The organism is Xenorhabdus miraniensis, from assembly GCF_002632615.1.
The window spans coordinates 57,672-115,342 of the sequence record NZ_NITZ01000018.1 but is presented as its reverse complement, the minus strand read 5'-3'; the positions used below and the strand labels follow the sequence as shown (position 1 = coordinate 115,342).

Below are 57,671 nucleotides of genomic sequence, written 5' to 3'. Positions count from 1 at the left end.
TCAGCATATCACGGCATGCTTTCGCCATTGCAACGAAGCTGTATGCACTGATGTCATGTGCAATTTTGAAGCCTTCACGGCTGACGGCATTAACATAATCGCCATCAAGCTGGTCAGCCGGAGCATAACCGATAGAGTGAACGAATCCGTCGAATTTAGGCCATACTTTGCCTAATTCGGCAAACAGTGCATCGATACTTTCGTCTTCAGCCACGTCACACGGCAGAACGATATTAGAATTCAGTGATGCAGCGAATTCTTCGACACGAGGTTTCAACTTGTCATTTTGGTAGGTAAAAGCCAGCTCTGCACCTTGTTCGTGCATTGCTTTAGCAATCCCATAAGCGATAGACAGTTTGCTGGCGACGCCAGTAATGAGAATGCGCTTGCCGGTCATGAAACCCATAGCAGTATCCTTATTGTTCTTTGTGATCAAAATAGTTCTTTGTGATCAAACACTAATAGTCATGAGTAACAAAATGATATACCCAACATGACCATAGTGTTTATTGTTAATAAACGGGGACAATTCTATCACGCCGGAGAAAAATGTGGTGAGTTTCCCACGCTGTTCCGATCAGTGAATAAAATGTACCCAATGAAAATATTAGGTGAGATCCTGACGCCATGCTTCAGCAGACAAGGCTTCACCAAAATGGCTGGCTATCAATTTGCGTGTAATATCATGCAGTGGAGAAGCCAGTACCTCCGCTGTATTGCCACGCTCTACAACTTCGCCTTGATGCATTACCAGTACTTGATCACTGATATGCTTCATCATACCGAGATGTTGAGTGACATAGATATAAGAAATACCGTGTTTCTCTTGTAATTCCAGCATCAGGTTGATGATTTGAGAGCGCATCGACATATCAAGAGAAGCTAATGCTTCGTCTGCGACAATAATTTGTGGCTGCAATATCAAAGCCCGGGCCAGAGCCACACGCTGTTTCTGCCCTGATGCCAGCATATGTGGATAATAATTGGCGTGGTCTGGTAATAAACCCACTTGGCGCAATGTCTGATTGATTCGTTTCTCCCGTTCGGAAGGGGATAGCTCAGTATTCAGGATTAATGGCATATCCAAAATCTGGCCGATGCGCTGGCGGGGATTCAATGAAGTGCTGGGGTCCTGAAAAATCATGCGGATGCGCTGGCTACGGTAACTGTAATCACCATAAGCCAGCTTATGGTTGTTAATCAGAATTTCACCCGAAGTCGGTTCAATAACCCCTGATAACATTCTCGCCAAAGTAGATTTGCCAGAGCCATTTGCACCAATAATGGCCAGTGTTTTTTTAGATTGTAAAGTAAAGCTTACGGGCTTTACCGCGTCAAGATGATGACGGCGAAACAGCCCAGTGCGATAACGGAATGTTTTAGTCAGGTTTTTGACTTCCAATAATGTGTCAACCACTTATGATTCTTCCATATTCAAAGGGAAATGGCAGGCGAAAGCATGATTCTTAATCACCCGTAACCGAGGGGTTGCTATACAGGTTTTCTGTGCATAGGGACAACGTGGCCCCAAACGGCATCCTATCGGCAGATGCTCCAGTGACGGGATAGCTCCGGGTAATGTATTCAACCGGCTCTTATGCGGTAGTGGGCTGCCAAAATCAGGAATTGAACGGATCAGCGCTTGTGTATAGGGATGATAAGGTTTTATCAGCAGCTCATCCGGCGTAGCACTTTCTACTGTTTGACCGCAATAAAGTACATTGATGCGTTTCACCAGTTTGCTCATCATTTGCAGATCATGGCTGATCAACAGAATTGTCATGTTGTTATTCTGATTTAAGCTCGACAGCAAACGGAATATCTGAGCCTGTGTGGTTGGTTCCATGGCATTGGTTGGCTCATCTGCAATCAGCAAGCGCGGTTGATTGGCAAGAGCCATGGCAATCATCACTTTTTGGCATTCACCTTCCGTTAATTCGTAAGGATAACTGTGCATGATGTCATAGTGGTCTTTGATACCAACACGATGCAGCAGTTCAATTGCACGGCGTTTTCTCCAATGAAATCTCTGCCACCAACGGCCTTTAAACGTCCATCCGGGAATAGCTTGAATAAGTTGCTTACCCACATTTTCTGATGGATCGAGACATGATTGCGGTTCTTGAAAAATCATTGAGATATTGTGACCAATCACTTTACGGCGCTGCCGTGGTGTCAGGCGCAATAAGTCAATATCATTGAAACGAAAACGATCAGCGGTGACTTTAAGATTATCTTTTGTGACGCCACATATCGCTTTGGCAATCAAACTTTTACCTGATCCTGATTCGCCCGCCAAACCGAGAATTTCACCTTCTGTCAGTGAAATACTCATGCGGTCAACTGCTTTGACGGGGCCCTCTGCTGTCATAAACTCAATGGTGAGGTTTCGAATATCAAGCAATGGCATTATTCGACTCCTGCATTAATGGCCCGGTGGAGTCCGTCACCCAGTAAGTTAACGAATAGAACGCTGAGCATAATCGCGCCTCCCGGCAACATCACAGTCCATGGCGCAGCATAGATCAACTCCAATGAATCTCCCAGCATCGCACCCCACTCAGGTGATGGCAGCCGTGCACCAAGATCGAGGAAGCCCAAGGCTGCAATATCAAGGATAGCGATGGAAAGAGTGCGCGTTAGCTCAGTGACTATTACCGCAGTGATATTGGGAAAAACGGCATAGCGTAAGATATGGTAATTTGATGCGCCATCCAAACGTGCTGCGATAATATATTCCTTATCCAACTCGTCATGTACAGCCGTATAAATAGTGCGCACTATTCTTGGCAGTAACGCCAGCCAGACAGCTATCATGGCATGATGCAGACTGGCTCCAACGAAAGCAACGACAATAATCGCCAGCAATAAAGAAGGAATAGAGAGTAAGGTATCAAGGATATGGTTCAGGACCGCAGATTTAAACCCGTGGGTCATCCCTGCGAGGCTGCCGATGATTAGTCCCACAATGGCTGCGGCGGCGGTTACAACCAGTGCAGACCCGAATGTGGAAGATGTCCCAATCAGCAGGCGGCTGAAAATATCACGACCGAGATCATCGGTTCCGAGAAAAAAGGCGACATTACCGTGATGCGACCATGAAGGTGGCATCAGTTGATCCAGAAATTGCTGATCAAGCCGATAGGGGGAGAGATGGTTTCCCAACAAGCTCAATGCAATTAAAACCAATACCCCATAGAAACCCGTCATCGCTAATATGTCAGCATAGAAAAACCGCCAAATAACTTTCAACGGCGACGGCATTTTCTTTTCTTGGTAAAAATTATCTAAGGGCATACCATTCCTTATTCTTCAGAGGATTAGCCATCGCTCCGATGATATCTGTCAACACATTAACTGAAATAACTAACGTGCCTATCACCATAACGCCTGCTGAAATGACTGAATAATCCTGTTGGCGAATAGCACTGATAAGCCAGCGTCCTAAACCAGGCCAGTTAAATACCTGTTCTGTCACCATCGCTAATGTGAGCATGGTTGAGAATTGCAATCCCAGTTTGGGAATAATAGGCGGTAAAGCGTTATGCAGCAGATGGCGGCGAATAATTGTCAACCGTGATAAGCCACGTGTTGCTGCTGATTTAATATAGTTTGCGGTTGATATTTCCTCAGTGCTATTACGCATCAAACGAATGACTTCCGTTGTGGGAGCAACAGCCAGCGTGATGACGGGCAGAATCATGTGCAGAATAACACTCATGATCATCTCATTACGATGTGGGGATTCCGACAACCAGGCATCAATCAATGCAGAACCAGTCACGGGCTCCATCCGATAGAGCAAATCAAATCGCCCTGAAACGGGTAGCCATCCTAAGTAAAGTGAAAAAAGCAGCGTCAGCAAAAGCGCTAACCAGAAAACCGGGATGGAAAAACCACAGAGAGCAAATGTGCTGATAATGACATCGACTTTTTTATTGCGCCAGACACCGGCGATAATCCCCAGAGGAATACCGACTAACAGAGCCATGGAAAACGCAAGAATACAAAGTTCCATTGTTGCGGGGAGAACATCATATAATTGTTCAATAATTCGTTCCCCGTTAATGCTGGAAATACCAAAATTCCATTGGAGCAATCCACTGAAATAATGAATGAAAGCATCTGCCAGTGATGCACCACTCAAGGGGCCATGCGGTGTGAAATACATCAGGCTGAAACTGATTAATGAAAGAAAAAACAACGTCACAACCAGAAGCAGCAAACGACGTAAAATATAAATAATCAATTGCTTTCCTCTTTATTTTCATCAGGCGTGGTAGTTATTTGTTCGCGGTACATTTGTTCACGGTACACACTGCCAAAGGGGCTATTGCCAAACGGGCTTAGCACCAATCCTTTGATGTTATAACGAAATATTTGCAGGCGCATCGCATAAGCCAGTGGCAGTACAGGTAATTGCTGTGCCAGAATTTCTTGTGCAACTTGATAATTTTTGATGCGTGAAGCAAGCTGTTGATTTAATAAGGCCTGATGAAGTGCATTATCGAAATCAGCATTACACCAACGGCTTAGGTTAGTTTGGGAGGCGATAGCCGCACAACTCAGTAAAGGACGGAAAAAACTATCGGGATCGTTGCTATCCGTAGACCATCCAGCCAATGTCATATCATGGGTTTTATCCATCAGTTGATTTTCTTGGTAACGGCCTTCGACGGGGCGGATGGACATTTTAATCCCGACCTGAGCCAAATCCGCCTGAATAAGTTCCGCCATTTTCAGGGGGCTTGGATTATAGGATTGTGACGCAGTTGGCACCCATAATGTTAACTCCAATCCATGTAATCCCAATTCATTTAACATTTTGCGGGATTTTTCAGGGTAGTATTCGGTAATTTCGGCACGATTATCATACGCCCAAGATGCACGTGGCAAGATCGACGCCGCGGTTTCAGCAGTACCGTAATAGATAGATTTCATCAGGCGTTGGTTATTGATGGCATAAGCAATCGCTTGACGAACCTCCAATTTATCCAACGGTGGTTTGCTGGTATTAAATGCAAGATAGGCGATATTCATACCTGAACGTAATGTCTGGCGCAGGTTTGGGTTATCATGCAAAATATTCCACTGGTTGGCATCGGGATAGGCCAGTACATCGCACTCACCCGTGAGCAGTTTCGATATTCTGCCTGTACCACCGGCTCCGGTATCTATAACTACCTGTTCCATGCGTGGTTTACCTCTCCAATATTTATCATGACGAACAAGGCGGATAAATTGTTCCATCTGATAATCCTCCAGCATGAATGGCCCTGTTCCTACAGGTTTCCAGTCAATCTCTCTCTGCTGATTTATTTGCTGCAATTTTTGAGCATATTCCTGAGACAGGATAGGAGCATAGTATGTTGCCAGATGCCAAATGAAAGAAGCATCGGGCGCTTTAAGGCGAAATTCGACGGTATACTTGTCGATTTTCCGAATATCCTGCACTGAATCACCGAATTGCAGGCTGTCAAAATAGGGATAGTGACCACCATTAACATTATGATAATAATGTGTTTCATCGAAGACGCGGCGGAAGCTGAACACCACATCATCAGCGTTCATCGAGCGGGTTGGTGTAAACCAATCTGTTGTTTGGAAAGCAACATTATGGCGCAGGTGAAAGCGATAAGTTGCACCATTGTCTCTCACTTCCCAGTCGGAAGCTAGCTCAGGAATTAAACGATAGGTAAGGGGATCAACGCCCAGCAGGCGATTGTAAATTTGTGCTGCAAGAGTATCTACAGTCAAGCCGCTGATGCTCAACTGTGGATTAAATGTATTCAGGTTGCCATTAACACAATAGATAAAACCACTCTGTCTTAATTTGCTTGAAATGTAAGACAAATTTTCTGAAGTATTGTTGGGCATGGAGTCAGGGAATGATTTAATCGATTTTGGAATAGACTCCGAAATCGATTCTGAAATGGTTTGCACCGGTGTAGTTTGCACAGGTATGGTTTTCACGGATTCTGGAATAGCGTTCTCGGCTGCAAGGGCAGGGACAGCAAGCAATAATATAATCCAATAAATCAAATAGCGCATATAAAACGTCATTCATAAAAAAGAGTTTGGCCATTGTAACTTAATTAACGCTTTTTGCTCAAAAACAACGATCAGATCACGTCAATGAGAAAAATTCTCAATAAATTGCTTTACAAATAGAATTGAGACGTATTATCATTCGTGTCGTGCTTTCGGGAAAACACCTTTGCAATACTCAGGATGTAATTTTCAGGAAAAGCACGACATTGCTCACATTGCTTCCAGTATTTTATTAGCCGGCTCGGGTGCCGGCTATTTTTTTATCCGGTTATCTATTCCCACTGATTTTCGTTTATTCACTGGCGTGAATATTGATATCGTGTTTTTTGATTAATCCACGTAGCTGGTGATAAGTCAGATTGAGCTTATCAGCCGCTTTTTTTTGATTGAATTGACTTTTTACCAATGCCTGCATGATCAAAATCCTTTCACTATCATTTTGCCATTGCCTTAAGTCAAGGGGTAATTGGGGAAGGGGGGAATCGGTCGGCTGACTATCAATAGATCGCGAATTAACAGGTTGTTCAACAATCTCTTGCGATGATGAAAATGGATTGATAATGATAGTGTTTAATTCATTCTGATTATCGCCGTGTCGATAAATGGAGCGTTCTATTACGTTCTTTAATTCTCGGACGTTGCCGGGCCAATGATAAGAAAGTAGCTGCTGTTTGGCTTCGTCAGTAAATCCGGGGAAAAAGGTCAGATTTAATTCGCGACACATCTGAATCGCAAAATTCTGTGCCAGTAACATAATATCCTGTTGTCGTTGACGTAGTGGTGGAATTTGAACCACATCGAATGCAAGCCTGTCAAGCAAATCAGCCCTGAACTTCCCGCGGGCAGCCATGGCAGGCAAATCTTCGTTGGTTGCACAGATCAAACGTACATCGACTTGTAAGGACGTATTGCCACCCACGCGTTCCAAATGACCATATTCAATGACGCGCAGCAATTTTTCCTGTACCTGCATGGGGGCGGTAGCCAGTTCGTCAAGAAACAACGTCCCACCATCTGCCCGTTCAAAGCGCCCCTGATGTTTTGCATGAGCGCCTGTGAATGCGCCGGCTTCATGACCGAAGAGCTCAGAATCAAGCAGGTTTTCATTGAGCGCAGCACAGTTCAAAGAAATGAAGGGGCCTTGCCAACGCGGAGAAAGGTAATGCAAACGACGGGCGATTAATTCCTTGCCTGTTCCCCGTTCGCCGAGAACCAAAACAGGCTTATTCAACTTTGCCAGTGCAGAGACTTGTTCCAAAATTTCAATAAAACAGTTTGCTTCACCTAATAGGTTATCAATAAACTGAGACATGGTATTTTTCGCCACTAGTTAGTTAATTTAACCACATTAAATTATGGCAATAAAAAGTCAAAGAAAAATTATTTTATTTATTTCAATAAGATAATAAAGATATAAAAGTTGGCATGTATCTTGTATCCGCTTTAACAGTACACAGGCATCACATACATTCTAATGAAAGAGGTTTATGACTATGGGTATTTTTTCTCGCTTTGCTGATATCGTTAATGCCAACATTTCTTCTCTGCTGGATAAAGCAGAAGATCCACAAAAAATGATCCGCTTGATGATTCAGGAAATGGAAGACACGCTGGTGGAAATTCGTTCAACCTTAGCGCGTACACTGGCAGAGAAAAAACAGCTTTTGCGCCGTATTAGCAATGGCGAAAGCCAAATTGAGGGTTGGCAGGAAAAAGCTGAACTGGCGTTGAGTAAAGGTAAAGAAGATCTGGCTCGTGCGGCGTTGATTGAAAAACAGAAAGTTAACAGCCTGGTTGAAGTATTAACAAACGAATTGTCGATTTTGGATGAAACTCTTGAACGCATTAAAGGTGAAGTGACGGAGCTGGAAAATAAATTGACAGAAGCGCGTGCAAGACAACAATCATTAACTTTGCGTCATCAGGCTGCGGCATCTTCCCGTGAAGTACGTCGTCAGCTCGATAGTGGTAAAATAGATGAGGCAATGGCGCGATTCGAGCAGTTTGAGCGCCGGATAGATCACATGGAAGCCGAAGCGGAATCTGTTGGATTGGGTAAACAAAAATCACTCGAACAGCAATTTGCAGAATTGAAAGCAGATGATGAAATCAGTGCGCAACTTGCGGCCCTGAAGGCTAAAATGAATCTCAAAGATCCACAATGATGACATATGTCATGCACAACTTATGTTATGCACAACTAAGGAAAGATAATGGGCTATATATTTCTGGGGATCCCACTGATCATCTTCGTGCTTTTTGTTTTACCCATTTGGTTGTGGCTGCATTATAGCAACCAGAATCGAGGTCAGTTAGGGAGCAGCGAGGTTCAGCGTTTAGAGCAATTGACAGAGAACGCCCGACGTATGCAGGAACGGATCAAAACGCTGGAAGATATCCTTGATGCCGAGCATCCAAACTGGAGACAGTCATAATGTCAAATAATTACCGCAGGAAACTCTATCGCTTGCCAGATCAGGGGATGGTAAAAGGGGTTTGTGCCGGGTTGGCAGATTATTTTAACGTGCCTGTTCCGCTTATCCGTATCATCACAGTACTGTCGCTGTTCTTTGGGTTATTTGGCATAACTGTATTGGCTTATATCATCTTAACCTTTGTGATGGATCCCGCGCCTGCGGGATATTCGGCGGAGGAAAAAGATAGGGGGCCATCAGCACAGAAAATGTTGGATGAAGTAGATTACCAGCTGAGGGCAAGTGAAGCTCGTTTGCGTCAGATGGAACGTTATATTACTTCAGACACTTACAGTGTACGCAGTCGTTTTCGCCAACTTTAGGGTATCCCCCATTAGGAGAGACATGAAACGGTTGCAACACGAACTTTCAGCGCTTGTTAATCGTGGAATGGACCGCCATTTGCGGCTGGCGGTAACAGGATTAAGTCGCAGCGGAAAAACTGCCTTTATTACTTCTTTAGTAAACCAGTTACTGCATGTTCATAGCGGAGCCAGATTGCCGCTATTTTCTGCTGTGCGTGATGGGCGTTTGCTGGGAGTAAAACGGGTACCACAGCGAGATTTTGGTATTCCTCGTTTTGCTTATGATGAAAACATTGCCGCATTGCACGATACACCACCGTATTGGCCAATACCAACGCGTGGAGTGAGCGAAATTCGCTTGGCTCTGCGTTATCGCTCTGAAGATTCTCTCTTTCGTTATCTAAAGGAAACCTCCACCCTTTATCTGGAAATTGTTGACTATCCGGGAGAGTGGTTACTTGATTTATCCATGCTGGAACAAAATTATCTGGCGTGGTCACGACATATGAATGGATTGCTCAAAGGGGAAAGAGCGAATTCGGCTAAACCGTGGTTGGAATTAGGCAAACAATGTGATCCATTGGCTCCTGCTGATGAAAATTTGCTTGCCAGAATCGCTCAGGCTTATACCGATTATCTGCATCAATGCAAACAACAGGGGCTGCATTTTATTCAGCCAGGGCGGTTTATATTACCGGGGGATTTAGCGGGAGCGCCCGCGCTGCAATTTTTCCCATGGCCGGATATTGACAGAATTGGAGAACCTCAATTAGCCAAGGCGGATAAACATACTAACATTGGAATGTTGCGGGAGCGCTTTGCTTATTATTGTGATCATATCGTCAAGGGTTTCTATAAAGAGCATTTCCTCCGTTTTGATCGGCAAATTGTTCTGGTGGATTGTTTACAGCCTTTGAACAGTGGCCCACAAGCCTTTAACGATATGCGGCTTGCATTGACACAGCTTATGCAGAGTTTCCATTATGGTAAACGAACATTGTTTCGTCGTTTATTTTCCCCTTGTATCGATAAATTGATGTTTGCAGCCAGCAAAGCTGATCATATTACAGCGGATCAACATGCCAACCTTGTTTCTCTTTTACAGCAATTGGTTCAGGATGCCTGGCAAAACGCGGCGTTTGAAGGGATCAGTATGGATTGTGTGGGGCTTGCATCTGTTCAGGCAACAGAAAGTGGTATTGTCATTCATGATGGTGAAAAAATTCCTGCCATTAAAGGCAACCGCTTGTCAGATGATAAGTCAATGACATTCTTTCCGGGAGAAGTGCCACAGCGTTTGCCGAACAGCGATTTTTGGCAAAAACAGGGGTTCAATTTTGAATCATTCAGGCCAAAACAAGTCAATGTCGATACGCCGTTACCCCATATTCGCATGGACAGCGCAATGGAATTTTTACTGGGAGATAAATTAACATGACCGAACCTTTGAAACCGAGAATGGATTTTGATGATCTTGCACCAACATCGTCAGAGCCGTCGCTGAAATCAAAAAAAGAATTCAATGGGCAGGAAAAGGAATTCTATCCGGTTATGCCTGAACTGGACGCAGAGGAACAAGAGGGGGAATTTGAAGGTGCGGTCAATCAGGCACTGAAACCAAAACGGAGTTTGTGGCGAAAAATTTTTTCCGTCGCAATAGTGTTATTAGGTGTCAGTGTGATTGCACAGTTTATTCAGTGGATATATCAATCATGGCAGCAGAATGATTGGATTGCACTGGGTGTTGCAGCAGCGGGTGGGCTGATTATTTTTGCGGGAATCGGCACAGTGATAAGAGAGTGGCGGCGCCTCTATCACTTACGCCTGCGTACCGAAGAGCGAGATACGGCGAAGGTGCTGTTGCAAAGCCATGGTATTGGCAAAGGGCGTCAATTTTGCGAAAAACTGGCAGAACAAGCTGGAATTGAGCAACAGCACCCGGCATTGCAGCGTTGGCAGGCGGCGGTACATGAGACACACAATGACCGTGAAATAGTCATGTTATACAGCAAATTGGTTCAGTCTGTCTTAGATGTGCAAGCGAAGAAAGAGATCAGTCGTTCGGCGGCGGAATCTGCCTTAATGATTGCTGTCAGTCCGTTGGCTATTGTCGATATGGCCTTTATTGCGTGGCGAAATATTCGTTTGATTAATCGCATAGCGGCGCTGTATGGGATCGAATTAGGTTATTTCAGCCGCATTCGTCTGTTCCGGTTAGTTTTGCTGAATATTGCTTTTGCGGGCGCATCAGAATTAGTGAGAGAAGTGGGCATGGACTGGTTGTCTCAAGACATTGCCGCCCGTCTTTCAGCGCGTGCTGCTCAGGGGATTGGCGCGGGGCTGCTGACTGCCCGTCTGGGTATCAAAGCAATGGAACTGTGCCGTCCTTTGCCATGGATTGATGGCGACAAGCCGAAACTGGGGGATTTTCGCCACCAATTACTGACCCAGCTTAAAAGCACATTACCGACGACAAAAACCAAAAAAACTGAAAACAATACAGCCGCCAAAATACAGTAGCCAAATAGTGGCTACTGTCATTTCAGGTTGACAACTTATTTTATCGTAAACTTTTACTGACAAGGGCTTCATCTATTGCACAGTAACGGGTAACATTTCTGAAGGTTATGCACATCGTGTAAATAAGGTCAGAATAATGCGATTAGAAGTCACTTGTCAGGATCGGATTGGGTTAACTCGTGAGTTACTTGATTTACTGGTTTTAAAAAATATTGACCTGAAAGGAATTGAGATTTCTCCTGCTCGTCGTATTTACCTTAATTTTACTCAGATTGATTTCAACACCTTTCGCTTATTGATGGCGGAAATTCGCCGCATCAGCGGGGTCATTGATGTTCGGACGGTCGCCTTTATGCCGTCAGAAAAAGAGCATAGAGCGATGTGGACATTGTTGGAATCGGTTCCTGAACCTATCTTTTCTATTGATATGAAAGGAAACATTGAGCTAGCTAATCCCGCCTCATTGGTACTGTTCGGCCTCAGTAAAGAAAAGATAAGCCAAAAAAACATTAGTCATCTGATTAACAATTACAATTTCCTCCGTTGGCTCGAAAGTGAGCACCATCAACCTCATTCGGCACATTTATCCATCAAAGGGCAGAACTATGAGATGGATATTGTTCCTATGCAGTTAACAGATGAAAATCAGGTCGTCAGGTGTGTAGGCGCTGTGATTATGCTGCGTGCTGAAACACGTCACTCAGAAAGAAATATTGAATCATCGCTCAAACGATTAACGGTGAATGATGATTGTGCTTTCGAGCAAATTATTGCCGTCAGTCCTAAAATGGTTCATGTCGTTGAGCAGGCACGTAAAATGGCAATGCTTGATGCCCCATTGCTGCTTATTGGAGAAACAGGAACCGGAAAAGATGAATTTGCTAAAGCTTGTCACTTGCGGAGTGCCAGAGGAAAACAGCCTTTTCTTGGCTTAAATTGTGCTTCCATGCCAGATGATGTTGTCGAAAGTGAGCTGTTTGGTTATGCGGCGGGCGCTTACCCAAATGCGATGGAAGGCAAAAAAGGTTTCTTTGAGCAGGCGAATGGCGGGACGGTTTTGTTGGATGAGATCGGTGAAATGTCGCCACAAATGCAGAATAAATTGCTGCGTTTCTTGAACGATGGCATATTCCGCCGTGTTGGTGAAGATAATGAAGTTAAAGTTAATGTTCGGATTATATGCGCGACTCAGAAGAATTTGGTTGAGTTAGTGCAAAAAGGGATGTTTCGTGAAGATCTCTATTACCGGCTGAACGTGTTAACGATTACATTGCCACCCTTACGGGAGCGTCGGGCGGATATTATGCCGCTGACAGATTACTTTGTTACGCGTTTTGCACAAGAGCAGGGTTTAACCAAGCCTAAGTTTTCTTCTGATTTGGAACCATTTTTGTCTGGTTATCACTGGCCGGGGAACGTCAGGCAACTGCGGAATGTTATCTATCATGCGTTGACTCAGCTTGAGACGAATAAACTATGCCCGCAGGATATTCAGTTACCTGAATTAGAATCAGAGATGGCATTTAATGAAGATGTGCTGGTGGGCTCTTTGGATGAAATCAGTAAGCGTTTCGAACGTTCCGTATTGACGCGCCTTTATCGCCATTATCCCAGCACGCGTAAATTGGCAAAACGGCTTGGCGTTTCTCATACTGCAATAGCGAATAAGCTACGTGAGTATGGGCTGAGTGGAAAGAAACATACCTCTGAACATGAAGATGAATAATTATTTATATCTGAATATTGAAACCTATTGGGTACAGATTGTCAGTATTCCGATAGGGTCCCAGTATCAGATAATGTCAGGGGTAAGGATGGTTCTACAGCAGATGATTTTATCAGCGTGATTAATTTTGAAATGTTCATTGGCCGTTCAGAAGGTTGAATGGCTAAAGCGCGATCGATAGCATGTAGAAATGAGAGTGAATAACCCGCAGGTTTCCGTTCGGCCAGAGGTTGATAATTATCTTCAAGATTACGCACGATACTGACTGGCGGGGGAGTTCCTACAATTAAAGTATGGAGTGCTGCCCCTATCGCATAGATATCTGTCCAGGGGCCTTGTTGCCCTTCTTCATTGGCAGTGTATTGTTCGATAGGCGTAAAACCTGATCTTATGGTAACTTCAAGTTCATCAGACAGTCGTTCGTTCAGTTTTCTGATTGAGCCTAAATCGAGTAGTACCGGTGCTCCATTTTCTTGAATCAAGATATTATCCAAAGAAATATCACAGTGCAGATAACCCGCTTGGTGAAGTGTATTAAGTGCATCAAGCAAAAGATACAAAATATTGCTGAGCCAGCGTTGATTGATAATTTCTGGTTGTGTCATTTGCAATGCCTTTAACGTCTTTCCACTGTAAAAAGGTGTTGCAATGTAGGCAGTGCAGTTTTTTTGCCAGAAATGAAGAAAAAATGGTAAGCATGGGTGATTGAAACAACTCATCAAATGCGCTTCACGCATAAAATGAGTCAGCCCCATTTGAAATCTTTTTCTGAAATCTCCTCTGCGTAGTTTTAACGTTAAATTTTGCTCACGTATTACCAAAGAAGAAGGCATATATTCTTTGATCGCAATGCTTCGTTTCAGTCGGTGATCCCAGGCACGATACACAATCCCGAACCCGCCACTGCCAATAACTTTTTCGATCTCAAATTCATTCAAGCAATATCCAACAGGTAGTGCGTGTAAGGGGGGATGATTGCTATTGGAGTAGTTATTATAAAAATAGTTATTATAAAAACAGTTATTATAAAAGTTCGGCATAATAAATAGTCTCCTGCTCACAAGCCTAATTCGTGAATTGACATTGAAACTCACCTTGTTTGAGAGATACTTGTAGCTGATGATATTGTTGATCATTAACCGTGGCAGAAAGAATATGCTGACTGATTTGTGGTAGCAAGGTGTTGGTCAGAATGGCATCCACCATGCGGCCCCCTGATTCGATTTCTGTACATCGTTCGACGATATGTTTAACCAGAGCATTATCGAATGTGGCTATAATGCCGTGGGTCTCCAGTAAGCGTTTTTTAATACGATTCAATTGCAAATGAACGATATTTGACATCACTTCATCACTCAATGGGTAGTAAGGTATGACCATTAAGCGCCCCAGCAAAGCGGCAGGAAATACTTGTAGTAGCGATTTTCGCAATGCTGTGCTGAGTTTTTCTGGGTCTGGAATGGTGGCTGATTGTAAACACAGCGAGCTAACTAAATCAGCGCCAACATTGGATGTCAGGATAATGATGGTATTGCGAAAATCAATGTGGCGACCTTCGCCATCTTCCATCCAACCTTTATCAAAGACCTGAAAGAAAATTTCGTGAACATCGGGGTGGGCTTTTTCAATCTCATCTAACAATACCACGCTGTAGGGGCGGCGGCGAACTGCTTCGGTTAACACGCCACCTTCACCGTAACCTACGTAACCGGGAGGAGCACCTTTCAATGTGGATACGGTGTGTGCTTCCTGAAATTCACTCATATTGATGGTGATTAGATTCTGCTCGCCACCATATAACGTTTCTGCCAGTGCCAACGCGGTTTCAGTTTTGCCGACACCGGATGGGCCGCATAACATGAATACACCAACCGGTTTATTGGGATCATCTAATCTGGCTCGTGAAGTACGCACCCGTTTTGCGATTAATTCTAAGGCGTGATACTGACCGATGACACGTTGGTTGAGTGTATCAGCTAAATGTAATACAGCCTCGATTTCGTCTTTTACCATACGGCTGAGCGGGATGCCCGTCCAATCCGATACAACGGCAGAAACAACATTACTGTTTACTGTAGGGAAGATAAGCGGGATATCTCCTTGCAAAATTTTCAATTGCTGCTGTAGTTCTGCCAGCTCAGTATGGAGGGTATCGATATCATCATGGTGTTGCTGTTCATGAAGCTGAGTTTGTAGGTGAATAATTTCATCAATCAGGGCGAGTTCTTGTTGCCAGCGATTTTCCAGTTGGCTCCGTTTTTCTTCCAGTACAGAGAGTTTCTCGCGGATAGTTTCTGACCGTTGCTGATCCCCAACGCCGACTTTTGATTCCCGTTCAGCGATTTCCAGTTCAATTTTCAAGGCATCAATTTGATGGCGGCAGTTTTCTAACTGAGGGGGTTCAGCATGCTGGCTGATTGCAACTCTGGCACAAGCGGTATCCAACAAAGCTATCGCTTTATCAGGTAATTGGCGAGCAGGAATATAGCGGTGAGAGAGACGTACCGCTGCCTCAACAGCTTCATCCAATAAAAGGACATGATGATGTTTCTCCAGTGTATTTACCAGGCTGCGTAGCATCAGCAATGCTTTGGCTTCATCCGGCTCATGAACCTGGACAACTTGAAAACGGCGCGTAAGGGCCGGATCTTTTTCGATATATTTTTTATATTCTGACCATGTCGTTGCGCCAAGAGTCCGTAATTGACCCCGTGCCAATGCGGGTTTTAACAAATTGGCGGCATCACCGGTTCCTTGTTGTCCACCGGCACCGATCAGAGTATGAATTTCATCAATAAACAGAATAATGGGAATTGGGCTAGATTGTACTTCTTCAATCACTTTGCGTAAGCGGGACTCGAACTCACCTCTGACCCCTGCACCGGCCTGCAACATACCAATATCCAATAGCCAAAGCTGCACGTTTTGTAGAGGAGGGGGGACTTCATTTGTTGTAATCCGCAGTGCCAATCCCTCAATGACAGCAGTCTTACCCACACCGGCTTCTCCTGTCAGTAGGGGATTATTTTGACGTCGCCGCATCAAGATATCGATAATTTGACGGATCTCTTCATCGCGCCCCGATACAGGGTCAATATCACCATTACGGGCGCGGGCAGTCAGTTCCTGCCCGTATTTTTGCAACGCACTGTCAGCCGATGGTTGTACCGTTGTTTGCGTATTATTGGGGGATAATTCGGTACTCTCTTGTGCTTCATTACTGCTACCGCAGATAGCGTTGAAATTATCCACCAAAGTATCTGTATTAATACGATCGAACTGCGGGGAAATGGCTTTCAACGTATTGCGCAGATTGAACGTTTTTAATATACCAATTAGCCAATGCGCACTGCGGATCTTGTCAACACCAAATTTCAGTGAACCGTATACCCAAGCGCGTTCTACAGCGCTGTCAATGTGTTCGGAGAGATCAGAAATCGTGCTGGCACCGCGTGGTAAGCGATCCAATGCTGCAATAATATCCTTTGTCAGGCTGGGTTCATCCAGTGCAAAGTAACGGATAATGAGTTGCAGGTCACTGTTTTGCAGTTGCATGAGTTGATGCAGCCAATGCACCAGTTCGACATAAGGATTACTGCGTAGCTTGCAAAATGTTGTGGCATTTTCCAGCGAAGTGAATAACAAACGATTAAGTTTACCAAAGAGAACAGAACGACTGATTTCTGACATAAATATAACCCGCAATAATAGTTGTTGCTTATGGGAGAAGTTAACCAAAGGCAAATAGATTAGAATTCATTCCGGGGGGATTCTGGGTTATAGATTAAATCATCATAGTGAGCTGATTGGGTAACTTGTCCAATCCAGCTATTCAGGCCCAATTTTATTGTTTTTGACAGACGCATTTCTGTTATGGCTGATTTATCAAGTACTAGTCTGATATCCCATACATATTCAATACCCAGATATTGATATACCCAATCACGTAATTGCTGCGCTTTAGGTTGTCCGGGCAGAAACATGTCATATTCTGATTTGGTTAATGGTCCCAGCTCAATGCGGAATTTATGTTGAATATCATAGGCTGCGATACCCAGGAAGGCAGATTTGCCTAAACTGGGCATATGACGTCCCGCCTTCAATCGAGCCTGATCCTGAGTTTCTATTTTCAGCCATTGTGGAATATTTTGAATGATTCTGACGGGGACTTTGAAATAAAAGAGCAGAATTTTTTCCAACCCTTCCGCACTATGCCATTGGCGGGAAAGATGACCCGCTAGCGAGTAACGAGCGTGGCTTTTAATGGTGTCATTGATAGTGTTACTACTGAGAGTATCAAGATCCTGTTGGGCGGGTAATCCCATACCTATCAGACAGGCCAGATAACGGCAGAATTTCTGATTGTCCTGCCTGTCCAAAGATGAAACCGGTTGTGCGTTAGCCCAGGCCCGGTAGAACAGGAGTGTGAGTCGATGATGGAATAAATTGGCAAAGGAGCTTAACGTTGAGTCGTGATAAGTATACTCCCGTGAATAGGCATATTCGGTTAAATGCAGGGGGAGTGGCCCATTGGGACCAAATAACCCAAAACTGTAAATGAGAATATCATACAATTTCGAATTTTCCCGCTGTTGAACTTCTGAAATCGTCGAAGGCGCGAATACCATTGAGGCTTTTTGTCCCAGGCGCAAAGGTTCATATCGCGGTAACGGAGCCGTTCCCAGCCGATAATATTCTCCAGATTGGGCATCTATTCGACGCAGAGTCTGGAATAAATCGAATTTCCACGGTGCTTGAGTAAGCTGTTGCCAAAAAGTATTTGGTAAGCGACATATACGATGAATGGTAATGATATCCGTCTTCATGTTTTTTATATGTATCATGCTCATAACAATTTCTTGCTGCCTATACGGGCAGGCCAGAAACCGATCTGCCCGCGTTGCTGGCTATGCAGTGTCATTTCTATAAATGAGTTCATGGTGACCAGACGCGAAAATAATTTTTCCAGCACGCTGCCCAGAAGCCATGGGCTGGTTCCTGCAAACTCTTGCTCATCCACTTCAAGCTTAATGCTGACACCCCGGGCAAAGACAATTGGACCCGGCTCGGTCGTCCGACGATAGATTTCTTTTAGCGAACAATGGCGTATTCCATTGATTTGACGTGTTACTGCGGGTTCAGCAAGGGTGGCATACAGGCTTAATAATTGCTGTAGTACCTGAGTACTTTCCTTTTTATCTTTATCCATAAAATTCAAATAATTAATTTGAAGTTGGCTAATTAAATTCCATGATATAGCGCCTTCTGCCAGAGCGGGATGTGGAATGGTTGGCCTTTTAAGAAACACAATTTGATTAATCGGTATGGACTCCAGCATAGCAAAACTGTCGATATCTTGTTGTCGCAACATCGCCGGTAAATCACGGTTAGTGCACATAACATCGGCACTTAAATATTTTAATGCGTTAGGCCATGGAGAATGGTGTTCATCAACAATCGAGATGAATGTTTCTGTACCGATATAGCTGGTACGGGTTCCGTAGTGATGAGCGTGTTCAGACAAAATGCGGGGGTCGCGGCGCAGGGTGAAATACGCGCCATAATTGCTTTTATCATCACTGTTCGTTGACCAAAAAGGACGAAATATGCGTTCTTCGTTATGGTTTTCATCAACGCCATATAAATGTTGTACAGAAAAAATTTCGTAATCCAGTGGACGGATATTATCCACAACCAGATGATACTCATTGGTACTTTCATCGACAGTGACTCGTTCAGTCACTTTCGGGAAAAGATTAATCACGGGAGTACAGTTCAGTGCCAAATAAGAGGCATCGACCAAGCTTTCTAAGTCACTATCGATTTTGTCCAGAAGCAGAATGAGTTCAAATTCGCTTTCTTTCTCTGTTTGTCCCAGCAAAGATTGCATTCCACGGATACTGAAAAAACGGAAACGTACAGGAAAAGCAAAATATTCCTGAATCTGGCGATACCCACTGAAATTACGAGGATCATTAGGTAACATTGCCTGATTATCTTCAAAACCTTCGTGATGCGGTGAAATATCAGGCAATACCTGATACTGTGGCGTTTCACCCAACGTCTGGCATACCATGCCAACAGAGTGTTCCATAATCAATTCCAGCAATCTCTGGGACTGAATATCGGGTCCTGAAAGAAAAAAAGTCAGCGTGCTTAGATCCAGTTCGTTAAGGAAAAATTTCCCCTGACAGGCAAAGCGGATCCGTAGTGCGCTGACGGCACCATACTGATGAAGGTTTAATCCCATAAGAGGAAAGTTGGCCGGGATCTTGCCAAGCTCCACTTTTTGTAAATTCAGTGGTTGTAAAACGACGTCTTGAGTCGTGGCATATTGAAAAGTAATTCCTTCTTTCTTCAATGTCTGGCAGAGCATGATAGTTCCGCGGGGAACCAGAAATCCGTGGCTGACATCCCCTTTACTCATATCTGGTTTGAGTTCGGTGATCGCCATTGAGGGAGTGGGGGCCAAATAGTTGGGATACAGCATTTCCAATAAATGCTGGGAAAAATGTTGAAATTCCGCATCCATTTTCAACTGGATGCGGGCGGTGAGGAAAGCGAAGCCTTCTAACAAGCGCTCAACATAGGGATCAGCGATATCAATGCCATACATTCCCAAGCGGTTAGCAACTTTGGGGTAGCGTTCAGCAAATTCTTTTCCCATTTCACGCAAATACACCAGTTCTCGGTTGTAATATTCCAGTAACTTGCTATCCATGATTTTTCCTGTTTTTTATCCTGTTTCTTTCATAATGAAATAACCATTTTCCAGATCGATATCACTGCGGAATAAAAATTCAAGTGGCCAGGGAATACACCACAAAAATCCTTTTATTTCGATGGATAATACATTGTATAGCGACAGTGAATTTAAATCGGAAATGCAGTTCACCTGAAGATTATCGGGAATGATGCGCGGTTCAAAAATACGAATGGCATTAATAATCTTATTTTGAATATCGCACCATTCGATATCAGACATATTTCTACCGGCCAGTGGTTCCATGCCGAAGTTATAAACAGAGTGTTGTATTTCTGGGAAAGAGGAAAGATCTTGATTAGGTTCTCGATTGATGCTGTTAAGTAACCACTGCAAATCCCGTAGTACATTTTGCCGCAGGGCTTTGTGTGATAATAGGTAATTGTTGACAGTTTCTTTTTTCTTGGCAGTGTCGTTATCTGTGAGCCTGTCAAGTAAAGAAGGCAACATTTTATCTCTGGCTGTTATGCGCGGAGGTTTTCTCGCATGATAACCGCCATATAACAAAGTAATATTGTCATTCATTAGTCACCTATTAGGTATTATGGTTATGGGTGATATTGGTTGAGGTGACGAAAAAAATCATAGGAGAGAAATATTAATTCTTATTTATTTGATTTATTTTGAGAACATTTATATCGATGTATTTCTGCCTCATAGGCTTGCAGGAAATTTTTCCCGAATAAAGCGTTATCCTGATCAAGTTTATGTACTGTTTTCTGATAATGTTTAGTGAGATAGTCCCATAAAGCGGCTTTATAAGTTGATGTTAATGATAAACGAGGAAATCCACCCTCTTTATAGGCTTTTTGTTCAATAACGTTAGGATCGAATAACTGCAAGATATCTGCTGTAATGGCACGTAACCCTGCGACCATACCTAATTGATGGGCTTGGAGTTCAATTAAAATATCCCGTGTAGCTTGTTCTGGTGACATAAAGCCAGGCATATGGTTACCGAACATCTGAACCAACACAGCCTGGCCTGAAGGTAAGAGTTTAAACGGATTATTGGCATCGGCCAAAACTTGGGTCATGTCTGCATCTGTCTTGTGTTTTAACAAGGTTCTTGAAGCATTAAGAGCTATAATGCCTTGGGATAGCTGACTGACCAATTTCCCCAATTGATACATTTTATGTTCATCAAACTGGGGTTGTTGAATATAATTGAGTCCCATACCGTTTAATAAAGCTTCCAGAGACTTACCTTCTAATTTAACTTCATCTGTTTGGTGTGGATGTGGAGAATGGGGTTTATAGGCAACGGGATCAATATCAAGACGTTCGTCGACACTTTCGTCATTCTTACTGTTATTATCATGACGAAAAGAATGATCTTGATAATTAACAGATTCTTGATAATAGTTTTGGTTCTGGAGTTCAGTGTCTGATGGATTTTTTACTGAGTTCTTGGTTATATCTTCTGTTGCGTTATCCAAAGGTGCCAGTGGTTCAGCATTATCTAGCATTAGGTTCAAGGGATCGTCATTTTTAATATTCCCCTGAGTATGCTTATTGGCAAATAGTATCAGAGGATCAATTTCCTGTTTATTGTTCTGATTACCATATTGATTATTTTGCTGTAATAACGCGCTGGGTGTGGTGTCATTCAGAATATTTTCTTGTTGGAAATCGGTATCAGGATTAAACATTGTAACAGGATCAGTGGCACGGAATTGCAGGCTATCAAGGTCGATTGTTGTCTCCATTTGTTCCAGTGGATCAATAGGATTACGTTCCTGATGTTGTTGGGGATTTATCAGCGGATTATTATCATTCAATGGTGTTGCTTGCGTTAGCGTAGTCTCTGTTGGAGTAAAAATATTTTCCAATCCGTCCCAGACCTCATTAGGAATATCGCCCGGTTTATTGTTGGAAGGTTCAGCCGTATTGAGAGTTCGCGTTGTAGCTGAGGGTGGCGCACTTTGTTTGATATTAACAACCTGAATTTGGTAATCACCAATATTCAGCATATCACCATCACAAACTTCAACCTGGCGGTCGGGTGCCATTGGGATTGTGTTCAGTGAAATCTCAGAAGCAGTACCACGATTAATCATGCGGCATTCGCCATCGGAAGAAATAGAGACAATCGCCTGCAAACGGGCTATGGCCTGTTCTTCATCGGGTAAAACCCAGTTATTGTCCGTGCTACGGCCAATAGTACCGCCAGGTGGTGTGAAATCATAACTGAGTTGTGGCGGTTGGTTTGTTCCGGTATTTTTAACAATGGTGAATCGCATAATTATGGATGCCTATTGTTGGTGGAAGTAATCCCCTTTTTTGGGAAAAGGGGATTATTATCATGTAAATCCATTTTGTAAGTATTAATATAAATTTTAGCTAGCAGAAGGCGCACTACCTTTATGCGCACCCAGATCACCTAATGTTGATATAGTGACTTCCTTCCCTGAGGTAAGATCATAACTAAATGCAACGGCAGCCTGTTGTACTCCCTGATCATTTTGCGGGAAATAAGCAAAACCGAATTTTTTGGCGGTAATAGCTAATGATATGCCGCTGGAATCTGGACTAATATTTACGTCACTAGTGTCAAAAACAACATCAATAAAAATAAATCTTTCTATAGGAAGAGACTTATCTCCTGAGCCTGATACGCAACGTTCTATTACTGCCCAAGCATGGGTTGTCTTCCTGAACATACTGGCTAAAATCGATACGGTAGCTTTATTAAATTCAGTATAAAAAATCAGAGGACTAATATAACCACGTCCTGCATGACCTCCGGTGACAACTGATGATACTGCATTTGACAAACATATACTGGAACTGAAGATATTTATCCAATCTTTATGATCAGAATCTAGAGATTCACCTGCTATTTTGTCGACTTTTAGGAAAAAATTATTAAAAGGAACACTCATAATATGTTACTCCTATAAGTACTTCATTTTTTGAAATGGATTAGAATCAGTACATGATTAATAGAAATGGCATAAAAATAGCTAAGATTTTGCTGAGGGTAATTTTGATACAAGTCGTAAAGATACTGTTAAACCTTCTAATTGATAATGAGGGCGAAGGAAGAATTTCGCATTATAATACCCAGGGTTACTTTCTACTTCTTCGACCTGAACTTCAGCTGCTGCCAAAGGCTTCATGGACTTGGCTATTTGAGATGAATTAATGGGATCACCATCAATATAATTTGTGATCCATTGATTTAACCAGCCTTGTATATCCTCCCGATCCTGAAAAGATCCAATTTTATCGCGCACAATACACTTTAAATAATGCGCAAAACGGCAGCAAGCAAATAAATAAGGCAAACGAGCCGAAAGATTCGCATTAGCAGTAGCATCCGGATCATCATATTCTGCTGGTTTTTGGAGTGATTGTGCACCAATAAATGCCGCCATATCCGTATTTTTGCGATGTAACAACGGAATAAAACCATTCTTTGCCAATTCTGCCTCACGACGATCGCTAATTGCAATTTCAGTAGGGCACTTCATATCAATTCCCCCATCATCGGTTGGGAAAGTATAACAAGGCAGATTTTCCACGAGTCCGCCGGACTCTATACCACGGATAGAAGTACACCAGCCATACAGTTTAAATGAACGATTAATATTAATGGCCATCGCATAAGCAGAATTGGCCCAAGTGTAGTTGCTGTGTGTGGGGCCTTCCGTATCCTCTTCAAAATTAAAAGCGTCTACGGGGTTGGTTTTGTTGCCATAAGGCAGACGAGAGAGAAAACGGGGTAGCGCCAACCCCAGATAACGAATATCTTCAGAATCACGCAAACTGCGCCAAGGGGCATATTCCGTATTCTGAAAAACTTTGGTCAGATCCCGTGGGTTAGAAAGTTCTTGCCAGGATTCCATTTGCAACACACTTGGTGCGGCACCCGTAATAAACGGGCAATGGGCTGCTGCACTAATTTGTGCTATTTCACGCAAAAGCTCAACATCGGGCGCGGTATGGTCAAAATAGTAATCACCAACCAGACACCCGTATGGTTCACCACCAAACTGACCATATTCTGCTTCATAGATCTTTTTAAAGATAGGGCTTTGATCCCAACTGACGCCTTTAAAACGTTTTAGTGTGCTACCCAACTCTTTTTTGGAAATGCACATCACACGGATTTTCAGCATTTCGTCAGTTTCAGTATTATTGACCAGATGATGCAGGCCGCGCCAGGCGCCTTCCAGAGCCTGGAATTCGTCATGGTGCAGAATATGATTAATTTGTTGCGATAATTTGTTATCGATTTCGGCAATGAGGGTCTGAATGGTACGGTAGGTATCACCAGAGACTGTGACAGTATTTTCCAGCGCCTGCTGAGCTAACGTTTTCACCGCATTTTCAACGGCATTGCGAGTCTGATCACTTTGGGGTCGAAATTCTTTATTCAGGAGTACACTCAGTTCATCAGGCGTATACTCTTTCGGTACCTGTTCTTGCTCTTGCTGAAGTTCGGTTTCTTGTTCAGTTGTGCTCATTTATGACTCCTTATTTTCAGTCTCTTCTTCAGGGGTATTTTCTGTTTCAGTAGCACTTTCTGAAGGTTTTGGCGCTTCGGCCAGAGATTTCATCAAGGCCGGGTTTTGCAGAATTTCGGAGATCAATTGTTCTGCGCCGTTTTTACCGTCCATATAGGATAATAAGTTTGCCAGTTGGGTTCGTGCCTCCAGCAGTTTAGCCAACGGCTCCACTTTTTTAGCAATAGCATCAGGTTGAAAGTCTTCCATTTTTTCAAAGTCTATTACGACACTCAGCTTTCCATCCTCTGTTAACGTATTGTCCACTTGAAAAGCAACACGGGGTTTTATTGATTTCATGCGCTCATCAAAGTTATCAATATCAATTTCCAAAAAGCTGCGTTCATTAACCCCAGGCAAGGGTTTTATCGGCTTTCCGGCCAAATCAGCTATTACCCCCATAACAAATGGTAATTGAATTGTCTGTTCTGAACCGTAAAGTTCAACATCATATTCAATCTGTACACGTGGGGGACGATTTCGCCCGATAAATTTTTGTCCACTGGATTTCATAGCAAATTCTCCATTACTGGCTAATTAGTTTGACAGCTTAATAAGTTAATAAGAAATGAGCCGCTAATAAGGCATGTTGAATTAAGAGTAGAAACGGCTAACTTTAATCTGTGTCTCAGTTATCCGGACGACCAAAAATGATTTCGAGTTGATTTAGTCCATCTGGGGCAAGATCATAAACAATATCAACAAAATCACGATCAATTAACCGCTGAATGCGGGCAATCATCATCGGAGCAGGATGACTGGGTTCATACTTAAGAAAATAGTCTTTGGCTTTCTCTAATAACATGCGTGCTTCATCACGGTTGTTGGCTTCTACTTCGCTCCAATACGTTGATATCTTATTTTCCGTATTCTTTGATAATAGGGAATTTGTCCGTTCCGCAAAGGGGGGAATTGGCGTCGGTGCATCCGGCATTTTTCCTTTGTCAGGAATGTTTTTGTCAGAAATATGGGTTGCTGATTGAAATACTGGTGCGTGGCAAAATTCAATCACCTTATTTAAATTCTTTAAAAGATTAGATAATTCAGGTGCATACATTTCTGATAATTTACTGCCAATAATATTCAGTATTGCGATAAGGTGGTCGCGGATATTTATTATGGCTGTGATTTCGGGGTTATCACCGAGTTGTTTTAATTCTTCCACCAATCGAGTACGCCCACCTGTATAGCCACTAATTTCAGTTATTGTTCCATCAAGTAATGAAAAGACTTCCTGTAATGACAATTCTTTTGAAATACTTTTCAGCAGAATGGAATGTTTCACTTGTAAGGTAAGAGGTGAATCATCTTCAATAGCGGCGAGTATATTAAGGCGAAACAACGGATCATATTCTCCCTCAAACTCCAGTGTTGGCCAGACCTCCTCCCAATAGCGCTCCAGTGTTTGCCTGAGCAAATCCATACCATCGGCATAACCACATAATCCCCGCATTTCTAACCATGATTGTGTTAGCGCTATGATGACACGCAAGTCTTTAGTACGATCCAATAACTTTATGGATTGCTTTTCTACTTCCGCCCAATTGGGCTGTTCTGCGGGAATAGTAATATCACCAAATTGCTGTTCTACTTTTCCGAACAAGGATTGTTCTAACTCCATAAATTCGGCATCGTATTCCAAATCTTCTCCACAGGGCGATTCGGCGCTGACTGGCTTAAGTAAGGCATCAATATTCATAGTCATTTTCTGCTCATGTTGATGATTAAATACGCTATCGATTTTTATGAATTTATTAAGTTGGGGCAGGTGAAATTGGGTAGCTGAAATGGGCTAAAAATACTGTTTGGGATAAATTTCAATGAAATATGATGACCATTGATGTTGAATGTTGCTGACAGGCTCATATCACTACTGGCGCTTTGTTGTTGTGGAAAAGGTTTCGCATAATCTAGCAGGCGGTTTAAAGCCCACGGGCCAGAAGTCATTAAACTGGCTGTTGTTCCATCTGCTAAATTCAATTGGATGCGAACCTGATTTGTTTTACCGGGACCGGGCCAATTGAACCGCTGTGAAACGGGAGGGCCGTGACTATATTGTAATTGCTGACCGTCTACATCCAGTATCATGCTCAATATGTTGTAATCCATGTCAACCGTGCGCACGATGATTTGGAATGAAGGCGCGGTGGCTTCACCAGTAAAAAAGGTATTGCGGATAATCTCAGCTTCTTTAAATGGCTTGAGTAATTCTTTATTTTCTGGCGATACTTTACCATCCACTACTGAGATAAAACGCCAGTCTGGTTGGCTGGTATCCACTTTTCCCACAAGATTCTTCTGGAAAAAGCTGTCCATTATGCCTGAGCCGGGCGCAAACATTCGTGCCATATCATCGGGTTTTATATCATTACGGGCGCTATGTGACAGCGGGTAGCGATTGGCAATCGCCTGATTGCAGAAACTGCTGACTTCTGCATTAAGATGCTTACCGATATTCTTTATATCACTGAGCTGCGTATCACTGTTGGCACCCATCGCCAATGAAGAAATCATATTTCTGAACGGAATGGGCAGAAGTTCAGCCGTTGCCTGTAGCTGCATAATGATTTTATTTGATGGTGCAGGCATACCTATATTCGCTGCATCTTGTACCGAATTCAGGTATTCATATAATTCGTTGATTTTTTTCAATATATTATCAAAAGGAATTTTTTTGGTTTTGCCATCAGAGATTTTTGCCAATGCAGTGATTTGTGCAAAATGCTCTTTTAATGTTTGTTCTGGTGTAGGTTGTTCGTCTTCTGGTCGTAGTTGATTGGGGACGAGTTTTGTTAATGATTTAGCGTTATTATTGACGATATTGCCTATTTTATCTGCCTTGCCATTGCTCAGCCCCTCATCCAAGGTGACATTTTTACTGATATTAATCAGCAGATGGCGCATGGGAGAAAGATTTGAAGCTAATAAGCGGGCCATGTTGGCACGTTGTTCCATATTGGTGATATTGTTCAGGCGAATATCAGACAGAAATTGATCCCATTGATAAATATAATCATTGATATAAAACTGGCGTACAAAAAATGCGATCTCTTTAGGCGGTTGTTTTCTTTCATACTTTCCCAGTATCCAGCTATCCTGGCTGTACAGCGTATCGATAAGCGTGTTGAGATCCTTGCCAAAACCTGTTTTATAACCTGCTGGAGTAAACATTCCGGGTATACCCTGAGTTATCGGTGTACCACTGATACGCGAAAAAACAAGTTCAGTTTGAGGGCCTGCAAGAGTTATCAGGCTTACCGGAGGTAAGTTAGCGTTATTCAACAAGTTATACTTCAAATGAGTATAGATGCGTTGTGCTGGTGGAATGCTGCTGAGCTGAGCCTGTTTTTGTTCCACCAGTTGGTTATCACGGATATAGGGTGATGTGACAATTTGATTGTCCAGCAGTTGTTTAAGATGTTCGTCAATTTGAGACAACTGTTCTTGGTCTTGGGGAATACTGGGTTGCAAATGGGTTTGCAAATATTGCATTACCCAATTACGTAAAAACTTACTGTCATAATGCTTGGGCTGATATAACATTTGATACGCTTTCAGCGTATTGTATGCGCTATCCACATTAGCACCTTTGTCTTGGCGCAACTCAGAGGTTATTAATTGTGCGATTTGTGGCAACAATAATGAATTTAATGTTTTTGTGTACAGAGTCCTGCCTGCATCACTAATCTGTTCTCCACAATATAATCCCATCCGGTAGGATAGAGGGGGATCATCAAGTGAAAATCTCTCACTCTTCGCCAAATTAGCCAGATTGTTTAAAACAGGTAGCAGGGAATAAATATCGATATGATTGGTTTCTTTTTTTAACTCCGCATTTTTTAATTCAGCACCTTGGCGAAGAATAGGGGGGATCTTAGCCTGTACTTCCATGAGGTAATTTTTGTTGTTGCTATAGCTGGTAAAAAATAAGGTGATAATGAATACCAAAGTTGTAACCAGAATCGTATAACCCAGTCCATTCAGCAGATAACTGCGGTATACCCACCAGCGGTTGTAACTGGCTAATCCCGCTTCCTGAAAAATACTTCCCAATAAGTTTTTCAGAAAATAAGCCTGATGAATTTGAGGCTGATGCGGAAAATCCTCATTATTCTGCCATGCCTGATGATTGTTCCATGATAGTGAACGACTATTATTATCTGTTGGTAATTGGAGATGATGGTTAAGCCTTTCCATGACCTTATCAAATGGCGCGTCTTTTTGCATTCCACTGGTGAAATAAAGCCCTCGTGGGGAATAAGGAATTTCAAATCCAGATTTAGCGAATACAAGTTCAAGGTATTGCCCAATTAATGGACGTAATGCGGCGAATTCTTGTGGAAATAAATAACTTTCGGCACAGTGTCGAGGCATATTCTGTTGCAGTAAAATATTGGGTAATTCTGCATCTAATCTTTTTTGTAACAGATCATATTGCTGTTCAAAAAAATCGCTGATATTCCAGTCAGTTTTATTCCACGGGAAAGTAAACCCCCAGATTTGATTGTGTTGCGTCTTGTCAAAATGAGCAAAGTAAGCATTAAATCCTTTCAATAAATCTGTTTTCGTGACGATGACATAAATCGGAAACCGGATTTTAAGTTGTTCATGTAATTCTGCTAAGCGCCTGTGTAACAGATAAGCTTGCTGTTCACGGGCTTCCTTGGGTAAATTCAGCAAATCTTCCACACTGACAGTAATAATGACGCCATTGAGAGGCTGGCGTGTACGATATTGTTTCAACAGCTTAATGAAATATTTCCACTCATTGGCGTCTTCTATTGGCTGCGTATCTTGTGTGGTATATCGTCCCGCCGTATCCAGCAGGATTGCGTCATGAGTGAACCACCAGTTACAGTCATTAATTCCTTTCATGCTGTACAGTGCCGATTTTTCGAAATGGTCTGATAATGGGAAATGCAGGCCGGAATTTGCCAGTGCGGTAGATTTCCCTGAATGAGGTGCTCCGATAACGACATACCATGGTAATTGGTATAAGTATTGTCGATTGAAAAAATGCCTCCAATTCGGTTTGTATTTGGTATTCAGTCCATAAAAATAGGCATTTTTCAGGAGCCGTGAAGCATGAGAAAAGCGTTCTGACAGTGTTGTTGTATATTGAACCTGTTCACTTTCGTCATTCTCCTTGTTTTCCTGATTGTCCTTGTTCAATTGATGGGATAACTTTTTTTTATCCAGCCATGCCCGATAAAGGCGAGGCACTAACTGAATTAAAACCCAAATAAGAAATAATGAGGCGATGGTAATTATGCGTACCCAATTTGATTCAAAAGGTATCATGCTGCCAATTGAAATAATGGGTCCAATAAACCAGATAATGGAAGAAATGGCGGTTAGTCCAAGTAAACTCCACATTAACCGGCTGGTAATGATGGAAAGAATGGCGTTCAACATGTTTCAGTTTTCTCACTCCGTCTGATTTACAGGAGAAACTAATTTACAGGAGAAACTAATAGTATGATTTCTACTCGTCTGTTTTTAGCTCGATGACTTGGCGTATCATTTGGCACTAAAGGGTTACTGGCTCCTCTTCCTTCCGTTTTAACGCGCGTGGGTTGATCCAGATATTTCTGAAGTTCTCTTTTTACTGCCTTGGCTCTGGCGAGTGATAGTGCATAGTTGGATGAAAAACTCGCGCTGTACATGGGAACGTCATCGGTATAACCAATCACCAGAATTTCACCTTTGAAACGGTTTATTGTCTCAGCAATGTTCTTGATAATATTCAAGTAATGGCTGTTAATGTGTGTGGAACCTGTTTTGAACAATCCATCGCCTTGCAAAGTGATGATACTTCTGTCAAACGAATCGGCCACATTCAGTAATCTTGTGGCATTTTCATTCCTTAGCGTCTTTTGCAGATTCAACGTCGGTGGTACGGCAGGTACAGCAGGTACGGCAGATGATATCCGATCATTAACTGACACATTAGGCAAATTGGTTTGATAGATTGTGGCTAATACAGGGCTGACGAGATCCCCTAATTGCCAGTTCAACCCAATATACAAAATACAAACGAAAAAACTGATTACCGCGACACCGGCCCATATCGGGAAAGGAGATTGCCAGAGTTTGTTCGGTGCAGTGGTGGTGGTGTTTTTGAGCGCCGGTGATAATTCTGGGGGATGGTTTCCACGGACTGAATAAATTAACTGGAATAAGCGTTGTTTCACAGTTTCCAATTGGGAGCGTCCATTATCCATAATGCGGTAACGCCCTTCAAATCCAAGTTGTAGGCAAAAATTAATGAGTTCTAGCAGAAACAAATTTTCTTTTGGTTTCTGTGATAATGTCGCTAATAGCTGGAAAAACTTTTCACCTCCCCACGTTTCATTGTGAAAGGTAACCAGTAACCCGCTGCCGGACCAGACACTACGAACTCCCCAGGGTGTTAATGCCGCAGCTTCATCCAGCGCAGTACACAGGCAATAACGTGCTCCAATGATCACTTCGTAAGGAAGTTTGGCTTGCTGGCATTTCACTTCAAAGCCCCGGATTTCATCGATCAGTTTTTGTCGTAAACCTATTGGGTCTGGATGCTCTGTGGAGTGGCGGATCTGCGGGATACTATTCAACAGAGGGTTTGCGGCATGAACCAAGGGGTTATCACGAGAGTCACCAGAAAACACAGTATAATCATGTGCATTTTTGCTTTGCATCATATGAAACGTTCCCTCTATTTATTATTCTTATTTTTATCCAGCCTGATTACGTTATTTGGACTGATTACGAATAGCCCAGAATTCCATGTTCAGGCCAGGAAATTCACCAGACAGATGTAACGCAAAACCACCGGATTTTTCCATTTGGTTCCATAATTCACCCTCTTTTTCTAATTCGAAATATAAGTAGCCTGAATGCCAGGGGATCTGTCTGGGGACTGATGGCATTGCACATACTGAAATACCGGGTAATTGCAACTGAACTAATTCACGTATACGACCAACAGGGGCAATTTTCATCTGGGTGGGAAAACGGTTCATCAATGTTTCTTTGGGAACATCAGCATAAACGGCCAACACAAAACTGAATGTGTTCAGCATATTGACGTCTGGTAAAGTGGCCACATTCAACCCATGAGAATATTCGGTCAGAGGTAACAGGATCGCATGTTCTTCTAAAATGATTGATAACCCTTGACGCAATTCGAACATCAGATGATCGAAACACATTGCCAAATTGTCATGATCATAAATTGGGAGTTTTTCTTCCGGCATTCGTGTTTGAGAAAAACTGGCTAATTCAGTAGCAAATTGTAGCCATTCACTGAACAGGCGTTCTGGATGCAGTAATGGCAAATTTCGTATGTGGCTCACTTGACCGCTATAACGGTTTATCAATGACAGCAGAAGAAAGTCCATGACTTCTGAATCGTTGCGTCGCCCCAATTGTAACAAACGCTGGCTTATTTGCTGGCGACGCTGTTCCAGCAAACCCTGCAAATCTGCAATGAAACTGACCACTTGCGGATGTGCATGACAATTGAGCAGGGGAGGGATAAATTGTGGATTGATATGCAGCTTATTATCGCGGCTTCTGTTCATGACATGCACAATACTCAATGAAGTCCATTCTGGTGTTAGATCTGATTTCAGCATTAACCGCAGACGCATTCTCCCAAACTGCACTGTGGCACTTCCGACTGACATCGCATTAAAATCATTGACTTCAGACTCAACGCTGACAAAACGTGCCATGGAGTCGTTTCTCTCACTGAAAATGATCTCTTCTTTTCCTCCCCGGAAAATTGGCAATGCCAAGACGACATTTTCTCCTGTTTGATTTTCTGCAATTTGCAAGGGCGTCGGTGCCTGGGCTTCAGTAAAACGAAATGGCGTTCCATCAGGAAAAATGCCGCTGGCTGATGAAACCATCACCTTGCCTTGCTCAAGAAATGACTGATCCAATTCCAGAGTCAAAAAGCCCCAATAATATGACGTTTGCGCTATTCCCCAATCCCGAACATAAGCTTCCAGATAATTTTCAGATTGTTGAAAGTGATGGGGACGTAAAAACATGCCTTCTGTCCAGATAACTTTTTCTGATCTATTCATCCAGTTCCTTCCCTTGCGGCATACATTAATGGTCTTTATTGATAAGATTCAAGCCGTTGTCTGTGACTTGAATGTATATGTCTAATTCGTCTGGCGATGAGGCCCAAAATTGGTAAAAAGCAGGTTCTTCTGGTTCGGGGATGGGGAATGAGATGCGCCATCTTTTCCCATTCAATTGCTTATATTCAGCGAAAATTCCGATGTAGCTGGCTTCTGGCGTGTTTTTTTCAAACCAAAATCGTTTGTTTTGGTCAGGCAGTAAAAAAAACTGATCGGCATTCACCAGTTTATTACCTAATACAGCTTCTGCTTTTTCTTGTAGTGAAAAGAAATCAGCCGACATAAACTCTACGTTTGATTTCAACAAGATAACGTGTATTTTCAGTGGGGCTGAGTTATTCGCATTAATTGGGATATCAAAAATCAATTTATAGGGCGGCAATTTTTTCTGTTCTGGTGATGAAGAACATCCTGTGAATGCCATCAAAACAAAAGAGAATAATATCATCCTTATCCATCTGATATTTAAATTTAATTTGTTTATCAAAACGCTCTTTGTTTTATCAGAAAAAGGTTGTTTTTCATGGGGAATATTCCCTGCATTGTCCATGACTTCCCCCATTTTCCATTTTATTGTAATCAGCGATTGATTTATCCTCATTGAGGAATAAAAAAACAAGGTGAGTCAGATACCTGAAATATCGACTTTTAGCTGGCTGGGGGTGGAACGTGCTCCCATGGTATTGGTTGAGTTCTGCATGGTCAGGCTTGATAAACGGGTTGCTGGTGAACCTTTAATCAGCACACTATTAGCGCCCAGCGTATGACGGGATGATCCCATTACCGTACCTGAAGCAACCCCAAGATTAACACCGGCATTATCTCCATTCGTCATAGCAATGGTTGTTGAAATGTTATGGGCAGGACTACCTACAAAAAGAATATTGGTGGTACTGGGACTGATACCACTCATACCTTGCGCAATATTGGGATAAGGTATTGGTAACGATGGCCATGGTGGCATTGGTGTCAGGCAGACATCTGGAATTGTTGCTGTATCTGTGCCACCTGCTTGGGTATTAGCGTACATCGCTTTTCCTCCTTAAGTTAATGTGGATCAGCCAATGTGGATCTGTTCAGCATCTATTTTGGTAATTGCTTTGGCGGAAATGACCGTATTTTGGGCATGTAATCGCATATAGTTTTCAGCCTGCATATCCAATTGCCCTGCGTGCACTTGCTCTGTTTGTGTTGTATGGCGGAATAGCCGGTGGCTCAACTGTGTGACGACCTGCCAAACGGATTCAAGTTGATTGCCTATGATTCTGGTGACAGAAACCCAGGCGGACAGAGACTCGCCACTGTATTGCATTTCATTGATATGGCAGTTCCCGTTATCTGCTGTAATATTCAGTCCATTGCTGTATAAGCTTAGATTCCCCTGAGAAGTTATGGATAAATCACCCGGGATGTTTATTTCAGCCGGGTTCTGTTGTTCAGCCCGTTCTAATATAGCCAGTATCCATAACTGTTCATGGACCTTTGTGACCAATACGGTGTCGCCCATTCCCGGGGTTAAAAGACAACTGGCAGCCCGTCGGCAATGCCAACCCCGATTTTTGCTTTCGACCATCAAACTGCCGTCCTGAAGAATATTCACAACTTGACCCGCAATCTGTTGTAGTGATTCCGTAGCAAGAGAAGAATATGAAGAGAGGGCATAAGAGGATTCCGTCATTTCGATTCTCCAAATTAAATCTTACGTTGGCGTTGTTGCGTACTCCACTCTTCCGCAGCAAATAGCTCAGGATCATTTTCCAATATGCCCTGACGGTCAGAAAACAATGTCCCAACCTGTTGAGTACGATGAAAAAGAGTTCTCATGAACCGTGCTGCGCGAAAATCACTTTTGCTGATATTGGCATAGGAAAGATCTGCGTAGGTCATATTGCAGCCAGTAAACTGTGTATTCACTGCATGGACTTTACGCATGATAGCCTGTTGCAATTGGCTGTGTCGGAAATCAGCGAGTTTAAGACAAGAACCGATAAAAATAGCTTCATTAAACAAACTGTTACAACAACATGTATTTGTCAAATCAGCATCAATGAATAATGCTTGAGTAGCATCGGCATTTGATAATTGAGCGTTTTGTAATCCGGCCCCTTTGAAATTACAATGAGTCAATTTTGCATGGTTGAAATTAACTGCTTCGAGTTGATTGTCTGTAAACAAGCATCCTTGAAATTGTTGTCCCTGATAATTTTGACCACATTGGTCACAGGCAAAGAAAATGGTTTTGATGAATTCACAACTATAAAAATCTGTTTTTCGTAAGTCTTGACGAAAAAAAGTAACCATAAAAAGATAACAATTATGTAACATTGCGTAATCCAATGCGGAGTCGATAAATGTTACTCGATCAAGCTTACTACCATTAAAATCAGCATATTGCAGATCACAGGATGAAAACTGGCTACTATTTTGTTTGGTTATTTTAAACTGTGCCTTTTTCAAAGCACACTGAGTGAATAAACAATTGTTCAGTGTGCTCTTGTTGAATATAGCACGCACCATATCACACTGTTCAAATAGGCTTTGGTCACATGTAACTGAATTAAAGCGAGTCTCTTCAAGCTGGCATTCAGTAAAGACGGATTCTTTTAGAATGGAATGGGAAAAATCGGCTTCTGAAAAATCGACTGACCTGAATCTGCCACCTGATAAGTTTTGACCAGTTAATGAGATTCCCTGCAAATTGACTTTTTCAATGACATCACCCTGCTTGATTTTAGTAATGAGTTCATCCGCTGTCAGTGTACTCATATTACTTCCTGATCGCGTTTGGGCAAAGTCTTAGTACGTTGTGTATACGCCTGATCAATCAACGTTGAATCGTCAATGATTGATTGCGACATATCAGTGCGGAACAGATTGGTTTCCCGTAAATCAGTTCCATTGAAGCTGCATTTCTGCATAAGGGCACCTATCAGATTGGCATTGTTTAATTGGGCATCCCGAAAATCTGTTCTGATGAATATGCTCTGAGCCGTATTTAAATACTGCATATTGGTTAACTGGCAGTTTGCTTCACTAAGGTCACTATTATTCAGCGTTGCTGAATGGAATGTAGACTGAACCAGAAGGAGCTGGCGCAAATTACACTCTGTGAGTGTGGCACTGCTGAAATCTGCCTGATTAAAATTACTGCCCATCACAAATGAGCAGGTTAGTAATTTGGCAGCACGAAAATGGATTGATTCTGCTTTTGTCTCCGCCCATGAACAACTGTCAAGCGTGGCATGATCAAAAACGGCTTTCTCCAACTGGCACTTGATAAAGGAAACTTTATTAAGGCTGGCATAGTTGAACTTGAGTGAAGGCAGCGTCATTTCCAGAAAGGTACAGTTTTGCCATTGTGAATGTTGAAAACGACATTGAGTGATAAAAGCCCCGTGCAGGAATAAATCGGCGAAGAGGGTATTGCTAAATCGACAATGATCAAACAGTGTTTCCTGCAATTGAGTTTCTTTAAAACTGGCGGCAGAAAAATCACTCTGCTTACATTTTGCTTGTGACAAATTGGTATTATCGAGTTTTACGCCATACAGAGAGGCATTGCATATTTCTGTTCTGACCAGTATTGCTTCACTGAAATCCGCATTATCCAACTGACAGTTATTGAAACAGGTACTTTCTAATAAGGTGCGGGAAAAATTGGCACCGCGCAGATCCATGCCGGAAAAGTCGATGCCTGTGAAGTCCATTCCACGGAAGTTACCGTCTTTCTGCATGATTCGTTGAACACGTTTGCGAATAATCTGTGACAGATCACCCGATAAACGCAGGGCAGGGCCTTGTGACTGTACTGAGGCCAGATACATTTTGTACAACGCCAGTTCAGCCTGCGTTAGCTTTTCACTGTCAAGTCCGAGCTGTTGTTGCTGTTGGTGCAATATATCCCGTACCTGAAAGTAATTTTGTGGCCCCCTGAGTTGATTATCCATAGCGCTCTGATCGACATTAATGCCCCGTTTTATGGCTCTTGCCCGGATTTTTTCTCGTTGTTGTTCAGCTTCCGCGTATTTTTGAGCGGCATCTTGTTCTGTCTGGTTCACAAATTCTGGTAATTCATCAGCTTTGGGATTAGAAACGGGTTCAGAAAGGGGAATTAATGTATTGATATCTCTACCATATCTCTCCATCCGCTCTCGTTGTTGCTCACGCAGGCGCTTTTCCCGGTTTTGCAGATTTTCTCTTAAAGGGCTGTCACCATCCGGTTGTTCTGTGTCCACCCATGGACCAATAATTTCTTCGGGAATCAGGTCCTTTTCCCGAAAGGCGTACAGTGCTCCTTTTTCTTTATCCATTCGTTGGTTAAGGATTTGAAGGTAATGACTTTCGGCACGAGGTTCCCCGCTGAGTTCCATTGTGGCAAGCATTTGTAAGACATCGGTGGCATCATCTTCATTAATGTGCGCGCAACCATGCCAAATCAGGATCATTTGTTCCAGATGAGGAAAAAACCATACTGTTGTATTGCGCATGATAATTTCTTCGAAAACCTCCTCATCAATCCGCAATCGCTTGATAAAACAACGAGCCTGCCAGGGAGGAAGCATCCCTTCCTGTACCGGTTTTTCAGGGTGCATATTCCAAATCCGCCACGCTGCCTTTTCGGGTAACGCTTCATATTGTTCCCACCACTGATCACGGGGAGCTGCATTGAACAGTCGCCAGTCAATATCACTGGCAAAACCAGGAAATTCATTTTCGAGCCACTGTTTGTCATATTTTTTACCTATGCGGGTAAAACGACGGGGCCATATTAAATCCAATGGACAAAAGCTGGCCGGGTTGGGTTTATCCCGTGGCGATAATAATTGTCTGTGCAGGGTTTCAATGTTTGGCAGACGATGGATCTCTACACCATTTTCCTGTATTTCGGGCGTGAAACCGATCCCGTGTGGGTTTTCTTCATCATCTTTTCCGCCGAAAGCCCGGCTCCAGTCCAGCCGCATCTGTTCAAATTCCTGAGGCTTTGATGGGGTATTGTTAACCCAGTGGCGGTTGCCGAAAACAACTAATGTTTTATCTAATTGCTCCACTTGGATACGTACAGAACAAGATGTTTTATCTGCCTGATGATGCGTATAGGCATAACCCGTAGCGAGGAATTCTGAGTAGGATTTGGGCATGGCAAGATCGATGATACCATTGCAGGTTTTCAATTCAGCCTCTGCAAGTTGCCAAAGTTCCGGCTCTGGTCGTAGGCGGGGGGATGCGCTCATATCGGTCAGAGCCATGATGGATACCCCAAGATAATTTTTTTGCTGCCAGCGATAAGGGCGATAAAGCATACTTAGACGCAGAGGTTTAATGATTTTCATTGAAACGCTCCAAATGAGTCTTTTTGTATTGAATATTCATTCCCGCTAATGCTAAGAATGTATGAGGAAAATGTTCAGCAGATTAACCCAATTTGATCAGTGCAGCGTTTATAGTACACAGGGATATACCTTTAATATCGCATAACGTACCTTTAATATCGCATGTAGAACTGGATTGTATTTTCATCCTACTTCCCTTGATTTCGACAGCCCCTGTTACTGAGTCTTTTTTATTGCCTGTAACCTTGAGTTCATAGTTTCCAGTCACCTGTTGTGTAAAATTGCCGCCGACCTTTGATTGATAATTTTCACTAATTTTTTCTGATTTATTGCCAGTGATATCTGCTTTATATCCATCAGAAACAGTATATTTAATCCCGCCACCTGTGACTTCGATTTCTTTGCCTTTGGCAACCGTGGTCTTTTGTTTATCCTTGAAGTTGGCAGTTTCTGCTTTTTCTACTGTTGTTTCGCGAGTACCATCAATTTTTACGGTTTGGTTCTTCTCTATAGTGACTTTCATATCCTTTTCAGCGTGTATTTCGAAGGATTCTTTACCTTGGGCATCATCAATAAATAAATAACTGGCATTATCTTTTCCTCCCTCAAGACTGCGCGACATTATGCCTATTTTTGTCGCTTCTTTAGGTAACGTCCAGGGAGGCATATTATTTTTGTTAAAACTACGTCCCACTATAAGAGGTTCGTCCGGATTGCCATGAATAAAACTGACGATGACTTCTTCTCCAACCCGCGGAATTTGTATCATGCCAAACTTAGCACCTGCCCAATTATTGGAAACACGTACCCAGCAGGAACTTTTATCGTCTTTTGTATCGCTCCGATCCCAGTGAAACTTTAATTTGACGCGACCATGTTCATCTGTCCAAATGGTTTTGCCACTGGCACCCACAACAGTAGCCCGCTCTGTGTTTGCTACTGGCCATGGGGTGGTGCGGGGAGCCCGCCAATTTACTTTGGCTGGAATGGCTGTAAAATCGGTAACTATAATATCTTCGACTTTATCTGAATCCGGGGCAAAATAATCCATTCCCATAAAGCATGGGGCTTCGTGGAATTCATAATTTGAGCTGACAATAAGATACTCACCGTTATCTTTATCCCGTAATGCTTTTGATAACGTGAAGGTATAACCCGGAGCAATACCCGGCTCTTTACTTTTTGTCTTTATATATTGGCTATGTGCGGTATTGGATTGTTGAAGAACACGAACATAGAACTGCCCTTGTGAACTTTCGCCATAATTTCCGGGCCATTCGAACAGTTCTGTTTTTGGTACAGTGGAGTCCGGATTTTGCTGTGTTTCTTTTAGCTGAGCATTTGGTTTAAGGAAATTATAATCACTCATCGTATAAAGCTTGGGAGTAATTGAATAACTTACTGTCCAATCATATAAATAATGCTTGTCTTTTATCCTGGGAGGATAATGGTTAGGATAATATTCAATGGAGGAACATTCAGGCAGAGCAGAGTGAGATTGAGGCGAATCAGCTAATATAAGCGTGTGTTCATTCTTACCGTGTTGAAAATAATAATAAATTCCTTCGCGCTCCATTATCCGGCTCAGAAAGTCGAAATCAGTTTCTTTGTATTGAGTGCAATATTCTAATGGTTGATATTTTGCATTGAGGTTATTCTTGAATTTTATTTTATGTTTATCAAAAATATCTTTAATAATCTCAGGAACTGTTTTCTTTTGCCAGATTTTGAAATCTTTGTTCAGGGTTAATGTAAACAGAGCTGGTTGGATGATGAGTTTATACAAATAAAAATAGTCATTATAATAATCACAAATAATAGCTTCACGAACCAGTCCACTCAAATAGCGTGATTTTGCTGAAGTGTTTGCCGGATCCTTTATCTCAACAGAGAGCGGTTTGTTTCGTAATGCTTTGATATCAATGTCTTTATCATCACTAAAGAGTTCCACTTCAAAACTATAAATAGTTGACAATTTTTCTTCTCCTTTTAATGACTTAAAAAGAAAAGTGCCATCACCTAGAGAGGAGTGAGCAATAATAAATCTTCCCATCGAACTCTCCTTTTAGAACCAAAGCTACCGCATGAACCTTTATATAGAGGGCCTGAATATAAATAAAGATATGTAATATCCGTTGGTTACTGATACTAAGGAAACTATTTCTATTATCATTGATTCAGTATCTAATATTTCACACGATAAACTGTATTGCAACAAAATTATAACCATGGTTTCTTTTTTGTGACGAAATGTTACATTTTGAATAATGCTATATGTCGAATGGTGTTGTATTTGTGGGAAAAAATAAGCGGGGTCTGAAGTCCAATTGTACGGAAACGTACATCAAGTGCATTTTTTGAGCAATTCACTGAGTTACTGTCTTATCTCCTCATGATCTTCATGATTATCCTGTTTGTTCTTCTGGTGGTTTCAACAATCTACTTGAGTTCCGGACGGGTATGCGTATCACTCTAGTTACTGAGCACGCTAACCAGCCGCCTGTTTCTGGATTACAGATTGCTGGATAGCATTCAAGAGCAATTTAGAACCTGCTTTAACTAATGCACGTTCAATCTGACTGAATGCAGACATCATATGCAGTTACAGCTCTTGCATAGGTGTGCTCTCGTTAGCACTAAAAATGAGCTGTTCCTTTAGGAAAAGGAATATCAGTGCATCAGGCGAATCAAGATTGAGTTGATGCAATTGGCAGTTAATCTTTGGACGGTTGAATCTGACTGCATCAAGAGCATCAATAAATGGACAAATATCTCTGACCATTGCCGTTTCATCTGCATTAATAATAACGTTAAGCAATGCCAGTGTCTTAGCACTTTCATCAGCTAACGTCGCTCTGGGAATTCCATTTCCGGCCAAACAAAAAGGGGGGCAGGTTAGAATTAGCGAGAAGGGCTTCAATTTCAATATTGATATCGTGCAGCCAGTTCTCGAACAAGTTGTATCCATAGGTAAAATGATCACCGATATCAAATTCAAAGTCATCAAGCGTGATTTTGTAAGAGGTATCAGAAACCACCCCGTTAGGGATACGATAATTATTTTGAATTATGCTAATTCAATTTTTTTTACTAGGATTATAAATGGAAATAAATAGGATTTTTTCAAGGGATGAAGCATTAAGTGAAAAAACTCAGCCGATATAAAAATTCTGAGGTATTTATAAATGTCATCATACGCAAGCAAAATGATTCGTTTTTTTATTTTCTTCTATGCACTATTTATGCCTTCTACCATTATTAACGCTGTAGCGGAAAATAACCCTAAAAATGATAAGTTGTATACTCAATTAGCTAAAAATGATGAAACATCAGAGCTTGATATACCACAAGTTACTGGCAGCAATATCCATAGAGTTAGCCAGATTTTATCTGCTCCTCCTTCAGAACTCGTAGAACAGGCAAAATCCTATGCTTTAGGTAAATTTAATAGCACCCTATCCTCAGAAACTCAAAAATGGTTATCGCAGTTTGGTACTGCCCGAATTAACTTTGGATTAGACAGAAAATTGACGCTGAAAAATAACTCTCTCGATATCTTACTACCCATTTATGATAACAAAGCTGATTGGCTGCTTTTTTCACAACTAGGTTATCGTAATAAAGACAGCCGAAATACGATTAATTTGGGTTTAGGTGGCCGCTATTTTTATCAGAATTGGATGTATGGTTTAAACACTTTTTATGATCATGACCTTACTGGAAAAAATCAACGTATGGGGCTAGGAGGGGAAATTTGGGGTGATTTTATTAAACTCTCTGCTAATGCCTATTATCATTTAAGTGACTGGAAAAAATCACTAAACTTTGAGGATTATCGTGAGCGCCCAGCCACTGGCTATGATATCAATGGGGAATTTTTCTTGCCTTCTTACCCTAACTTGGGAATGAAGCTACTATATGAGCAATATTTAGGTGATAACGTGACTCTATTCAACCGTGACACCAAACAGAAAAATCCTAGTTTGGTTACATTAGGACTGACTTATACCCCAATACCACTATTCACAATGGGTGTGGACTATAAACAGGGGAAAAATGGTCATACTGAAACGCAGTTTTTGGCAAATTTAAATTTTAAATTAGGAGCTCCTCTTAGCGCTCAATTACTACCAGAGAATGTAGCCTCGATGAGGACGCTGACAGGCAGTCGGTACGATCTAGTGGAAAGAAATAATAATATTGTTTTGGATCATAAAGAAATAGAAAAAGAAGAGTTTATCGAGATAGAACCTATTATTGGATATGGTCATCAAGAGGTAAAAATTAACGCACCTATCTCTCCACATGCTGATATTAAAAAAATTAGCTGGGTTGTTGCAGATAAAGCATTTAAGGATAATAAAGGAAATCTAGCTTTTGATTCAGGTAAAAGCAATGTTATTACTCTTCCCTCTTATCAAGAATCCCATAAAGACGATTACATACTCGATATATTACTTACAAACAATCAGGGAAGGGAAAAAGCTATTCAGGTTCCTATAAAAGTTTTACCTTTTCTGATAGATGGAGAAGTCAATATTATTCCACCTAAATCTGCAGAATCAACTGGAAAAGAAGAAAATGGTTACACGTTTAACTCCCCCATTATCACTTATGAAGGTGCACCATCAGGAAAATTTGTAAAAAATGCCATAATTAACAAAGTCATCTGGACAACAGATCCGGCTTTAGGCGATGAATCTGGATTAGAGTTTAAGTTATGGAATAATAAGGCTGCCAGAACAAATGAAAAAGGTGAATTAACTGATGAAAAAGAGCAATTAATTCCTAATATTTTAACCAGTACAAAACCACATGAAAATGTCATTGTTTTTATACAATTGGATGGTGCGCCAAAGCAAAAAATAGGTTCAGTAACATTTAGCAAACATGAGCACCAACCTAAAATAAATTTTGATATTGCCAGTGTGGAAGTCACCAATTTCGATAAAAGCAACCCATTCATAGCTGATGGACAATCGGAATATATCTACAAGGCATTAATAAAGGAAGGGCATAATATCACTCACCAGACGTTAAAAAGTGTGCAATGGACACACGATCATGGCGGTATCGATAAAACAAAATTTCCTCAGCCCGAACCCTATTCCCCCACAGGCGGAGATAAATTTACACCCGATGAAAATGGGTACATATACGCAAAATTGAAGAGTTTTGTTAGTGTGGAAAATGTTAAAGTAACATTGACAATACCTGGATCAAATAGTGATGATACAAAGGATTTTGTAAGTAAAGATGCTGATAAAAACGTGGATTTCAGGCCTGTTCCTCAGCCTAAAATCAATTTTGATATTTCCAGTGTTGAAGTGACCAATTCCGATAAGGGCAACCCACTACTGGGTAATGGGCAATCAGAATATCACTACAAAGCATTAATTGTGGAAAAAGACAAGAAAGAAAAACGCATTACCTATCAGACGTTAAAAAATGTGCAATGGACACACGATCATGGCGGTATCGATAAAACAAAATTCCCTCAACCCGAACCCTATTCCCCCACAGGTGGAGATAAATTTAAGCCCGATGAAAATGGGTACATATATGCAAAATTGAAGAGTTCTGTTGGTGTGGAAAATGTTAAGGTAACATTGACAATACCTGGATCAAATAGTGACGATACAAAGGATTTTGTAAGTAAAAATGCAGATAAAAATGTGGATTTCAGGCCTGTTCCTCAACCTGCAGTATTGTATGTGTATAATACCTATACAGGTGAAAACAAGTACTTTGATAATAAAGGCGGTAAACGTCATCCGCGTACCATTTTTAAAACTTTACGAGGAGAATTGAGAGCTTCCATCAGTTCTGGTGCCTTCAATCAAGATGAAGTTACTTATGGTATAACTGATGTTAATGCACCAATCTATGGAGATGGGATGTTATCATTTGGTGCTGGAAATCGCGGCCCCATACAATTTCAGGCAACAGGCTCTGCCACAATAACTGCCACAATAAATAAACCAAGCGGAGAGATTCAATTCTATGAATACAAAATATTTGCCACTAAACTTATAAATACTGGTAATGCAAGATATGCAAATGTAACTGATGATAATACTTGTCCAGTTACCCCGGGTACTCCTCCCTCCATAAAAATCAGTATGTTTTCAGATAAGGAGGTTGCTGACCCTACAGATATTTATAACCTGCATAATGAATTCGGTAATTTATATAATTGGGGCGTGTTTTCGGGATATTCTGGAATGGATAAGAATAAAGTTACTATTATAGTGAAAAATACCTCCCCTGCTATTAGGGGTAAATTCAGGGTTTATGATTCTAAAAATAACACTTTTGATGATTATTCAGAAGGAGTTATTTTATGTTACAATACCACTATAAAATAACCAATGAAATGAATAATATTTCATAAAATAGTCAACACTTCACCAATGAAAAAAAGTTATCAGGTGATAACTTTTTTTCATTGGTTTTTTAGTTATTGTTTATTTACTCTAAAAAAGTAATTAAACTATTAATAATTTAACGTTGAGCTCCCACTTTATATATATTGAGTGCATTCAAAGTCATTAATTTAGTCAAGTAATTACAATTAAAATTAATTATTCAATTCATTATTATCTATAACTAGTATTAATTAAAAAATGAGGTGATAAAATGGCAGTTCCAAATAATAAAATAACACTTACAACAATCAATAAAGATGATTTGGTCATAGGTCAGAATGTAAGTTTTACTGTAACATTAAGTTCGGACCAAACTATTTCGCCGAATAGTAAGGTCACTATAAACAACACCAGTCATAATATAAAATTCACTGAGAATTCTGTTGATCTTACTTACAAAACTGGAAACCTTAAAGCTACTGCCACGTTAAGCTTTACAATACTTTCGACTGCATCAGATGGTTCACCAATTACATTTGAAGTAGATACAACTGCTACTGCTGGTAGCAAACCATTTCCCGCCACACCATTTACTGGTAAAGCTAAGGCAGCTTCGAAAAAAACAATGAAAATTTCGATTAACCCTAAAGCTGATTTAGTCATAGGTCAATATGTTAGTTTTATTGTAACATTAAATTCGGATACATCTATCCTTATGGGGAATAGTATAACTATAAATAGTAACCATAGTAAAAATATAGAATTTGATGCGAATACTGTCGCTATTACTCTCAGAGATGGAGCACTTACAGCTACTGCGGAGTTAGGGTTTACAGTACTTTCGAGTGCACAAGATGATTCAGAAATTACATTTGACGTAGAAACTGATGCTACAACGGCCGATAAAGCTACATTCCCACCTGTACACTTTCAGGGTAAAGCTAATGAAATTGATATAAGTTCATTAGCACTTTTTGTTGAAAAACCTTATCTACAAGTGCCGATAAATACTGGAATTCCTAAACCACAATATACAGCAATATATACAACTCTGAAAAATAAAAATACTCACAAAGAGTTGGTTGGTACGCCCGTATTTATTACATCGCAACAGCAAAATAAAATGGAAGAGTTTGATTTTAAGGATACCAACAATAGCAAATCTCTCTCTCTTGAAAAAGTTGGACCTATGGGTAAAGGATTGATTCTCACGTCGGATGAAAATGGCTTAGTGAGGTTTTATCTCTACACTAAAGAGTCACTAGTAAGTACACTCAAATTACTGACTCTTATTCTAACCAATGATGAAAATGGAGCTATGGCTTTAGCTAAGGTTACCATTTATGCCGTTAACTATATTAATACGGGCTATTTAAAGTCGATAGGAATACCCAATATTGTTGGTAAGGATCCTACTAATTTAGTTGCAAATATTTCAGAGTCGGGTTTCCTAACAATTATATATAGTTACCCAGGTGCATCAGTGGGGGATGTTATTTTATTTTTCGTTAATAGTAATTATACTGGGCATTCTGTAACTATTAATGATCCAGCCAAACAGTTTGGTAATTACGTAGAACTACCTTACTCGATTTTTACGATAGGTAATACATCTAATTTTTCTTATACTGCAATTAAGCCGAATGGAGACGCATTATATTCTATACCACTGCCAGTGACTTATTTAGGTGGTGTTCCTTATGAACCTGCATCGAGTGTTAAGAGAAATTACGAACTTTGCCTAGTTCATACTAGTCTTGGTGTTGACCCAAATAATATTATACCTCCTGATAATGATATTAGTTATAGTAATATCATGCAATATCCTGGATATACCCATAAAGGGTTATTTATAGAAATTATACGTTCCAATACTATTAATAGTAAAGCAAAAATATATCCAGTTCCATTAAATGTATCAGACATCACTCTAAATATGTACGTAAATTCAGACAACAAAAGTTTTACACTTTCTTATACCACTCCAATTAGCTTAACAAATATTGGTGGTAGCGGGAATAAAGATTCTATATTCTTCCACATTCCTTATGATGATATCGTTGGTGTGCAGTGGAGAGGTAATATCAGCTTTGATTATGAATTCTTCAAAGATGAAACTAAACAACATAGTAAAATTTGGAATGGTTATATTGGCACCGTGCCGACTACAGGTGATAATTAATTTATTTATTATAAAAACAAGTACTATATCCAATAATTTTTTAATTAGATTGTGATGATAAAAGATTCCTCCAGTAATATAGTTCATTATATTACTGGGGTGAGTAAACGCACCTACAGAGAGATAATTTGTAAAACGACTCGTATATCCCATATTATCACATACATGAGGAAATAAAGATATGCCTAATACAATGGAATTTTCCTTACCTTATACTGGTAATTTAATAATAGGGCAAAGTTTTTTATTTACTGTCACACTATCATCTGATGACGATATAGATGATGGTTCTACTATCTCATTTTATAATAGCAAGAATATTACTGTACCATATGATGCCATCTCCTTAACATTAGAGCATGGTAAAAAAAAAGCCACAGCAACAGTTATTCTTACTGTACTTAACGCTACAGAGGAAAATGACGAAATTTATTTTAGTGTAAAAACATCGTTAAGTGGTTTTCAACCTAAAACGCTACAATACACCGCAAGAACTATTGATTCAGATTCAGTGAGATTAAATATTGATAACCCCTTTTTGGCTGTTCCAATATTATATAATGCCTTTCAAATTGGTTCTATATCAACTAAAATTCACACAACTATAAGAGATAAGAAAGGAAAAACATTATCAGGTGTACCTGTATTTATAACATCCAATACCATTAATGAGTTAGAAGAAGTCGATATTTACAATAATGATAAAAGTAAAAAAATAAATGTTAATAAATTTGGTGACTTCCAAGGTTTTTTTGTCAACTCAGACAATAAAGGCAAGGTGGAATTCTATATTTCCCCCAGAAAATCATTACCCTTAGTTATTGAGTTGTCTTCTGCAATCCCAAACTCAACCGACGTTTCTTTTGCTAAAGACCCTATTTTTATTATTGTTGATAATATTAAAAATTACCGTCAACCTTTAGAAATAATAACGGCTATTGACGGTAACTTAACTTCTAAAGGAGAAAGTAAATTTTGGGTAGATATGTCACCGTGTGGTGATCATGAAATTGGTGACTTTTTGTTATTCTTTGTTAATAAGAAATATAAGTACTACACTAGAGTTCTTACTAAAAACAAAAATTCATCCTGTTTAATAGAGTTGCCTTATTTTATTTTTAAAAAAGATGATCCATCAAAATTATCTTATTTTTTAATTCAATCAAGTGGCTCTATAATGGCTAAATCTATGCCTGCCGATGTCACTTACAGAGGAAGACCAAATAAACCGTGGAATGATATTGATAGAATATATGAACCTTGTCAGGTTTATTCTAGCTTTGATGAGCTTATAAACCAAGATGGTGCTATCAATAATAAAAGTATATCTAATTATGCCCATAATCCAGATGATGCAGGTTTGTTTGTCAGAATAACAGGAACTAATGATAATAGGGATGGTACTAAAGTAAAACTTGGATCAGAAGTCATTTTAACTTTATATATTAACTCGAGCACCAAAACAATAACACATGTTTTTAAAGGTAGAATGCCTTATCAGCCAGATAACAGAGGAGGAAAAATAGCAACATTGAAATTTAATATACCTTATAACTTATTGAATAATAACTTGGCATTTCCATATCATGATGGAGAGATATTCTTTGATTATCAAATTGGTTATGATGATGATAGTGATGTGACATATGGAGAGATTTGGTCAGGTCATATTGTTACAATTTCAAATGATTTTTAGCAAGGTGATTTATGAGTAAGAAAAATATTTTATCACCACCTGAATTTCCTCAAGAAAATTCAGGTGGGGTAATTAGTATTCCCGACATTATGGCAATGCACACTAATTATTTAATGATGAAATTAAATAAATATGAAGGTGTGGAGTTATTAGATAAAATAGTAGGAGAGATTTATTTAAAAAATAATCCCAATGCTAAAGTTAAAAGTGTTCATTATCATGTTGCACAAGATCAACTAGAAAATGATTTTTATGTTTTGTTGTTCCATGTGAATGAAATAGATATATCTGGCACATGTGAAGCTAAATATACAGTGACAAGTTTAAGTGGCAATCAACTTTATTCGCCAACATCGGATATCCTAATTATAGGAGATAATAATATGAGTGATTATGACAATGAAGTAATTTTTCTTGATGCTAAAAATTCCATATTATATTTGCATAAAATACATCTGGAAGGTGGGGTTAGAGTTCGTTTGAAATTCAAAGGATTGGTCCCTTATGACTCTATGGTTATTACAGCTAAATTTTTGGGAGAGTATGATGGGGAATTACTAGAGATGAAATCTAATAACATCGTATTAAGCCAAGATGATATAAACAACGGTTATGCAGATTATACGTTAAAGACAAATAATATCAATTTTTTAGAAGTAAAATCTGTTATTGTGAAACTCTCTGTTCCTAATAAAAAAATAACGTCTAATTATTTTAAAATTTCCATTTTTAATGATTTAGATACTGTCAATATTAAAGTGCAAACAACCAAAAATATTGGCTTTATCGATAGTGATCATCCAGAAATAAAGCCTTTTTTAACAGCAGTTATATATACGGGTTCAAATAGTAAGCCAATTCATGCTCAACTAACAAATGCTCGCTTTGGTAATAATGGTGATAATAATACAATATTGGATAATATAGACGCAAATGGTGTAGGTTATCTTCATATCTATAGTAATGATATTAATAAAAACAGTGTATTAACTCTTAACTATGAAGATCCTGTTATTGCCTATAAAGTCCCTTTGGATTTTTCAAATTGGATGTCGTCTGCTGGAGATGATTTTATTTATACTTATAGTTCTTATGGTGTTGCTGATGGAGTTTGTCAATGTTTTCTCCTTATTAAACTTATATCAATGAAAGTTACTGAAATTAAAGTAGCCTTCGAAAGTCCTGATATTAAGATCAATGGAAAAAGTAATATTTTAGACATATATAATCCTGATGCTAATAATATATTAGTTTATGAGTTGACATCCACGAAAGCTGTCCGAAGTCAATTTACTATTAATGTCAGTGGTATTTCTATTGATCAGATTCATCATACTATTGTTTTTGTCGATTCTCTTACACTTTGAGTAAGATTATATGAAGACTTCAATAAATTTTTCTCCATCTCCTGAAATTTTCCAAGGAAGGTCGGCTACTAAGATTCACCTTTCAGTTTACGAGTCAGATATGACATTGCCTGGATTAGACTTAATTTTTGAATGTTCATTAGGCAGTTTTGTAGTTAATGGTCAAGATACAGGCCAAAAAAAATTGTCTGGTAGCACAAATGGCGTAGGGGAAGCTTCTATCCTGATCGCAGGCCCGGATGTAGGTGGTAATGGGCAATTGACGGTCTTTTTTCAGGAGAGTGGTAACCAGATTGCTATACAACCTTACCATTTCAAAGCTACGGCATCTTATTCACTTAATTTTAATGTCATTAATGATTATGCAATGGCTGATGGTGAACAGTATAACAAAGTCAGGGCAACGCTTACGGGAACAGGTTCAGGAGTAAATCTCGCCAATCGTAAGCTGAATTTAAAAGTTACAGGTTTCGCTTCTTTTGAGAAAGGCCAGCTAACTCAGACCACTTCTGTTGATACTGACCCATCGGGAAATGTGAATTTTAAACTCTATAACACACATAAAGAGGGTGAAAATGTAACACTCACTGGTTTTTTAGATGTCAGCGAAACCGCTCACGCAACCGCACCAATCCATTTTCAACCTAATCTGGATTGTGACGTTTCTCCTCCTCCTGAAGGAAAATATATTAGAACAATCTTTACTTATTCCATTAATAATCAACAGTACCTTTTGCGTCAGCGCAAATGTGATCATCTGGTGACTGTACACAAGCTCATGGCAGGCGGACAGCAAGGGGAGCAAACTTCTACCGGACAGAAATGGGTAAACTTTTATGATTTAATATTTCCTTTTGTTCTTGGAGAAGAGCAATATATTTTTGGGTTAGCCAAGAATTTTATTAATGTGGCACAAGGTACAAATAAATCATTTTGGATGATTGCAAAGTTGGATACGAATGGTAATAAAACAATGATTGATCATGGCTTCTGGGATCACTCTTGGGATATTGGCTTTGCTTTTCCAATCAAGCTATCTAGTACTGAAACTAAGCAATTTATCTATCTTCATTGTAGAGAACCTGACAGTGCAGGAGAATATCGTTATATAATTCGTGAAATAAATCAAAATGGAAAAATGGGTAGTATATCAGATAAAAAAACAACCCGTTATTTCATTGATAATGCTATATTTTTTACAGGAGGAGATAAAGTATACTTGAAAATATATTATCAGGACTCCAATGATGATTATTATAATAGAGACTATGAATTAAACAATGATGGATTTGTAGGGAATAAGGTATATAGCCATGAGTTCGGTGAATTAGATTTCAAAACTGATATTTCCTTTTCATATTTTATTAATAATGTTGGATATGATGCAGGACAAAATGCTATCGATAATTATTTTTTCGTTAATAAAAATTATAGTAACGGTATATATTCGCCTGAAACTGCAATTACTTATATAAGTTTGGATAAATATTATCCATATATGATTCCTTTTAAAATTGATAATCATCAATATTTTATTCGACAAGATCAAAGCGAAAATCATTGGATTATTCAAGAAATTCTTGCTGAAGGTCAACTTGGCTCAAAAACAGATTTTAGAGGATAATTTTTTATAAGACTTGGATTCACCTAATAAATGCAATTTCTAAGAAAGGCGGTTAGTTGTGGGGAGGTGATCAATTCTGCATTAAATAAAAAGATAGGGATTTGGCCTAAAGGCCTTGATATGATTGGGGTATAAGGATAAGAGGCGATTTTGCACTAGTCAGAGAGGATTGCCTGCATTACCCGGTTCGGTTCAGGGAATGCGCATGGCATTGAACCGATTAACCGGGGCGCACCCGGAGTTTGTTCGTCAGCGTCAGGGCAGTAAGGCAATGGAGTATCATATTGATTGTTTACCGGATGCCGCCCCGGATGCCGTGCGCCGCCAGTATTTTGCGGCCGTACTGGCACAGTCCGTTAAGCAGGATGCGATCAATATCCCGGTGGAGGCATCATCATTTTTCATGCTCCGTGGTTTTGATGGTTTGTTTGGCGACGATTATCAGATCATAAATGAAGCCTTTTTTCTACCTAAAATAGATGGTTACTGCTTAAGATCCTGTATATGATTGGGTGCTAGTTTCATCTTCTTTCCTTAACCATTAAGTACGAAAAAATATCAGTATTCAGCGCGATGCTGCCAGACTGTGTTCAATGTTGCTCCACAGGATTTTCAATCTAGGCCCGATATCAGGGTGATCAACCAACATATGCTCTGTGGCATCAGGGATAACATAAGGTTCAGCAAGTGTTGCGCGGGGACTACACTCTTCTATCAAGCGACAACCCATAGTTTGTAGCGTTTCAGCGAGTTGTGACTGCGCAAGTTCGGCACGAATCGCGATGTTGGGAAACGCCAGTGGCTTGTCGACCAAGTCTCCACTGCTAACTATCCAATCCAGCGCATTTTTCATTACTCCTGTCACACCATGTGCATACTCCGGACTGACCAATAAAATCAAATCTGCCCGAGCCAGCGCATTACGCCAGTGCAAGACTTCAGGAAAATTTTTGTCTTCGTTATCTGCGTTAAAGAGGGGAATTGTGTCCAGATCTGAATAGATCTCAAAGTTTATATTGTCAGGGCAAACCCGATCCATAGCGCGCAAAAAAAGAGTATTCAGTGACGCTTTGCGCAGGCTACCTGAGATACCTAAAATATTGTATGTACTTTTCATCAAACTAACTCTCCCAACCCTGTAGCGGGTATTGCATCAAATCAAAACTTACCCGCCGATGATATGTATCGCGCAGGAGCTTCTGAAAGAGACCATATTCGCTTTCAGTATGGTAATCTCCACATAATGTCATTTATGCCTAAAAATCATTTTATTTTAGTCTGATAAATCAGCATTAGAGTTTGTCCATCTAGGCTAGCATTAGTTTAAGTAAATTTATTCAATTATTCTATTGAATGTCAAGATAAGACTAGCCATGATCGAATCCAATTTTCCACTCTCTGTAAAAACTTTCGTGATACTATTAGCTTGCTATATTTTAAACACCGAAGAAGCGCTGTCCGTTTGTACCATCTAACATCTTTAGCATGTTAAAAAATATCTTCATCACGATTTTTCAGGCCTGTCCAGTTATACGTGGATGTTAACGTTGAAAAAAGAGCACTCATTCCCTTGTGCGCCTAAATTCATTTTTTCATTTCAATAATGTAGTAGCTGCCATTTTCTGTGGAAAAATTCAAGTTGTAGATATTTGTAATAGATAATCCAGCCTGTTTTGCCATAAATTCAAATTCTGATTGATACCGTTTCCGGCCTAACAAAAGGGTATCCATATATAAATCAAATGACGCTGGATCATTTGGTTCTTTAATCATATCGATAACATATAAAACGGAATCTTCTCGCATTGCTTTATGGCAATTTTTCAGAATATCAATGGCTTGGTTATCTGGCCAATCATCCAAAACATTTTTTATGCTATAAGCATCATATCCTGATGGAATAGCAGAAAAGAAATTGCCATTAATGAAAGTAATTTCTTCTGATTCTTGCCTGGTAAAATCATATTGATCCATGACGTGACATTGGATATGTGGGTAATGAATTTTGATATTTTTTGAAAAAGAACCTACTCCACCCCCGATATCAATAAATGAAGAAATGCCATTTAGAGGAATGTGTTCGATAATATGTTTATTCATCTCATCGGTCATTTTTGCCAATAAATTATCAAAAATCGCTTTGATAGTTTTATTATTTTCATGATTGAGATAATCAAAAAATGGCTCATGATGGGTAAGTTCAAAAGCAGATTTTTTATTCCTTTTACTTAAGGACGCGCTGTATTGTGACCAAGCATTCCAGAAGGCAGGATCTAATTCGAATCTTATATATAATGTTTCAAAGCTGTTTGGATCACTGAGTGATGCCCATTGTTCAGTAAGGTAAAATTTATCATCTTTTTTTGTTAACACATTAAGTGTCTGCATATAATCCAATAACCTATGGAATCTATCTTGATAAACACGGCATAGCTGAGAAAGTTGTTCCACTGTTTTGCCATCTTGAGTACTTAAATCTTGGGTACTTAAATATAGTGGTGCTTTGCTGTCTACAAAAGCAAATAGTGCATTCGATTTACGATAGGCAGTAACTATTTCCAATGACATTATTATTTTCCTATTCAAATTTTTAAATAGATTGATTAGCCTAATTTTTGGAACTATTGGCTTAATGGACATACCCTAAAACCTCAAGTTAACTTGAGGTCAAGTAATATTTATCTAATTACATCTAATATTTTTTGTCATGTATTAAATAGTTAGTTGTTGGATAACATAAAGAACCTTGGGGCACTTATGCACTCACAGGCCAACCAGATTTCAAATGCGAGCTGCTACATTTATTATTCCGGTGCCTTTTTATATATGATTTAATCATACTTAATTAGATGTATTTCATTTAATAGCAATGCGATACATAATTTAATTCTATTTAAAGAAGAGGGAATTATATATATTTAGATACCGTATAACTATCTGAATCCGCAGATTAAACTATAGCTTACCAATTTACTATACAACAATTAAATGATATATAAGGAGCCACTTTATGAAAAATGAAAGAAGACTTTTTCTGAAAAAAGCGGGTGTTACTGGTGCCGTATTTTCATTATTACCTCTGGTTCCGGCAGGAGTTTTCGCCTCTTCACATAGTCAACCAAAGAAAGAGGGTGGTATTGGTATAGGTGTTTGCGAGATGACCCCAGAGGAAATGTCAGGTCCATATTTTGTAAATAACAAATTGCTGAGAAGGAATATAACAGAGGATGAACCAGGAATACCGCTTTTATTGACAATGAAAGTCATTGATTCTGTAACCTGTAAACCGTTACAGGATATCCTTATTGATATATGGCATTGTAATGCAATGGGAAAGTATTCAGGTTGGAAATACATAAACCCAGACCTTAAGGCTCCATCTAGTAATATAGGGACAATTTCAAGAACTGATGAAAGCACATTTCTTCGTGGGGCACAAAGGACAGACAAAGAAGGCATAGTCAGATTCACCACAATTTTCCCCGGTTTTTATGCCGGAAGAGCCATACATATTCATTTATCAGCAAGGAATGCGAACGTACAAAAAAGACAGGAAGATAAATTCTATTTTGTAGGCCAACTCTATTTCCCTGAGGATATATCTGAAGAAGTCATGAATAATGATATGTATTCTCCAAGGGATGTTAACAGGCTTAAAAATGAAGATGATTCTATCTTTTCTGGAGTTAAAAATAGAGCTGCAATTTTGACAGTAAAAAAAATCGGTGATAATCCATTGGATGGATTACACGGAAAGATAGTTTTATCTATCAATAAAGACAATGTGTCCAAGAAAATAACCCCTAAGGACTTGGCTAAATACACTGTGTAGGTGTAATGACCTTATTCATGCGATAACCGCCAACATTTAATCTATTGATTTGTTGGTTTTTTTTATTCATGTGTCAAAAACGGTCGTTTTCGGCACATCTAATAGGGGTATCCACTTTTTCGTGAGAGGTGGTTTTTTAAGCGGTTGTGGGGTGGTTATTTGTAATATGGTGAGAGTGGTTCAGATATCTCTGAATAAACTGGCGGCGATGGGTTCACTCATTGTGAAATCATCGCCGCCATAAAAATTTATTATAAAACAATTAATTTGCTGTGCCGTAAAACAAAGGCAATATTATCAATAATAAAATAATTATTTTAAAGCTGATAATGCACTGTCATAGTCAGGTTCATTAGTGATTTCATCGACTAACTGACTATAAATAACTTGGTTATTTTCATCCAAAATAACAACAGCACGTGCAGTTAAACCACCCAGTGGGCCTTCGGCTATTGCAACGCCGTAATCTTCCTGAAACTTTCCACCACGAAGTGTGGAAAGAGTAACGACGTTAGACAAACCTTCAGAACCACAGAAACGAGACTGAGCAAAAGGCAAATCTGCTGAAATGCACAGTACAACAGTATTGTCCAACTCACTGGCAAGTTGATTGAATTTACGGACAGATGTGGCACAAACACCGGTGTCGATGCTTGGGAAAATGTTAAGCACTTTACGTTTGCCTGCATATTGGCTCAATGCAACATCGGCAAGATCTTTAGCAACCAGAGTGAAATCTTTCGCTGCCTGGCCTGCTTGTGGAAAATCTCCGTTAACGGTGATGTCACTACCTTGGAACTTGACTGTTTGTGTCATGGTTTTCTCCCTCTATAAAATAAACTGCGCCATCAGTGTAAAGGACCGCCAGTGTAAAGGACTGCCAGTGTAAAGGAATAATGCGATCTTGCCCACAAAAATAGACGCAATATTCATGAAATACTCAGGCTCCCGTTAATTAACAATGTCTTATAATATATTTTTAGGATAATTATTAGACTCATAAGGCAAAAGAATCATGTATCGTTTTTCGTTACTCTCCTCTGTATTACTGATGACCGGGCTTTCTTTTTCTGTTTCTGCCGCCCATGTCCCCGCCGGCACTCAACTTGATCCTCGTCAGGAATTGGTTCGTCAATTGAAAGATGAACCTGCATCGCTAGACCCGATAAAATCTTTCGGTTTGACTGAGGCGCAAGTATTGCGTGATCTGTTTGAAGGTCTGGTAAATCAAGATGCTCATGGTCAAGCCATTCCGGGCGTTGCTATTGACTGGAAAACAACAGATAACAAAACATGGATATTTACACTGCGTCATGATGCCCGTTGGTCTAATGGTGACAGTGTCACAGCCTCTGATTTTGTTTATAGCTGGCAGAGATTGGTCAATCCTGCCAACGCCTCTTCTTTTTCTTGGTTTGCTGCCTTATCAGGTATTCAGAATGCACAAGAAATCATTGATGGGAAATTACCGCCGGAAAAATTGGGCGTGGAAGCTATCGATCCTTACACGTTAAAGGTGAGTCTGGATCGGCCTGTACCTTATTTTCCTAGCATGACAACCAATTTTAGTCTCTATCCGGTCAATAAGCAGAGCGTCGAAAAATATGGCAATGATTGGACCCGGGTCGGGAATCTGGTTGGTAATGGTGCATTTATGTTAACGGGGCGGGTTGTGAATGAAAAAATTGTCCTGAAGCCAACCCCCTATTATTGGGATAACAAAAATACGGTACTGACAAAAGTTACCTTCATGCCCATCAATCAGGAGTCTCATGCAACCAAACGTTATCTGGCGGGAGATCTGGATATTACGGAGTCTTTCCCTAAAAACATGTACCAGAAATTATTGCGGGAACTTCCGGGGCAAGTTTTTACGCCGGATCAGCTGGGAACATACTACTATGCTTTTAACACAAAACGGGCGCCAACAAATGATGTTCGGGTGAGACAAGCACTTTCCATGACAATAGACAGGAACTTAATTGCGAAAAAAGTGGTGGGTACGGGAGAAAAACCGGCATGGCGTTTTACTCCTGATGTTACGGCAGGCTTTCAGCCAGAGAAAAGCCGGCAGGAAACATTCACTCAACAAGAGCTTGATAATCAGGCGAAGGCATTGTTGAAAGCCGCCGGATATGGCCCTGAAAACCCATTAAAAATATCATTACTTTATAACAATCTGGAAAACAACCAGCGGATAGCGATCGCCATTAGCTCAGAATGGAAGAAAAAATTGGGCGTGGAGGTGAAATTAGTTAATCAGGAGTGGAAAACCTACGTTGATAACCGTAACACGGGTAATTTCGATGTGGTCAGGGCGTCCTGGACCGGGGATTATAACGAACCATCAAGTTTCCTGTCGCTTTTGACATCCACTCACAGTGGCAATATCGCGAAATTCCACAATGCTGAATATGATGCGTTGCTTAAAGCCGCCAGTAATGAAACTGACGATGTAATCAGGAACCGCGATTACAATCAGGCAGAAAAAATGCTCGCAGAACAAGCGCCCATTGTTCCGATTTATCAATATACCAATGGTCGATTGATCAAAACGTGGTTAAAAGGATACCCGATCACCAATCCTGAAGATGTGGCCTATAGTCATAACATGTATATCATCAAGCACTAAACTAAGTACAAAAAGATAAGTACGAACAAGGAGCAGATGTGGAAACGATCTATGGCTCAGTATTCAAAGGCTCAAATGCCATTTATTCCTGCCAGTTGAATGGTCAAGGGGGGATGGTGACATTGGGGGAAAATTCACTCGCCACCGCAGAACAG

General features: G+C 40.5%; 45 protein-coding genes (2 of these 45 cut by a window edge). 15 read left to right on the top strand and 30 right to left on the bottom strand.

Features of this window, described 5'->3' with window-relative positions; all coding sequences use genetic code 11:
- The 7 genes from fabI to pspF all read right to left on the bottom strand — a co-directional run.
- Window positions 1–406, bottom strand: the 5' portion of a protein-coding gene (gene fabI / locus Xmir_RS16125; RefSeq protein WP_099115206.1) for an enoyl-ACP reductase FabI. It extends 383 nt beyond the left edge of the window; the window shows 406 of its 789 coding nt (coding positions 1–406); the start codon lies at window positions 404–406; its stop codon lies off the left edge, out of view.
- Window positions 407–607: 201 nt separating this feature from the next.
- Window positions 608–1,417: a putrescine export ABC transporter ATP-binding protein SapF gene (gene sapF / locus Xmir_RS16120; protein WP_099115205.1), complete on the bottom strand. Its 810-nt coding sequence runs from the start codon at window positions 1,415–1,417 to the stop codon at window positions 608–610.
- On the bottom strand, window positions 1,418–2,410 hold the full coding sequence (gene sapD, locus Xmir_RS16115) for a putrescine export ABC transporter ATP-binding protein SapD (protein WP_099115204.1): 993 nt from the start codon (window positions 2,408–2,410) through the stop codon (window positions 1,418–1,420).
- The gene (sapC, locus tag Xmir_RS16110; RefSeq protein ID WP_099115203.1) at window positions 2,410–3,297 is read right to left on the bottom strand and encodes a putrescine export ABC transporter permease SapC; all 888 of its coding nucleotides are present in this window, start codon (window positions 3,295–3,297) and stop codon (window positions 2,410–2,412) included. The genes sapD and sapC overlap by 1 nt, the downstream gene beginning before the upstream one ends.
- Entirely contained in the window at window positions 3,284–4,249 is a 966-nt protein-coding gene (gene sapB / locus Xmir_RS16105; protein ID WP_099115202.1) for a putrescine export ABC transporter permease SapB, read from the bottom strand. The genes sapC and sapB overlap by 14 nt, the downstream gene beginning before the upstream one ends.
- Entirely contained in the window at window positions 4,246–6,051 is a 1,806-nt protein-coding gene (gene sapA, locus Xmir_RS16100; RefSeq protein WP_099115201.1) for an ABC transporter substrate-binding protein SapA, read from the bottom strand. Before sapA ends, sapB begins: the two co-directional genes overlap by 4 nt.
- Window positions 6,052–6,343: 292 nt before the next feature.
- Window positions 6,344–7,363, bottom strand: a complete 1,020-nt coding sequence (gene pspF, locus Xmir_RS16095) for a phage shock protein operon transcriptional activator (protein ID WP_099115200.1) — start codon at window positions 7,361–7,363, stop codon at window positions 6,344–6,346.
- A gap of 181 nt (window positions 7,364–7,544) precedes the next feature.
- On the opposite strand from pspF, the gene pspA reads away from it, so the two are divergent.
- The 6 genes from pspA (at window position 7,545) to tyrR (ending at window position 13,076) form a co-directional block, all read left to right on the top strand.
- Window positions 7,545–8,216, top strand: a complete 672-nt coding sequence (gene pspA, locus Xmir_RS16090; RefSeq protein WP_099115199.1) for a phage shock protein PspA — start codon at window positions 7,545–7,547, stop codon at window positions 8,214–8,216.
- Window positions 8,217–8,264: 48 nt separating this feature from the next.
- Complete coding sequence (gene pspB / locus Xmir_RS16085) at window positions 8,265–8,486, top strand: envelope stress response membrane protein PspB (protein WP_099115198.1); 222 nt, start codon at window positions 8,265–8,267, stop codon at window positions 8,484–8,486.
- A complete protein-coding gene (gene pspC / locus Xmir_RS16080; protein WP_422646021.1) occupies window positions 8,483–8,848 on the top strand; it encodes an envelope stress response membrane protein PspC in 366 nt (121 codons plus the stop codon). Before pspB ends, pspC begins: the two co-directional genes overlap by 4 nt.
- A gap of 22 nt (window positions 8,849–8,870) precedes the next feature.
- Window positions 8,871–10,268: a YcjX family GTP-binding protein gene (locus Xmir_RS16075; RefSeq protein ID WP_099115196.1), complete on the top strand. Its 1,398-nt coding sequence runs from the start codon at window positions 8,871–8,873 to the stop codon at window positions 10,266–10,268.
- Complete coding sequence (locus Xmir_RS16070) at window positions 10,265–11,350, top strand: YcjF family protein (protein WP_099115195.1); 1,086 nt, start codon at window positions 10,265–10,267, stop codon at window positions 11,348–11,350. The genes Xmir_RS16075 and Xmir_RS16070 overlap by 4 nt, the downstream gene beginning before the upstream one ends.
- Before the next feature lie 136 nt (window positions 11,351–11,486).
- Complete coding sequence (gene tyrR, locus Xmir_RS16065) at window positions 11,487–13,076, top strand: transcriptional regulator TyrR (RefSeq protein WP_099115194.1); 1,590 nt, start codon at window positions 11,487–11,489, stop codon at window positions 13,074–13,076.
- A gap of 41 nt (window positions 13,077–13,117) precedes the next feature.
- Here the strand turns inward: tyrR and Xmir_RS16060 are convergent, their stop codons facing one another.
- The 20 genes from Xmir_RS16060 to Xmir_RS29375 form a co-directional block, all read right to left on the bottom strand.
- Window positions 13,118–14,014 carry a serine/threonine protein kinase gene (locus Xmir_RS16060; RefSeq protein WP_244170959.1) on the bottom strand — a complete coding sequence of 299 codons (897 nt, stop codon included), beginning with the start codon at window positions 14,012–14,014 and terminating at the stop codon, window positions 13,118–13,120.
- Between the two features lie 127 nt (window positions 14,015–14,141).
- Window positions 14,142–16,766 carry a type VI secretion system ATPase TssH gene (tssH, locus tag Xmir_RS16055; RefSeq protein WP_099115192.1) on the bottom strand — a complete coding sequence of 875 codons (2,625 nt, stop codon included), beginning with the start codon at window positions 16,764–16,766 and terminating at the stop codon, window positions 14,142–14,144.
- A gap of 59 nt (window positions 16,767–16,825) precedes the next feature.
- The gene (tssG, locus tag Xmir_RS16050; RefSeq protein WP_244170965.1) at window positions 16,826–17,920 is read right to left on the bottom strand and encodes a type VI secretion system baseplate subunit TssG; all 1,095 of its coding nucleotides are present in this window, start codon (window positions 17,918–17,920) and stop codon (window positions 16,826–16,828) included.
- A gap of 2 nt (window positions 17,921–17,922) precedes the next feature.
- Window positions 17,923–19,797 carry a type VI secretion system baseplate subunit TssF gene (gene tssF / locus Xmir_RS16045; protein ID WP_099115191.1) on the bottom strand — a complete coding sequence of 625 codons (1,875 nt, stop codon included), beginning with the start codon at window positions 19,795–19,797 and terminating at the stop codon, window positions 17,923–17,925.
- A 15-nt stretch (window positions 19,798–19,812) separates the two neighbouring features.
- Window positions 19,813–20,364: a type VI secretion system baseplate subunit TssE gene (locus tag Xmir_RS16040; RefSeq protein ID WP_099115190.1), complete on the bottom strand. Its 552-nt coding sequence runs from the start codon at window positions 20,362–20,364 to the stop codon at window positions 19,813–19,815.
- Between the two features lie 80 nt (window positions 20,365–20,444).
- The gene (gene tagH, locus Xmir_RS16035; protein ID WP_244170958.1) at window positions 20,445–22,082 is read right to left on the bottom strand and encodes a type VI secretion system-associated FHA domain protein TagH; all 1,638 of its coding nucleotides are present in this window, start codon (window positions 22,080–22,082) and stop codon (window positions 20,445–20,447) included.
- A 96-nt stretch (window positions 22,083–22,178) separates the two neighbouring features.
- The gene (locus Xmir_RS16030; protein WP_099115188.1) at window positions 22,179–22,724 is read right to left on the bottom strand and encodes a type VI secretion system tube protein Hcp; all 546 of its coding nucleotides are present in this window, start codon (window positions 22,722–22,724) and stop codon (window positions 22,179–22,181) included.
- Between the two features lie 81 nt (window positions 22,725–22,805).
- On the bottom strand, window positions 22,806–24,311 hold the full coding sequence (tssC, locus tag Xmir_RS16025) for a type VI secretion system contractile sheath large subunit (RefSeq protein ID WP_099115187.1): 1,506 nt from the start codon (window positions 24,309–24,311) through the stop codon (window positions 22,806–22,808).
- On the bottom strand, window positions 24,312–24,863 hold the full coding sequence (tssB, locus tag Xmir_RS16020; RefSeq protein WP_099115186.1) for a type VI secretion system contractile sheath small subunit: 552 nt from the start codon (window positions 24,861–24,863) through the stop codon (window positions 24,312–24,314).
- Between the two features lie 115 nt (window positions 24,864–24,978).
- Entirely contained in the window at window positions 24,979–26,049 is a 1,071-nt protein-coding gene (gene tssA, locus Xmir_RS16015; protein WP_099115185.1) for a type VI secretion system protein TssA, read from the bottom strand.
- A 44-nt stretch (window positions 26,050–26,093) separates the two neighbouring features.
- Window positions 26,094–29,765: a type VI secretion system membrane subunit TssM gene (gene tssM / locus Xmir_RS16010; RefSeq protein WP_099115184.1), complete on the bottom strand. Its 3,672-nt coding sequence runs from the start codon at window positions 29,763–29,765 to the stop codon at window positions 26,094–26,096.
- Window positions 29,766–29,803: 38 nt separating this feature from the next.
- The gene (locus tag Xmir_RS16005; protein WP_099115183.1) at window positions 29,804–31,033 is read right to left on the bottom strand and encodes a DotU family type VI secretion system protein; all 1,230 of its coding nucleotides are present in this window, start codon (window positions 31,031–31,033) and stop codon (window positions 29,804–29,806) included.
- 51 nt (window positions 31,034–31,084) lie between these two features.
- Window positions 31,085–32,425: a type VI secretion system baseplate subunit TssK gene (gene tssK / locus Xmir_RS16000; RefSeq protein ID WP_099115182.1), complete on the bottom strand. Its 1,341-nt coding sequence runs from the start codon at window positions 32,423–32,425 to the stop codon at window positions 31,085–31,087.
- Window positions 32,426–32,450: 25 nt separating this feature from the next.
- On the bottom strand, window positions 32,451–33,104 hold the full coding sequence (gene tssJ, locus Xmir_RS15995; RefSeq protein WP_244170956.1) for a type VI secretion system lipoprotein TssJ: 654 nt from the start codon (window positions 33,102–33,104) through the stop codon (window positions 32,451–32,453).
- A 6-nt stretch (window positions 33,105–33,110) separates the two neighbouring features.
- Complete coding sequence (locus Xmir_RS15990; protein WP_099115181.1) at window positions 33,111–33,515, bottom strand: DUF4150 domain-containing protein; 405 nt, start codon at window positions 33,513–33,515, stop codon at window positions 33,111–33,113.
- Between the two features lie 27 nt (window positions 33,516–33,542).
- Window positions 33,543–34,163, bottom strand: a complete 621-nt coding sequence (locus Xmir_RS15985) for a DUF3540 domain-containing protein (RefSeq protein WP_099115180.1) — start codon at window positions 34,161–34,163, stop codon at window positions 33,543–33,545.
- 14 nt (window positions 34,164–34,177) lie between these two features.
- Window positions 34,178–35,251: a pentapeptide repeat-containing protein gene (locus tag Xmir_RS15980; RefSeq protein WP_099115179.1), complete on the bottom strand. Its 1,074-nt coding sequence runs from the start codon at window positions 35,249–35,251 to the stop codon at window positions 34,178–34,180.
- A complete protein-coding gene (locus Xmir_RS15975) occupies window positions 35,248–37,815 on the bottom strand; it encodes a DUF2169 family type VI secretion system accessory protein (protein ID WP_099115178.1) in 2,568 nt (855 codons plus the stop codon). Before Xmir_RS15975 ends, Xmir_RS15980 begins: the two co-directional genes overlap by 4 nt.
- Window positions 37,816–37,897: 82 nt before the next feature.
- On the bottom strand, window positions 37,898–39,868 hold the full coding sequence (locus Xmir_RS15970) for a type VI secretion system Vgr family protein (protein ID WP_099115177.1): 1,971 nt from the start codon (window positions 39,866–39,868) through the stop codon (window positions 37,898–37,900).
- 549 nt (window positions 39,869–40,417) lie between these two features.
- A complete protein-coding gene (locus Xmir_RS29375; RefSeq protein ID WP_244170955.1) occupies window positions 40,418–40,741 on the bottom strand; it encodes a hypothetical protein in 324 nt (107 codons plus the stop codon).
- Window positions 40,742–41,000: 259 nt separating this feature from the next.
- Between Xmir_RS29375 and Xmir_RS15960 the strand changes: the two genes are divergently transcribed.
- From Xmir_RS15960 to Xmir_RS15935, 6 genes are all read left to right on the top strand, one after another.
- A complete protein-coding gene (locus Xmir_RS15960) occupies window positions 41,001–44,183 on the top strand; it encodes an inverse autotransporter beta domain-containing protein (RefSeq protein ID WP_099115176.1) in 3,183 nt (1,060 codons plus the stop codon).
- A 271-nt stretch (window positions 44,184–44,454) separates the two neighbouring features.
- The gene (locus Xmir_RS15955; protein ID WP_099115175.1) at window positions 44,455–46,365 is read left to right on the top strand and encodes a hypothetical protein; all 1,911 of its coding nucleotides are present in this window, start codon (window positions 44,455–44,457) and stop codon (window positions 46,363–46,365) included.
- A 181-nt stretch (window positions 46,366–46,546) separates the two neighbouring features.
- On the top strand, window positions 46,547–48,061 hold the full coding sequence (locus Xmir_RS15950; RefSeq protein ID WP_099115174.1) for a hypothetical protein: 1,515 nt from the start codon (window positions 46,547–46,549) through the stop codon (window positions 48,059–48,061).
- Window positions 48,062–48,072: 11 nt separating this feature from the next.
- Window positions 48,073–49,428: a hypothetical protein gene (locus tag Xmir_RS15945; RefSeq protein ID WP_099115173.1), complete on the top strand. Its 1,356-nt coding sequence runs from the start codon at window positions 48,073–48,075 to the stop codon at window positions 49,426–49,428.
- A gap of 10 nt (window positions 49,429–49,438) precedes the next feature.
- Window positions 49,439–51,052, top strand: a complete 1,614-nt coding sequence (locus Xmir_RS15940; protein WP_145956914.1) for a hypothetical protein — start codon at window positions 49,439–49,441, stop codon at window positions 51,050–51,052.
- Window positions 51,053–51,257: 205 nt separating this feature from the next.
- Window positions 51,258–51,560, top strand: coding sequence for a hypothetical protein (locus Xmir_RS15935; protein WP_099115171.1), 303 nt, complete (start codon window positions 51,258–51,260; stop codon window positions 51,558–51,560).
- Between the two features lie 57 nt (window positions 51,561–51,617).
- Here Xmir_RS15935 and Xmir_RS15930 read toward each other — a convergent pair whose 3' ends face one another.
- Both Xmir_RS15930 and Xmir_RS15925 read right to left on the bottom strand, forming a co-directional pair.
- Entirely contained in the window at window positions 51,618–52,169 is a 552-nt protein-coding gene (locus Xmir_RS15930; protein ID WP_099115170.1) for an NADPH-dependent FMN reductase, read from the bottom strand.
- Window positions 52,170–52,636: 467 nt separating this feature from the next.
- On the bottom strand, window positions 52,637–53,620 hold the full coding sequence (locus tag Xmir_RS15925) for a methyltransferase (protein WP_167385999.1): 984 nt from the start codon (window positions 53,618–53,620) through the stop codon (window positions 52,637–52,639).
- A gap of 442 nt (window positions 53,621–54,062) precedes the next feature.
- On the opposite strand from Xmir_RS15925, the gene Xmir_RS15920 reads away from it, so the two are divergent.
- Window positions 54,063–54,884, top strand: coding sequence for an intradiol ring-cleavage dioxygenase (locus Xmir_RS15920; RefSeq protein WP_099115168.1), 822 nt, complete (start codon window positions 54,063–54,065; stop codon window positions 54,882–54,884).
- Window positions 54,885–55,196: 312 nt separating this feature from the next.
- On the opposite strand, the gene tpx is transcribed toward Xmir_RS15920, so the two are convergent.
- The gene (tpx, locus tag Xmir_RS15915) at window positions 55,197–55,700 is read right to left on the bottom strand and encodes a thiol peroxidase (RefSeq protein WP_099115167.1); all 504 of its coding nucleotides are present in this window, start codon (window positions 55,698–55,700) and stop codon (window positions 55,197–55,199) included.
- Between the two features lie 199 nt (window positions 55,701–55,899).
- On the opposite strand from tpx, the gene Xmir_RS15910 reads away from it, so the two are divergent.
- Window positions 55,900–57,516 carry a peptide ABC transporter substrate-binding protein gene (locus Xmir_RS15910; protein WP_099115166.1) on the top strand — a complete coding sequence of 539 codons (1,617 nt, stop codon included), beginning with the start codon at window positions 55,900–55,902 and terminating at the stop codon, window positions 57,514–57,516.
- Between the two features lie 38 nt (window positions 57,517–57,554).
- On the top strand, window positions 57,555–57,671 hold the beginning of the coding sequence (gene zntB / locus Xmir_RS15905; protein ID WP_099115165.1) for a zinc transporter ZntB. 867 nt of this gene lie beyond the right edge of the window; 117 of the gene's 984 nt are visible here — the first part of the coding sequence; its start codon is at window positions 57,555–57,557; its stop codon lies beyond the right edge, outside the window.

Excerpts from the sequence above, each read along its gene's own strand:
- Xmir_RS15950 (WP_099115174.1), top strand. The coding sequence starts at position 46,547 with ATGCCTAATACAATGGAATTTTCCTTACCTTATACTGGTAATTTAATA.
- tssF (WP_099115191.1), bottom strand. The coding sequence starts at position 19,797 with ATGGATAGCAAGTTACTGGAATATTACAACCGAGAACTGGTGTATTTG.
- tssA (WP_099115185.1), bottom strand. The coding sequence starts at position 26,049 with ATGAATATTGATGCCTTACTTAAGCCAGTCAGCGCCGAATCGCCCTGT.
- Xmir_RS15955 (WP_099115175.1), top strand. The coding sequence starts at position 44,455 with ATGGCAGTTCCAAATAATAAAATAACACTTACAACAATCAATAAAGAT.
- Xmir_RS15975 (WP_099115178.1), bottom strand. The coding sequence starts at position 37,815 with ATGAAAATCATTAAACCTCTGCGTCTAAGTATGCTTTATCGCCCTTAT.
- Xmir_RS16070 (WP_099115195.1), top strand. The coding sequence starts at position 10,265 with ATGACCGAACCTTTGAAACCGAGAATGGATTTTGATGATCTTGCACCA.
- tssK (WP_099115182.1), bottom strand. The coding sequence starts at position 32,425 with ATGAATAGATCAGAAAAAGTTATCTGGACAGAAGGCATGTTTTTACGT.
- sapA (WP_099115201.1), bottom strand. The coding sequence starts at position 6,051 with ATGCGCTATTTGATTTATTGGATTATATTATTGCTTGCTGTCCCTGCC.
- tssH (WP_099115192.1), bottom strand. The coding sequence starts at position 16,766 with ATGTCAGAAATCAGTCGTTCTGTTCTCTTTGGTAAACTTAATCGTTTG.
- Xmir_RS16030 (WP_099115188.1), bottom strand. The coding sequence starts at position 22,724 with ATGAGTGTTCCTTTTAATAATTTTTTCCTAAAAGTCGACAAAATAGCA.
- pspB (WP_099115198.1), top strand. The coding sequence starts at position 8,265 with ATGGGCTATATATTTCTGGGGATCCCACTGATCATCTTCGTGCTTTTT.
- Xmir_RS15980 (WP_099115179.1), bottom strand. The coding sequence starts at position 35,251 with ATGAGTACACTGACAGCGGATGAACTCATTACTAAAATCAAGCAGGGT.
- Xmir_RS15910 (WP_099115166.1), top strand. The coding sequence starts at position 55,900 with ATGTATCGTTTTTCGTTACTCTCCTCTGTATTACTGATGACCGGGCTT.
- sapD (WP_099115204.1), bottom strand. The coding sequence starts at position 2,410 with ATGCCATTGCTTGATATTCGAAACCTCACCATTGAGTTTATGACAGCA.
- pspF (WP_099115200.1), bottom strand. The coding sequence starts at position 7,363 with ATGTCTCAGTTTATTGATAACCTATTAGGTGAAGCAAACTGTTTTATT.
- sapC (WP_099115203.1), bottom strand. The coding sequence starts at position 3,297 with ATGCCCTTAGATAATTTTTACCAAGAAAAGAAAATGCCGTCGCCGTTG.
- Xmir_RS16005 (WP_099115183.1), bottom strand. The coding sequence starts at position 31,033 with ATGATGCAAAGCAAAAATGCACATGATTATACTGTGTTTTCTGGTGAC.
- tpx (WP_099115167.1), bottom strand. The coding sequence starts at position 55,700 with ATGACACAAACAGTCAAGTTCCAAGGTAGTGACATCACCGTTAACGGA.
- tssC (WP_099115187.1), bottom strand. The coding sequence starts at position 24,311 with ATGAGCACAACTGAACAAGAAACCGAACTTCAGCAAGAGCAAGAACAG.
- Xmir_RS16075 (WP_099115196.1), top strand. The coding sequence starts at position 8,871 with ATGAAACGGTTGCAACACGAACTTTCAGCGCTTGTTAATCGTGGAATG.
- tagH (WP_244170958.1), bottom strand. The coding sequence starts at position 22,082 with ATGCGATTCACCATTGTTAAAAATACCGGAACAAACCAACCGCCACAA.
- Xmir_RS15930 (WP_099115170.1), bottom strand. The coding sequence starts at position 52,169 with ATGAAAAGTACATACAATATTTTAGGTATCTCAGGTAGCCTGCGCAAA.
- Xmir_RS15985 (WP_099115180.1), bottom strand. The coding sequence starts at position 34,163 with ATGACGGAATCCTCTTATGCCCTCTCTTCATATTCTTCTCTTGCTACG.
- tyrR (WP_099115194.1), top strand. The coding sequence starts at position 11,487 with ATGCGATTAGAAGTCACTTGTCAGGATCGGATTGGGTTAACTCGTGAG.
- Xmir_RS15920 (WP_099115168.1), top strand. The coding sequence starts at position 54,063 with ATGAAAAATGAAAGAAGACTTTTTCTGAAAAAAGCGGGTGTTACTGGT.
- tssB (WP_099115186.1), bottom strand. The coding sequence starts at position 24,863 with ATGAAATCCAGTGGACAAAAATTTATCGGGCGAAATCGTCCCCCACGT.
- Xmir_RS15935 (WP_099115171.1), top strand. The coding sequence starts at position 51,258 with ATGGCATTGAACCGATTAACCGGGGCGCACCCGGAGTTTGTTCGTCAG.
- Xmir_RS15990 (WP_099115181.1), bottom strand. The coding sequence starts at position 33,515 with ATGTACGCTAATACCCAAGCAGGTGGCACAGATACAGCAACAATTCCA.
- Xmir_RS16040 (WP_099115190.1), bottom strand. The coding sequence starts at position 20,364 with ATGAATGACAATATTACTTTGTTATATGGCGGTTATCATGCGAGAAAA.
- Xmir_RS15960 (WP_099115176.1), top strand. The coding sequence starts at position 41,001 with ATGTCATCATACGCAAGCAAAATGATTCGTTTTTTTATTTTCTTCTAT.
- tssG (WP_244170965.1), bottom strand. The coding sequence starts at position 17,920 with ATGATACATATAAAAAACATGAAGACGGATATCATTACCATTCATCGT.
- Xmir_RS15925 (WP_167385999.1), bottom strand. The coding sequence starts at position 53,620 with ATGTCATTGGAAATAGTTACTGCCTATCGTAAATCGAATGCACTATTT.
- Xmir_RS15970 (WP_099115177.1), bottom strand. The coding sequence starts at position 39,868 with ATGGGAAGATTTATTATTGCTCACTCCTCTCTAGGTGATGGCACTTTT.
- Xmir_RS15940 (WP_145956914.1), top strand. The coding sequence starts at position 49,439 with ATGAAGACTTCAATAAATTTTTCTCCATCTCCTGAAATTTTCCAAGGA.
- pspA (WP_099115199.1), top strand. The coding sequence starts at position 7,545 with ATGGGTATTTTTTCTCGCTTTGCTGATATCGTTAATGCCAACATTTCT.
- tssM (WP_099115184.1), bottom strand. The coding sequence starts at position 29,765 with ATGTTGAACGCCATTCTTTCCATCATTACCAGCCGGTTAATGTGGAGT.
- Xmir_RS15945 (WP_099115173.1), top strand. The coding sequence starts at position 48,073 with ATGAGTAAGAAAAATATTTTATCACCACCTGAATTTCCTCAAGAAAAT.